Annotated in this window: 45 protein-coding genes (1 of these 45 running past the window's edge); 17 read left to right on the top strand and 28 right to left on the bottom strand. The window is 41.7% G+C overall.

The window, feature by feature from the left end; genetic code table 11:
- On the top strand, positions 1–40 hold the end of the coding sequence (locus tag B3297_RS20645) for a sulfatase family protein (protein WP_286779408.1). 1520 nt of this gene lie to the left of the window's left edge; the window shows 40 of its 1560 coding nt (coding positions 1521–1560); its start codon lies beyond the left edge, outside the window; its stop codon occupies positions 38–40.
- A gap of 96 nt (positions 41–136) precedes the next feature.
- On the opposite strand, the gene B3297_RS20640 is transcribed toward B3297_RS20645, so the two are convergent.
- The 5 genes from B3297_RS20640 to B3297_RS20620 form a co-directional block, all read right to left on the bottom strand.
- Positions 137–886 (bottom strand): SDR family NAD(P)-dependent oxidoreductase, encoded by a 750-nt coding sequence (locus B3297_RS20640; protein WP_286779407.1) that lies wholly within the window; start codon positions 884–886, stop codon positions 137–139.
- Positions 887–995: 109 nt separating this feature from the next.
- Positions 996–1292, bottom strand: a complete 297-nt coding sequence (locus tag B3297_RS20635) for a hypothetical protein (protein ID WP_286779406.1) — start codon at positions 1290–1292, stop codon at positions 996–998.
- A gap of 21 nt (positions 1293–1313) precedes the next feature.
- Positions 1314–1679: a hypothetical protein gene (locus B3297_RS20630; protein WP_286779405.1), complete on the bottom strand. Its 366-nt coding sequence runs from the start codon at positions 1677–1679 to the stop codon at positions 1314–1316.
- A gap of 106 nt (positions 1680–1785) precedes the next feature.
- Positions 1786–2310, bottom strand: coding sequence for a hypothetical protein (locus B3297_RS20625; protein ID WP_286779404.1), 525 nt, complete (start codon positions 2308–2310; stop codon positions 1786–1788).
- Positions 2311–2314: 4 nt separating this feature from the next.
- The gene (locus B3297_RS20620; protein WP_286779403.1) at positions 2315–2614 is read right to left on the bottom strand and encodes a hypothetical protein; all 300 of its coding nucleotides are present in this window, start codon (positions 2612–2614) and stop codon (positions 2315–2317) included.
- A gap of 143 nt (positions 2615–2757) precedes the next feature.
- Between B3297_RS20620 and mazG the strand changes: the two genes are divergently transcribed.
- From mazG to kdsB, 4 genes are all read left to right on the top strand, one after another.
- Entirely contained in the window at positions 2758–3570 is an 813-nt protein-coding gene (gene mazG / locus B3297_RS20615) for a nucleoside triphosphate pyrophosphohydrolase (RefSeq protein ID WP_286779402.1), read from the top strand.
- Between the two features lie 76 nt (positions 3571–3646).
- A complete protein-coding gene (trpS, locus tag B3297_RS20610) occupies positions 3647–4645 on the top strand; it encodes a tryptophan--tRNA ligase (protein WP_046675903.1) in 999 nt (332 codons plus the stop codon).
- Between the two features lie 12 nt (positions 4646–4657).
- A complete protein-coding gene (locus B3297_RS20605; RefSeq protein ID WP_046675902.1) occupies positions 4658–5275 on the top strand; it encodes a deoxynucleoside kinase in 618 nt (205 codons plus the stop codon).
- Positions 5276–5363: 88 nt separating this feature from the next.
- A complete protein-coding gene (kdsB, locus tag B3297_RS20600) occupies positions 5364–6107 on the top strand; it encodes a 3-deoxy-manno-octulosonate cytidylyltransferase (RefSeq protein WP_070568708.1) in 744 nt (247 codons plus the stop codon).
- A 6-nt stretch (positions 6108–6113) separates the two neighbouring features.
- On the opposite strand, the gene B3297_RS20595 is transcribed toward kdsB, so the two are convergent.
- From B3297_RS20595 to B3297_RS20585, 3 genes are read right to left on the bottom strand one after another with little or no spacing between them, the layout of a single operon-like run.
- Positions 6114–7019 (bottom strand): aldo/keto reductase, encoded by a 906-nt coding sequence (locus B3297_RS20595; RefSeq protein WP_204990721.1) that lies wholly within the window; start codon positions 7017–7019, stop codon positions 6114–6116.
- On the bottom strand, positions 7006–7737 hold the full coding sequence (locus B3297_RS20590) for an FKBP-type peptidyl-prolyl cis-trans isomerase (protein ID WP_286779401.1): 732 nt from the start codon (positions 7735–7737) through the stop codon (positions 7006–7008). The genes B3297_RS20595 and B3297_RS20590 overlap by 14 nt, the downstream gene beginning before the upstream one ends.
- Positions 7738–7743: 6 nt before the next feature.
- Positions 7744–8730, bottom strand: a complete 987-nt coding sequence (locus B3297_RS20585) for a glycosyltransferase family protein (protein ID WP_046675898.1) — start codon at positions 8728–8730, stop codon at positions 7744–7746.
- Positions 8731–8949: 219 nt separating this feature from the next.
- Between B3297_RS20585 and B3297_RS20580 the strand changes: the two genes are divergently transcribed.
- Positions 8950–9861, top strand: coding sequence for a zinc dependent phospholipase C family protein (locus tag B3297_RS20580; RefSeq protein ID WP_286779400.1), 912 nt, complete (start codon positions 8950–8952; stop codon positions 9859–9861).
- Between the two features lie 101 nt (positions 9862–9962).
- Positions 9963–11849 (top strand): TonB-dependent receptor plug domain-containing protein, encoded by a 1887-nt coding sequence (locus B3297_RS20575; protein WP_286779399.1) that lies wholly within the window; start codon positions 9963–9965, stop codon positions 11847–11849.
- Positions 11850–12004: 155 nt separating this feature from the next.
- On the opposite strand, the gene B3297_RS20570 is transcribed toward B3297_RS20575, so the two are convergent.
- The 3 genes from B3297_RS20570 to B3297_RS20560 all read right to left on the bottom strand — a co-directional run bounded on the left by B3297_RS20570 (position 12005) and on the right by B3297_RS20560 (position 14167).
- Positions 12005–12721: a ThuA domain-containing protein gene (locus B3297_RS20570; protein WP_286779398.1), complete on the bottom strand. Its 717-nt coding sequence runs from the start codon at positions 12719–12721 to the stop codon at positions 12005–12007.
- 121 nt (positions 12722–12842) lie between these two features.
- Positions 12843–13910, bottom strand: coding sequence for a 3-dehydroquinate synthase (gene aroB, locus B3297_RS20565; protein ID WP_286779397.1), 1068 nt, complete (start codon positions 13908–13910; stop codon positions 12843–12845).
- 50 nt (positions 13911–13960) lie between these two features.
- Entirely contained in the window at positions 13961–14167 is a 207-nt protein-coding gene (locus B3297_RS20560; protein ID WP_286779396.1) for an RNA-binding S4 domain-containing protein, read from the bottom strand.
- Positions 14168–14262: 95 nt separating this feature from the next.
- Here B3297_RS20560 and B3297_RS20555 point away from each other — a divergent pair, with 95 nt between their 5' ends.
- The 3 genes from B3297_RS20555 (at position 14263) to xpt (ending at position 18124) form a co-directional block, all read left to right on the top strand.
- Entirely contained in the window at positions 14263–15456 is a 1194-nt protein-coding gene (locus tag B3297_RS20555) for a proline dehydrogenase family protein (RefSeq protein ID WP_046675892.1), read from the top strand.
- 260 nt (positions 15457–15716) lie between these two features.
- The gene (locus B3297_RS20550) at positions 15717–17495 is read left to right on the top strand and encodes an AMP-dependent synthetase/ligase (protein ID WP_286779395.1); all 1779 of its coding nucleotides are present in this window, start codon (positions 15717–15719) and stop codon (positions 17493–17495) included.
- 53 nt (positions 17496–17548) lie between these two features.
- On the top strand, positions 17549–18124 hold the full coding sequence (gene xpt, locus B3297_RS20545) for a xanthine phosphoribosyltransferase (RefSeq protein WP_070568735.1): 576 nt from the start codon (positions 17549–17551) through the stop codon (positions 18122–18124).
- A gap of 67 nt (positions 18125–18191) precedes the next feature.
- On the opposite strand, the gene B3297_RS20540 is transcribed toward xpt, so the two are convergent.
- A complete protein-coding gene (locus B3297_RS20540) occupies positions 18192–18677 on the bottom strand; it encodes a hypothetical protein (RefSeq protein ID WP_070568738.1) in 486 nt (161 codons plus the stop codon).
- A gap of 177 nt (positions 18678–18854) precedes the next feature.
- Between B3297_RS20540 and mnmE the strand changes: the two genes are divergently transcribed.
- Complete coding sequence (gene mnmE, locus B3297_RS20535) at positions 18855–20234, top strand: tRNA uridine-5-carboxymethylaminomethyl(34) synthesis GTPase MnmE (protein ID WP_286779501.1); 1380 nt, start codon at positions 18855–18857, stop codon at positions 20232–20234.
- Positions 20235–20353: 119 nt separating this feature from the next.
- Here the strand turns inward: mnmE and B3297_RS20530 are convergent, their stop codons facing one another.
- The 7 genes from B3297_RS20530 to B3297_RS20500 all read right to left on the bottom strand — a co-directional run bounded on the left by B3297_RS20530 (position 20354) and on the right by B3297_RS20500 (position 36674).
- Positions 20354–22798, bottom strand: coding sequence for a glycoside hydrolase family 2 TIM barrel-domain containing protein (locus tag B3297_RS20530; protein ID WP_112374807.1), 2445 nt, complete (start codon positions 22796–22798; stop codon positions 20354–20356).
- A 4-nt stretch (positions 22799–22802) separates the two neighbouring features.
- On the bottom strand, positions 22803–23738 hold the full coding sequence (locus B3297_RS20525) for a hypothetical protein (protein WP_286779394.1): 936 nt from the start codon (positions 23736–23738) through the stop codon (positions 22803–22805).
- 49 nt (positions 23739–23787) lie between these two features.
- Positions 23788–25416 (bottom strand): RagB/SusD family nutrient uptake outer membrane protein, encoded by a 1629-nt coding sequence (locus tag B3297_RS20520; RefSeq protein WP_112374501.1) that lies wholly within the window; start codon positions 25414–25416, stop codon positions 23788–23790.
- A 12-nt stretch (positions 25417–25428) separates the two neighbouring features.
- Positions 25429–28566, bottom strand: coding sequence for a SusC/RagA family TonB-linked outer membrane protein (locus B3297_RS20515; RefSeq protein ID WP_286779393.1), 3138 nt, complete (start codon positions 28564–28566; stop codon positions 25429–25431).
- Between the two features lie 28 nt (positions 28567–28594).
- Positions 28595–31459, bottom strand: a complete 2865-nt coding sequence (locus B3297_RS20510) for a TIM-barrel domain-containing protein (protein ID WP_286769693.1) — start codon at positions 31457–31459, stop codon at positions 28595–28597.
- Positions 31460–31641: 182 nt separating this feature from the next.
- The gene (locus tag B3297_RS20505; RefSeq protein WP_286779392.1) at positions 31642–35652 is read right to left on the bottom strand and encodes a hybrid sensor histidine kinase/response regulator transcription factor; all 4011 of its coding nucleotides are present in this window, start codon (positions 35650–35652) and stop codon (positions 31642–31644) included.
- A 431-nt stretch (positions 35653–36083) separates the two neighbouring features.
- Positions 36084–36674 carry a YdeI/OmpD-associated family protein gene (locus B3297_RS20500; protein ID WP_286754446.1) on the bottom strand — a complete coding sequence of 197 codons (591 nt, stop codon included), beginning with the start codon at positions 36672–36674 and terminating at the stop codon, positions 36084–36086.
- Positions 36675–37765: 1091 nt separating this feature from the next.
- Here B3297_RS20500 and B3297_RS20495 point away from each other — a divergent pair.
- Positions 37766–38695 carry a metallophosphoesterase gene (locus B3297_RS20495; RefSeq protein WP_201639378.1) on the top strand — a complete coding sequence of 310 codons (930 nt, stop codon included), beginning with the start codon at positions 37766–37768 and terminating at the stop codon, positions 38693–38695.
- Between the two features lie 109 nt (positions 38696–38804).
- Here B3297_RS20495 and B3297_RS20490 read toward each other — a convergent pair whose 3' ends face one another.
- The 6 genes from B3297_RS20490 to B3297_RS20470 all read right to left on the bottom strand — a co-directional run bounded on the left by B3297_RS20490 (position 38805) and on the right by B3297_RS20470 (position 47228).
- Positions 38805–40574 carry a RagB/SusD family nutrient uptake outer membrane protein gene (locus B3297_RS20490; protein ID WP_286769695.1) on the bottom strand — a complete coding sequence of 590 codons (1770 nt, stop codon included), beginning with the start codon at positions 40572–40574 and terminating at the stop codon, positions 38805–38807.
- Positions 40575–40585: 11 nt separating this feature from the next.
- A complete protein-coding gene (locus B3297_RS20485) occupies positions 40586–43831 on the bottom strand; it encodes a SusC/RagA family TonB-linked outer membrane protein (RefSeq protein ID WP_286769696.1) in 3246 nt (1081 codons plus the stop codon).
- A 376-nt stretch (positions 43832–44207) separates the two neighbouring features.
- Positions 44208–44984 carry a phosphatase PAP2 family protein gene (locus tag B3297_RS20480; protein ID WP_286769697.1) on the bottom strand — a complete coding sequence of 259 codons (777 nt, stop codon included), beginning with the start codon at positions 44982–44984 and terminating at the stop codon, positions 44208–44210.
- Between the two features lie 116 nt (positions 44985–45100).
- On the bottom strand, positions 45101–45184 hold the full coding sequence (locus tag B3297_RS24915) for a hydroxyisourate hydrolase (protein ID WP_083295797.1): 84 nt from the start codon (positions 45182–45184) through the stop codon (positions 45101–45103).
- Positions 45185–45245: 61 nt separating this feature from the next.
- The gene (locus B3297_RS20475; RefSeq protein WP_046675878.1) at positions 45246–46517 is read right to left on the bottom strand and encodes a glucose-1-phosphate adenylyltransferase; all 1272 of its coding nucleotides are present in this window, start codon (positions 46515–46517) and stop codon (positions 45246–45248) included.
- Positions 46518–46769: 252 nt separating this feature from the next.
- Complete coding sequence (locus tag B3297_RS20470; RefSeq protein WP_286769698.1) at positions 46770–47228, bottom strand: hypothetical protein; 459 nt, start codon at positions 47226–47228, stop codon at positions 46770–46772.
- Between the two features lie 228 nt (positions 47229–47456).
- Between B3297_RS20470 and B3297_RS20465 the strand changes: the two genes are divergently transcribed.
- Positions 47457–48065, top strand: coding sequence for a methyltransferase domain-containing protein (locus B3297_RS20465; RefSeq protein ID WP_286769699.1), 609 nt, complete (start codon positions 47457–47459; stop codon positions 48063–48065).
- Here the strand turns inward: B3297_RS20465 and B3297_RS20460 are convergent.
- A complete protein-coding gene (locus B3297_RS20460; protein WP_201639384.1) occupies positions 48049–49581 on the bottom strand; it encodes a SulP family inorganic anion transporter in 1533 nt (510 codons plus the stop codon). The two genes, B3297_RS20465 and B3297_RS20460, sit on opposite strands and share 17 nt — an antisense overlap.
- A gap of 101 nt (positions 49582–49682) precedes the next feature.
- Between B3297_RS20460 and B3297_RS20455 the strand changes: the two genes are divergently transcribed.
- On the top strand, positions 49683–51215 hold the full coding sequence (locus tag B3297_RS20455) for a DUF3943 domain-containing protein (protein WP_053003933.1): 1533 nt from the start codon (positions 49683–49685) through the stop codon (positions 51213–51215).
- Between the two features lie 42 nt (positions 51216–51257).
- On the opposite strand, the gene B3297_RS20450 is transcribed toward B3297_RS20455, so the two are convergent.
- Both B3297_RS20450 and fbp read right to left on the bottom strand, forming a co-directional pair.
- The gene (locus B3297_RS20450; protein ID WP_083295796.1) at positions 51258–52706 is read right to left on the bottom strand and encodes a L,D-transpeptidase family protein; all 1449 of its coding nucleotides are present in this window, start codon (positions 52704–52706) and stop codon (positions 51258–51260) included.
- A 114-nt stretch (positions 52707–52820) separates the two neighbouring features.
- On the bottom strand, positions 52821–53831 hold the full coding sequence (gene fbp / locus B3297_RS20445; protein ID WP_286754437.1) for a class 1 fructose-bisphosphatase: 1011 nt from the start codon (positions 53829–53831) through the stop codon (positions 52821–52823).
- 270 nt (positions 53832–54101) lie between these two features.
- Here fbp and B3297_RS20440 point away from each other — a divergent pair, with 270 nt between their 5' ends.
- The 3 genes from B3297_RS20440 (at position 54102) to B3297_RS20430 (ending at position 57518) form a co-directional block, all read left to right on the top strand.
- A complete protein-coding gene (locus tag B3297_RS20440) occupies positions 54102–54335 on the top strand; it encodes a hypothetical protein (RefSeq protein WP_046676375.1) in 234 nt (77 codons plus the stop codon).
- 251 nt (positions 54336–54586) lie between these two features.
- A complete protein-coding gene (locus B3297_RS20435; protein WP_286769700.1) occupies positions 54587–57184 on the top strand; it encodes a heavy metal translocating P-type ATPase in 2598 nt (865 codons plus the stop codon).
- Between the two features lie 55 nt (positions 57185–57239).
- On the top strand, positions 57240–57518 hold the full coding sequence (locus B3297_RS20430) for a lipopolysaccharide assembly protein LapA domain-containing protein (protein ID WP_286754434.1): 279 nt from the start codon (positions 57240–57242) through the stop codon (positions 57516–57518).
- The last annotated feature ends 153 nt before the right edge of the window (positions 57519–57671 follow it).

Raw genomic sequence — 57671 nt, 5'->3', positions numbered from 1 at the left:
TCAGCAGGTCCTCAAGCAAGAAAACTTAACTGTTAAATAAATGGATGATATGGACCTGCTGCCAACCATCGTCAACTCAATTATAATAAAAACGGGGATCCAGCTTTGGATCCCCGTTTTTATTAAACGACCTCTATTAAACAGCGGTGTAACCGCCATCAACTAAATAGTACCCTCCAGTCATAAAGGATGATTTATCCGAACTTAGGAAAAGAACCAGTTCAGCGACTTCCTCGACCTTTCCCAAACGTCCAATAGGGTGTTTACTAATTAATGCATTGATATGCTCTTTATCCAACTTCGCCAATAAAGGGGTATCAATGTAGCCAGGCCCAACTGCATTGCAACGAATATTTTTTTGACCATATTCTGCACCAATGTTCTTTGTCAATCCCACAACAGCATGTTTGGCTGCAGTATAAGCACTTGACATTGGAGCAGCAGCAGTACCATGAATGGAAGCCATATTCACAATAACTCCGCCTCCATTGCTTTCCATGGCCTCCAGCTGATATTTACAGCCATAAAATACGCCATTGAAATTAATATCGATGACTTTTTTCCAGCCATCTAGACTATACTCTCCAGTTAGGGCAGCCTCTCCCCCAATACCCGCGTTATTACAGGCAATATCGAGCCGACCAAATGTTTTGACTGCAAAAGCTACCAACACCTCATTGTCAGTCGGAGATGAGCTATCTGCTTTAAAGAACGCGGCCTCTCCTCCCAGAGATTCAATTTGTTTTACTGTTTCCTGGCCCGCTTGCTCATTGATATCCGAGACAACGACCTTTGCTCCTTCTTTACCGTAAGCCAGTGCAACAGCCAGTCCGATCCCCGAACCAGCCCCCGTTACTAAAGCTACTTTATCTGCTAAAATTTTCATATGCTACAAATTTTATGATAAATACAATTTACTAAAAGCAACGCGGAATCAAGTAGAAGCGGACACTTACTTCATTTAAAACGAAACTAAAATGACATTTCTAGACGGGTTAGTTCTGTAGCTGCGGATATTTTTTATATAATCTATCCAAAAACAAACGCCCCATCAATTGGAGCTTGGCTTGCGTTTCAAACATACCTGAACCTGGAGAAATAATACCATGCGGCATACGCTGAACAGTGCCATAATACATGATATCGAGCCCATTTCCATTGAGGTCAAGATGCATTTTCTTAGGTTTCAAGCCCATAACGGAGCCCATACGCGTTACCTTTTCAGCATTTGTAATCTGCGCAGTCCGTGCATTGAGCAAGGTTTCATGATCGAAAACCAAATGGTCTCTCACCTCCCCCTCATCAAAAAATACTTAATGCAATTCGTTGTTGCTAAGCACCAGATAAGAAGCGTTATCCCGTTCATTGTAACGAGCCTTTACTCCTACAGCCGCCCAAGCAACAGTCTTCGCTGCTGTCGCCGCAGCCGAAGCAACTTTATCCCCAACCGTTGCAATATACGCGCATTGCGTGAAGGCGTCGATTGGAGCGCCGTTCAATTGTTTTCTTAATTCGCTAAATTCATCATTTAACAATTCATCTTTTACGCCTGGAGCTAGGCCAATCCCGGATTCACCTTCATATTTTTTGGCCGTCTCCTTTTGTTTTTTCATCATCATAAGAGAAAAAAACACACAAGCTACAACGATAACAGCAAAAATGCCGATGTACAACATCATAAAATAAAATTTAAAATGGGTTTATAATTCAATAAAAATCCAAAAAAGGAACAACTAGTCAGTTTTCCTTTTTTTTAATATAATCGGCTACAAAAATTTTGCCAGACTAAAGAATTTTATCCGGGTAGTGAATATTATTTAATGCGGTTTGGTGCATATCCACCCAAATAGCGCTGTTTGACTGCTGTATAAGCCAATTTGGAGAACTTCGCATGTCGGCACCGGCATCATTATTATAAACGGTTGGAAAATCAGACTCTTTGGCTCGAAGCAAAACGACGATCGTACCTGCCATAAGCAAAGGAATATCACCCAAAACAAGATTATAGAATCCATCTTCAAGCAATCCTGGGCTAAATCGCTGTAAACTGTCGTAACTACGCTCCAATTTGCCAATCAATTTTTCCAGTTCATGTGGGTAGTGAACCTCAACATAAGACTCAAACAGCCTCGACCCTTTGTCGTAGGCGCCTGCTTTCATCAGGTTGAGTGCTTCATTTCTATACACCTGCAACCAACGATCTGACCCGAGATCATGATATTCCGCTGCCGCATCTTTACCATCCCGTTTCAGGGCCCAAAGTTTAAGCTGCTCAAGCCGCTCGGTGGTTTCCATTTCATTTTTTCCCATAAGACTACAGCTCCCGTTCCCTAAGCTCTAATTGTAATAGAATATCGCGCTTTTTACCTTCAATTAAAGATAAATTGCCAGCAACAAAAACGCCTTTCTGTCCTGAATTTTTGCTGATACCATATACGGTTGATTCATCATCAGGATCTGACGCCCCTTCGTAGCGAAATAAGTAGTCAATTTTATACTCATCAGCATGAGCCAACAAATCGTCAAATTCGATATTATAGTCTATTGTGTAACCTAAGTTGTTTAACTTTTCCAAGGCAACACTTGCAGAGGAGTATCCATGCATTCTTTCCATAGTTGATTGTTCTAAACCCGATCTAAATTCTAATTTTTATAATTTATTATAAAACGATTGACAAAAGGGTTTTGTTTTCCGCAAGTTGAAATAGTTTATTCAAAATCATATGTCTACTTTTGTGCTACCAAACACGATGAAATATGGCAAATCTAGCAGCACCAGCTTATCAGCATACACCTCAATTGGCATTTCAACGATTACTCGATGTCTTATATACCTTACGGATTGAATGTCCTTGGGATAAGAAACAGACCATGGAAACCCTTCGCCATTTGACGATGGAGGAAATGTATGAATTGACCGACGCCATTTTGGAAAAAGATTATCCCGAAATAAAAAAAGAACTTGGTGACGTCTTGATGCACCTTGTATTCTATGCCCGCATTGCCGAAGAAGAGGGACAGTTCAATATCGTAGACGTACTTAATGCAATCTGTGATAAATTGATTACGCGGCATCCCCACATCTACGGTAACACCAATGCCGATACAGAAGATCAGGTCAAATCCAATTGGGAAACAATCAAGCTCAAAGAAGGCAACACATCTGTTCTTTCCGGCGTCCCGAAAGGTTTGCCGGCATTGGTGAAGGCGTATCGTATTCAAGATAAAGTGCGCGGTGTCGGCTTTGACTGGGAAGATAAGAAACAAGTATGGGAAAAAGTAGAGGAAGAACTGGCCGAATTTAAAGCTGAATTTAATCTAGAGACAGCACTTCCAATGGATCAGGAAAAAGCGGAAGGCGAATTTGGCGACCTCTTATTCTCCTTGATAAATTATGCACGGCATGTGGGTATAAACCCTGAAAATGCGCTTGAACGTACCAACAAAAAATTCATTGCACGCTTCACCTATCTGGAACAAAAAGCAGCCGAAAATAAGCAGCAACTGCAGGAAATGAGTTTAGCAGAAATGGACGTTTATTGGAATGAAGCTAAAAAATTGAAAAAATAATGCAATTCCTATAAAAGGCGGGCAGCGACCGAATTTAATTCGACTTTGTCAAATTTATGCGTAAATTCGCAGCAATATGGAAACAGTTGTTAGCGGTATCAGAAGTACCGGAAAATTACATTTAGGAAATTATTACGGCGCATTGAGCAATTTTGTGAAAATGCAAAACGAATATAATTGCTTTTTTTTCATTGCGGATTTACATTCACTAACGACCCACCCCACTCCTCATGGACTTCAGGGAACGGTTCGCCAAGTTATTGTTGAATATTTAGCAGCAGGAATAGACCCTGAAAAATCGACTATTTACGTTCAATCTGATGTTCCAGAAGTCGCGGAACTCTATCTATACATGAATATGAACGCCTATCTCGGCGAGCTTGAACGCGCTACAGCTTTTAAAGATAAAGTTAGAAGCAATCCCGACAATGTTAACGCTGGATTATTGACTTATCCGGTTTTGATGGCCTGTGATATATTGATTCATCATGGTACAAAAGTCCCTGTAGGAAAAGATCAGGAACAACATTTGGAGATGACGCGGACTTTTGGTAATCGCTTCAATCGCTTATATAATGTAGATTATTTTAAAGAGGCATTTGCGTTCTCCTATTCTGACAAATTGGTGAAAGTTCCCGGACTTGCAGGACAGGGAAAAATGGGTAAATCTAATGGTGAAGCTGATTGTATTTATCTATCGGATAGTGAAACCGTAATTCGTAAAAAGGTGATGCGCGCAGTATCGGATTCAGGCCCGACGGAGATGAACCAGCCTAAACCTGAAGCGATCCAAAATCTTTTTGACTTAATGAAGGTCGTATCTACTGCAGACACATTACAGCATTTTGATGAACTCTATAACAAATGTGAAATTCGTTATGGTGATTTCAAAAAGCAATTGGCCGAAGATATGGTCCTTGCCACCAACGATGTCCGCTCCCGTATTGAAGAAATATCAAACGATGATGCATACATTGCTAAAGTTGCAAAAATGGGCGCTGAAAAAGCAAGCGAGTCCGCACGCAAGACCCTGAAAGAAGTTCGTGAGATTATTGGTATTAGAAGATTTTATTAAGCTAGAAATAATATGCACATAGCTATCGTTGGAAATATAGGTGCCGGCAAAACAACATTAACCGAAATGTTGGCCAGCCACTTTAAATTTGAACCTCAGTTTGAAGCTGTAGACAACAACCCTTATCTGGAAGATTTTTATTCGGACATGAAACGCTGGGCTTTCAATCTTCAGATTTTTTTCCTCAACAGTCGCTTTAGACATATTGTAAAATTGCAGGAAACCGGCATTGATATGATTCAGGACCGTACCATTTATGAAGATGCTTATATCTTTGCCGAAAACTTGTATGATATGGGCTTAATGAGCGCACGTGATTTTGAAAACTATAGTAATATTTTTCAAAGCATCATCCACTATATCAAACCGCCGGATTTATTGATATACCTCAAAGCCTCTGTCCCTACCCTGGTGAATAATATCCAAAAAAGGGGCCGTGATTATGAGTCTGCAATTCGTTTGGATTATTTGTCAAAGCTAAACGATAAATACGATAAATGGATCAATAATTACAAAGACGGTAAGGTCATGATTCTCGACAAAGACAATCTAGATTTTACCACAAACCCAGAGGACCTCGGAAATATCATTCAAAAGATCGAAGCCGAATTATTTGGATTGTTCGAATAATTGCGACATCAAAAAGCCTGTAAGTCAATTGATTTTACAGGCTTTTTGATAAACGCGCATTTCCTCAGCCAATGATAAAAAATAAAAAATGAAATTTTTAGGTATTATTCCTGCCCGATATGCATCGAGTAGATTCCCTGGAAAACCGCTAATCGACATTGAAGGAAAAACGATGATCCAGCGTGTCTACGAACAGGTCAAAAAATCAACAAAATTAAACGAGGTTGTTGTTGCTACTGACGACCAACGCATCGCACAGACTGTACGCTCTTTTGGTGGCGAAGTCGTCATGACCGCAGCACATCACCAATCGGGAACAGATCGTTGCGCCGAAGTCATAACGAATATAGGAGGCTATGATGTTGCCATCAATATACAGGGTGACGAACCCTTTATCGACCCCGCACAAATTGATCTTTTAGCAAGTTGTTTTGAAGATACCACTACGCAGATTGCGACCTTGGTCAAGGAAATTACAGCAGAAGAGGAACTCTTTAATGTAAACATACCCAAAGTTGTCCGAAACACCAAAGGAGAAGCCATCTACTTCAGTCGGCAGACCATTCCTTTTTTAAGAGCTGTGGAAAAAGACCAATGGCTACACAAGCAAACATTCTATAAACATATCGGAATATATGCCTACCAGGTAGATACATTAAAAGCCCTGACACAACTTCCTATTTCTATGCTAGAAGAAGCAGAAGCATTGGAACAGCTGCGCTGGTTAGAAAACGGTTACGCCATTCAAACGGCAATTACAACGCATGAAACTGTCGCTGTGGATACAAAAGAAGACCTCGCTAAAATATTAAGACTATTTTTCAATAAATAGTAAAGCTTACCGGTGTTCGGTATAGTATAACGACCGGACACCTTCCAATAGAACCTGCTTATCCGAATCACTGAATTTGATCATCTGCTCTTTTGCTCTGATCAATTCATCCAATTGCAATTTGGTACTCACACCAACAAGTGCTGTAGCAACAGCTGCGTTAGAAAGCACATAAGAAAGAGCAACAATCATGTTGTCTTTTCCGATACGTTTGGAAAGATTTGCCAAGTTTCTCACGATATGGGCCACCTCTCCCGAACTATACTGCAAGAAAGGTTCAATAGGTTTGTTAATGAGAACACCTTTGGCTAATACGCCGCGTACGACGATACTTACCCCCCGTTCTTCCAATAAGCCACTGATTTCTTCTTCAGGTCTTCTATCCAATAAGCTGTATTGCATCATAACTGAGGCCATATCAGATTTGGATAAAAATGCCTTAATAACATTTGGGCGAATTGAAGAAAGACCATAAGCACGGATTTTCCCTTGTTTCTTCAACAACTCAAACGCTTCAACAATCTCCTCTATCGGATCTTCTATCGTACCACCATGTAACTGATAGAGGTCGATGTAGTCCGTTTTTAAACGTGACAAGGAACCTTCCACAGCCTTGATAATATAGTCCTTTGAAGCCTTCCAATCCCAACCTGATCCATCTGCACGCCAAAGGTTACCAACTTTCGACGCCAACACAATATGTTTGCGAAAGCTTTGCACACTTTCCCCAACGATCATCTCATTTAGACCCCTATCGTAGAGATCAGCCGTATCGAAGAAAGTGATCCCTTTCTCGTAAGCTTTTTGGATAATATCTTTCGATTGTTTGGACTGATTGCTTTTTAGCGACATACAGCCCAAACCTATTTCCGAAACGATTAAGCTTGTATTACCTAATTTACGTTGTTCCATCTGCACCAATATCAAGCAATTCTACCTCAAACACCAATGTGCTGTTTGCCGGAATTTCACCTGTTGCCCGTTCGCCATACGCTAATCTGCTTGGTATAAAAAATTTATACTTTGCCCCCTTGGACATTAATGGGATTCCAATCTGCCAACCTTTGATCACCTGACCCAAGGATAGTTTCAATGGCTCCTTACGGTCATATGAGCTATCAAATTGCTTTCCATTCAATAAGGTACCTTTATAATGCACTGTTACCTCATCGTCACTTTTTGGTTTTGGCCCTTCGGTTTGACTTAGAACAAGATATTGAATTCCCTCAGCTGTAGATTTCATCCCAGCAACCTTTGCATTTTCGGCAAAAAATTTATCTTCTTCAGCACGGCTAGCAGCCTCTTTTTTAGCACGAACGTCCATGATCGCCTGTTGGATAACAGCTCTTCCTTGCCCCTCTTCCAATAGAGACTTCTCTCCTTTCAGAACATCCGAAATTGCTTTTGCAATGACATCTGACTTCAAATAATCGATCTCAATAGACTTTAGGGAATTTCCGATATCGGCACCAAATGCATAAGACACAGAATCGGCCTTCGTTTTTAGTTGATTTGTTGCACTTTGTTTAGTTGCGACGACCTTCTTCTTTGCCGTCGTGTTCGTTTTTTTTTGTTGAGCAAATCCTGTGACCGTCGTCAAGGATAATAGGGCTAATGCGATATACTTCATGTGTGTTTAACGGTGCTTCTGCACGATTTCATTTATAATTTCTTGCGTGATATTAGGGTAATCAACGTCAACCCTAGATTTACTGTTGAGCCAGGCTTCTATCGCCAGCATGTTCTTCTGTTTTAAACTCGAAATTACAGGCACTCCCATCTCTTCCAATGACGCTGCATTCAAATGCTGCTCATACTGGTTTTTCATTGGGATAACTAACAGTTTCTTTTTCAAATATAACGCTTCTGCCGGTGTTTCAAAACCCGCCCCACATAAAACTCCAGAAGAAGATGCCATACTATCAATAAAAGATTGGTTATTGATCGGCCTTATCGTTACATTTTTCATGTCAAATGCCTTTGAATTATGTTTACTAAAGACATCCCATTTCACGTCCGGAAACTTCATCAAATGCTTTAAAAGATGCGCATCGTCATATGCGGGGAGGTAAACCGTGTAATGTCCCTGATCGGTGACATTTAATTCACGAACAGCATTACGGATAACCGGTGGATAAATGTTCTTGCCGTACCGCTTGAAATGGAAACCATAGGAATGGGTAGACGGAGCATAATTTTTCATGATAAATTTGCCCAACATGTCACTATCTTCTGGCTTGGGGCTCGAGGGGTCTAAAGCAGCAATCTGATGGCTCAGCCCAATGCATTCTAGATCTTTTGAATGACAAGCCCAAGCAGAGATCGGTTCAAAATCATTGATCACCAAATCATAGTTTTCGATGGGCAAGCTCTTAATTTCATTCGTAAATTTGCGGATCGTCGAACTCATAAAAGTTTTCCACAGATCTACCCCGCCGGATTTACCGAAGATAAAACTCAGCCCATGATAACGGTATTTTACTTCAAAAGGTAATGATAGATCCGCTTGAATTCCACTAACCAAAACATCGACTTCCCCTAACTCCCTCAGACAGGGGACAATATCCATTGCACGGCTCAGATGTCCGTTTCCTGTCCCTTGTACGGCATACAATATTTTCATAATGACTGCATTTAGTGTCGGCAAATTAATCAATTTTAACGAGTATCAATATTATTTTATTGTTTAGTTATGTTAAGAAAATATAAATTAACATCAATAAAAAATGCAGTTAATCCATTTTTAATTTTCCTTTATGTATATTTAATATCAACAATTAATTAATAGCCAGTTTGATACCCCATGAAGTCTCTATTTTATCAGATGCTTTGCATAATCGCCATGATAATTTTGACATCGTGGGGATTTTTTGCGCATAAAAAAATTAATCATTATGCCGTTTTCGCCCTACCAGCAAAGTTGGCAAAATTTTATAAATCCAATATCGACCTTATTACCGAAAAAGCGGTCGATCCAGACAAACGTTGCTTCACAGATAGCGCTGAAGGCCCGAGACATTTTATCGATATGGAGGACTACCTTAAGGAAAGTACAATTGACACCATACCCCTACATTGGTCACAAGCCAAAGAAAGATTTCAAGAAAGTCAATTGTTAAAAAATGGTATAGTACCCTGGCAAATCAACCTTACCTATCAAAAGCTTGTTAAGGCCTTTCAAGCAAAAGATTATAAACGGATCATCAAACACTCAGCAGAACTGGGCCATTATATTGCAGACGCCCATGTTCCATTGCATACGACTAAAAATTACAATGGACAGCTCACCAATCAACTAGGCATACATGCATTCTGGGAAAGCCGCTTACCGGAAATGTTTTCCGAAAAATACAACCTTCGCGTCGGAAAAGCCAGCTATATCAAAGATCCACTACAAGAAGCCTGGGTTATTGTTTACGAAAGTAATCGCCTTGTGGATTCTGTCTTAACGATTGAAGCTGGTCTCGATCGTCAATTTAAGGCATCTCAAAAAAAATCATTTATTGAACGAAACAATCAATTGGTATGGACCTACTCTGATAATTATGCCAGAGCCTATCATGAAGCCATGAACGGTATGGTAGAAAGGAGAATGCAAAAAACCATCTTACGTGTTGCCTCCTATTGGTATTCCGCCTGGCTCGAATCTGGCCAACCCGATTTGACCAACATTGAAAAAATAAAAAGCACCAACAAGCAAGATCACATCGATATAACAGGGAAAAAGCGTATCGGTCGAGAAGAATGGATGTAAAAAGGCTATAAAACATCATCCGGACTACCAGTATTATTCACACCGGACTATTTATTTTTTAATCTGCTAAGCTACTTTTGCAGCGTAAAATCTAGGAAAGCATGTTGAATAAGAATATTACGTTAACAAAACTTGCATTAGTACTGAGTATTGGAGCTGCGACTGCGCAGATTAAAGACACAACCGCTTTGGGTGAAGTCATCATTAATCAAAATCGCTTACAGATCCCTTTTTCAAAACAAAGCAAGAACATCCAAATATTGACGCAGGAAGATATACAGAGACTACCAAATCGATCAATCAACGAATTGCTTAGCAATATCCCAGGAGTTGATATTCGCCAACGTGGACCATTCGGTTCGCAGGCAGATATAAGTATCGACGGAGGCTCTTTTGAACAGACAGCGATCCTACTCAATGGTGTTAAAATCACCGATCCACAGAGTGCCCATCACAATATGAACCTTCCGGTTCCGCTGGAGGCCATCGAACGTATCGAAATCATTCGAGGACCAGCATCCAGAATTTTCGGCATTAATGCGCTAACCGGCGCTATTAACATCGTAACAAAAAAAATTGAATCAAATCAAATTAGTGCCCAGGTGTATAGTGGTTCATCATTCAAAGATAATGAGCAGACAAGTAAAGGCAAGTATTATGGTAAAGGCGTTCAGCTTGGCTCACAGTTCTTAACCAAGCAAACAAGCCACGGTTTATATTTTGGCCACGAAGACTCCAATGGGCAACGCTATAATACAGCCTCTAATAATAATAAACTCTATTATGACGGGACATATCAACCGAATACAGCCAATATGATAAAAGCCAATGTTGGCTATATCAACAATCAATTTGGAGCCAATGGTTACTACGCTGCACCGAGTGACAAGGAAGCGTATGAACAGGTTAAGACAGCTTTCGCTTCCCTGCAGTCCAAGCATCAATTAACACAGGCATTTTCCATCAGTCCACGCCTCAGTAATCGCTACAACGAAGATGAATATTGGTATTTAGGCCGAGAAACAACGAAAGGTAGATCCAAACATTACAGCAACGTCTTTGGAGCAGAAATCAATGCTACATTGGAGCAAAGTTATGGTACATTTGGCTTAGGATTAGAAAGTCGATTTGAACGTATCAATAGCACCAGTATTGGCGACCATAACCGGGAGAATTACGGCGGCTACCTGGAATTCAAAACCGAGGCGATCGAAAAACTGATGATCAACTCAGGTGCCTACATCAATTATAACTCAAAATTTGGCTGGCAGGTATTCCCGGGTCTAGATTTGGGCTATGATATTACCGAACATTGGAAGATTGTAGTCAACGCAGGTTCTAGCCAACGTATCCCTTCCTTTACGGATCTTTACACCAATCAGACAGCCAACGTCGGAAACCCCACACTGAGCTCTGAAAATGCCTATCAGATAGAAAGTGGTATAAAATACTTATCCAATCGAGTTATTGCGCAAGTGGGCTATTTCCATCGAAGGATAAACGATTTCATTGACTGGCAAAAAGAGGATGCCACTACAGGAAGCGGAACGGTCATTCCGTGGAAACCAATAAATATTGGAAAAAATAAAATTGATGGATTCAATGCTTCATTCCGATATAATATCAATGATCCCAGCGCAACGACACGATACTTTACAACGCTAAGTTATAATTATCTCAACCCAAGCATAACATTAGCAGACGGGATACTATCCAAATATGCTATTGAAAGCTTAAGGCATCAAGTTATTGCCAACTTTACCATAAACCACAAGAACTGGATGTTCACTTCTGCAAACCGCTTTAATGAGCGTATCAGTTACAAATCTTATTTCATCGCTGACGTAAGAGGATCGTACCAACTCCAAGACTTAAACATCTTTGTGGATGTTCAGAATATATTTGACAAGAGCTATATAGAAGCTGCCGCCGTTCCTATGCCCGGTCGTTGGTTTAGTATCGGCGCAAAATATAAACTGAACTATTAAACCCGATTAAATGGCAAAATCGGTTCTCTTCCCATTTCGCCATCAATTATAAAAAAGTCCCAAATGGAATGACCATTTGGGACTTTTCATTGTGTTATTGCCACATAGAAGCATGTACCATGCCCTATTTAAGAAAACGCCAACTATAAAATAAGTTACTTTTTCTTGGGAAGAACAGATAAAATTCCTCCAATTAAATGTTTTTGGAACTCAGGTTCGTCATAGGACTCATCGGTATGTCCAAGCCCGGTATAGAAGACTTTCCCTCCATCGTAGCTCTGGGTCCAGGAGATTGGATGTTGATCCCCCATTTTTCCTCCTTGGTAGCTTTTTTCATCCAAATTCATCAACACATGCAATCCGTCCTTCACATCCTTGAAATTATACCATTCATCTTTGTGCCACCAGATCGGATCGAGGTGCTTGGTGGCCGGATGTTTTCTGTCCAGCACATCAATTTTGGCTTTTTGTACAGCAGGATGAGACGCAAAATACGCCCCTACAAGGCCGTTATACCATGGCCAATCAAACTCAGTATCCGTCGCCGCATGGATACCCACAAATCCTTTTCCCGATTGTATATACCGCACAAATGCTTCCTGTTGCGCATTATCGAGAATATCGCCGGTTGTGCTCAGAAAGATAACGGCGTCATATTTGTTCAATCCCTGATCGGTAAACAGAACTGCATCCTCCGAATGATCAGATTTTATTTTTTCTTTATCAAGCAATTGCTTAAGTACCTCTGCACCCTTTTCGATGCTTCCGTGTCTAAACCCTTTTGTCTTGCTAAAGATCAATACTTGCCTTTGTGCCTGAACAGCAGCTGACATCCCCAACAGGAGAAACAGAAAAATGAAGATTCTATTCATGATATAAATGGTTATTATGATGATTTAAGTTTAGGTTTACTAATTTCCGCAACGAAATTGCGATAAAAATAGCTGTAAAGAAAAGCCGTGCATTCTCCCGATACACGGCTTTTCTGTTTTATTATGTTGTGATTAGCTCACGGTAAAAATCAAGACTTTCAATAATATCTTCCTCAGAAACGTAGATATCATATTGACAACTGCCAATTTGGTCAAGCAATGCAAAACCGATCTGATTGGACAAGTTTTTCTTATCATTTCGCATCAAATCCAACAAGGCTGTATCAATGGATGAATCAAATGTATAATCTTTAAAGTATTTTCTGAAGGTTTGGATCAAATCGTTTAATTCATCCAAAGGCAGACCATTCAATTTATGCGATAGATACCCCTCACAAATCATTCCTACTGCAATAGCTTCTCCATGTAATAAAGGTGAAGCATCGTTCAACAAAGAGTAGCCCTCAATAGCATGACCAATTGTATGGCCAAAGTTTAAAATTTTACGCAGTCCTTTTTCTTTCGGATCCTCAAGGATAACACGGTTTTTGATCGAAACAGAATGTTTGACCAAAGAATTGTCGATTTGATCGATCTCCAATGTTTTCACTCGCTCATAGTAAGCCCGATCGAAGATCAGTCCATGTTTAATTACTTCAGCAAAACCTGAGATTAATTGACGCTGATCTAGGGTTTTCAAAAACTGGCTTGAAATAAATACTGCTTGAGGTTGTGCAAAAGTTCCAATAATATTTTTCACACTGCCCATATCAATGCCGGTCTTACCTCCTACCGATGCATCTACCTGGGAAAGTAAAGTCGTCGGAATTTGAATAAAATCCATCCCTCTTTTGAAAGTTGACGCTGCAAATCCCCCCATATCGGTGACTACCCCACCACCCAGGTTGATCATCAACGAATGCCTATCCGCTCCGAAATCGAGCATATTATGCCATACGCCAATACAGAAATCAATATTTTTATTTTCCTCGCCAGGATCTACTTCTATCACGTCATAATTCGCCAAATTGGGTAAGGCCTGCTGAAATAAGGGTAAACAATTATCCAAGGTGTTGGTATCCACCAAGACGATGATCTTTGAGTAACTGCGCTCAGCTAAAAACGCCTCCAAAGAGGCCAACGTATCATCAAAATATACCTGATAGCCCAAACTTTCTATGACTTCCATTCTACGATTCTTTAAGGTTTAAGTTTTCTATTTACCAATATTGTTTAATATTACACCAATTTTATTTGCATCCCATCAAATTCAACAACATCTCCTGGTCGCAATTTGAGCCTTTTCCGGTAATCGACCTGCCCATTACACTTTACATACCCTTCCGCTACAACCCACTGAGCCATAGCACCATGCTCCACCCAATTTAAAGCTTTAAGTAACTGTATGAGCTGGATATATTCGCCCTCGATTTTAAATTCTTGCATTTCACAAAAATAGTGGTTTCACTGAGGAATACAAGAATTATCATCGTTTTAATGCTTAGTAAATTGCTACATTTGCCTTATTGCAAATAAAGATTATGATTGAGAATTCTGAGCCCAAGACATTATCCTTTGATAATACAGAGATTGCTTTTAAAAGTAAAAGCGATAAGGATTTGGAAAGAGCGTATTGGTTATTCAAAATAATAGCGAATAACTTCTTGACAAAAGTAGGTCCATCCATGACCAACTTTGCACTGAACATCGGATTACCTATCCAGGGTATCATCCGTAAAACAATCTTCAAGCATTTTTGTGGCGGAGAGACCATCGAAGGTTGCGAAAATGCGATTAACGAATTGGGAGAGAATGGTGTAGGAACAATATTGGATTATTCCGTTGAAGGAGAAGAAACTGAAAGTGCATTTGACGCTTGCTGCAACGAGGTATTGCGCACCGTAGTCGCGGCCAGTAAAAACAAATACATTCCATTTTCAGTATTTAAACCAACTGGATTAGGCCGATTTGAACTGTTTGAAAAAGTCAATGCAAAGGAAGCCTTGACAGAAAGTGAACAGGCAGAATACCAACGTATGTTGGATCGTACCGATCGCATCTGTAAAGCTTGTCATGCAGCTGGTGTAAAAGTTTTAGTAGATGCTGAACATTCATGGATCCAAGATGCAATTGACGATATCGCTCGTGAAATGATGGAAAAATACAATATGGAAAAACCAATTGTATATAATACTTATCAATTGTACCGTAGTGATAAGTTGGCATCTTTGAAAGCTGACTTTGAATACGCCAAAGTTAGAGGATTTCACATGGGTGCTAAGATCGTTCGTGGTGCCTATATGGAGATCGAACGTGCTCGCGCTGCGCAAAAAGGTTATTCCGATCCCATCCAGCCAAATAAAGAAGCTTCCGATAGAGATTATAATGAAGCTATTGAATTTATCTTGGACCATCTGGACAACTTTGGACTAATGGCGGGTACACACAATGAGGACAGTAGCATGCTACTTGCAAAGGAAATTGACAGACGCGGTATCGACAGATCAATCGACCGTATTTACTTTGCACAATTATTGGGTATGTCTGATAACCTGAGCTTCAATTTAGCTGCACACGGCTACAATGTTGCCAAATACATGCCTTACGGACCGGTGAAAGCAGTGATGCCATACCTTTTCCGTAGAGCACAGGAAAATACTTCAGTCGCAGGAGCGACAGGTCGGGAGCTCGGGCTTTTGATCAAAGAAAAACAAAGAAGAAAAGCTAGTCGATAACGACTAGCTTTTTTTATAATTGGCGCGTATCAAGTCCATCTACTCAAGGAACTATGCTCAAATGGTCTCCAAGAAACACCCTACTTTTGAAAAGCACAAAAGCACTTCACCTATCGCTCCCCTTCGCACTTTTGAAACAAGCTAATTACAAAATCATTCCATATTCTTGAAACAATTATTTATGTTTGCAAACTTTTCCCTTAAAACAAAGTTCATACTGGAAGGGTGCTCCCGCGGAGCTTAAAAGAATACGATTTGAAATGGAAGAAAAACTTAGATTATTTGATCTTGCACGTCAACAGATGGGCAAATACCCCAATCTTGATATGTTTGCGCACAAAGTGGACGGCAAGTGGAATTATATCAAAACAGCAGATTTTCTTGAACAAGTAAACAACCTCTCCAAAGGGCTGATTGAACTTGGCGTGAAACCCAGCGAGAAAGTTGGTCTCATTGCCGGCAGTAGCATGGAATGGCATATGATTGACTTTGCAATCCAGCAAATTGGTGCAGTCGTGGTGGCCATCTATCCAAATATTACCGATACAGACTATCAATATATTTTTAATGATGCCGAAATCAGGGTTTGTATCGTCAGTAACAAAAGCTTGTACGATCGCCTGATGAATCTAACCGATTCAATCTATACATTGAAGTATCTTTTTTGTATCGCCGAACAGGAAGGAACACGCAGCTGGAAAGAACTTAATGATATAGGCTCCAATTGCTCCCCAGAAAAACTAGCAGCACTCCGCGATCAGATCAAACCTGAAGATCTCGCTACCCTGATTTACACTTCCGGAACCACAGGGAAACCAAAAGGCGTCATGTTGTCGCACAATAATATCTTTTCCAATGTATTGGGCGCAGCAGAAATTACCCCTTGTAAAGCTTATGACCGCGGACTGACCTTCCTCCCTCCTTGTCACGCCTACGAGCGTATGGTTTTATATACCTATATGTATCTTGGCTTTACGATCTATATCGCAGAATCTTTTGACAAGATTGGTGATAATCTGAAGGAAGTAAAACCTCATATCATGACCGTTGTCCCACGTATTCTGGAAAAAGTTTACGAGAAAATCATGAAAACAGGCCACGATCTCACTGGTTTCAAACGCAAAGTATTTGATTGGGCTGTTTCAGTTGCAGAAGAATATGATCCAAATCCTGAGAAAAGAAGTCTATCCTATAATCTCAAACTAAAGCTTGCCAAGAAACTTGTCCTTAACAAATGGTATGAGGCTTTGGGTGGCGAATTGCTTACCGTTGCCTCTGGATCAGCCTCTCTTCACAGCAAGTTAACACGTGCCTTCTTAGCTGCAGGAATTCCATTATATGAGGGTTACGGCATGACCGAAGCCTCCCCACTCATTTCAGTCAATCATTATATCAAAGGTATTCGCATTGGCACTGTTGGACTTCCTGTACGTTTTGTTGAAATAAAACTCGCCGAAGACGGAGAGATATTGGTAAAAGGTCCCAACGTCATGATGGGCTATTATAAGAATAAGGCAGAGACGGATAAAACCATCATTGATGGATGGTTGCACACCGGAGATATCGGGAAGTGGGAAGATGAAAAATTCTTAAAAATCATTGACCGAAAAAAAGAGATGTTCAAAATTTCGGGCGGGAAGTACGTTATACCACAACCTATCGAAACCAAGCTCGTTGAATCTAAGTTTATAGAACAGGCAATGGTAATCGGTGACGGGATGAAATTTGCCTCTGCCTTTATTGTACCAAACTATGCCCATTTGTTGGATTGGGCCAGAACAGATGCTCCTGAACTTGCTACCATGACAAAGGATGATTTTCTGACTGACCCGACTATAGTAAAAAAAGTCAATCAGGAGGTGCGCCGTGCAAACCAGCATTTTGGTAACTGGGAGCAGATCAAGAAACCAATTATTTTAACCGACGAATTTACAATTGAAAATGGAGAGTTAACACCAACCTTAAAAATGAAACGGAAGGTCATTCTCGAACATCATCAAGAAGAGTTCAATAACCTCTATCAAATGGAGATGGATTAAGGATCAACTGATCAAAATTTTGACATAGCACGCTATTTTTATACAAGTAAAACATGAAATTATTAAAGGATAGAATCCATCATGACGGTAAAAGTCTTGCAGGAGGCATACTTAAAGTAGACAACTTCATCAATCACCAGATGGACCCCGTATTGATGAAATCTATTGCGGTGGAATTTGTCCGTCGTTTTGCAGACCTCCCGATCAATAAAATCATTACAATTGAAGCAAGCGGAATAGCCCCAGCGATCATGCTTGGCTACCTTTTGGAATTACCGGTTGTATTTGTGAAAAAAGCAAAACCGACCACCATGGTTGATATGTATGTAAGCCAGGTGCATTCATTTACTAAGAACCGAACCTATGACATCTGTGTCAGCAAAGAGTTTCTTACGCCGAGCGACAATGTTCTTTTTATAGACGATTTTTTGGCCAATGGGAACGCCGCTTTTGGTATGCTCGATCTCGTTAAACAATCGGGGGCTTCAGTTTTGGGCATGGGATTTATTATCGAAAAATCCTTCCAGGAAGGTGGTAAAAGATTAAGAGAATTGTCCGATTTAAGAATTGAATCGTTAGCGCGGATAAAGTCGCTTGAAGTGAATAAAGTCAGTTTCGAAGAAGACTAGCAAAAAGAAAAGCCTCATCTCCCTAAAGATTGAGGCTTTTATATTCAAACAACAAGATAAATTCTTTCTAATCCCAACGGTAGTCGTTGTAAAAATCTTCAGGATGTCTGCTAATTGCAACATCTTTTACAATCCGAATATTGGCTGCTCCCAAGTTGACATTCAACATAAACGAAGGCACGTTTGATGAAAAATTCCAACGGCCATTGCGCATATACACGTAACCTCCTCTGTAAGGGTCATAGAATGTTTTGTAATCTCTAAAGTATACATGGTGTCTACTATCGTAACGATGTGCACTTGCCCAGGCCGGTGCTCCATGACGGTACCCTTTTCGGTATGACTTAGCTACTTCTTTATGATACTTACGGTCTTCTTTTTCGCGTTTTTCTAAATATTTTCGATATTCCTTATCCCTTTTCTCTTCATATTTTCTACGCTCTTTGTCCTGTTTCCACTCACGTTCATGTCCCCGATACTGAGCGGACGATTGTTGTGGAGCCATTAAGACAAGTCCTCCTATTGCCAACGCGAAGTATATCATCTTTCTCATAACAGTATAATTTAAATTTAAAAATTAATTTCACTCCGCCTGTGTTTCATTCTTTTTTACAAGCGTTTCTATGGGTATGACATCAATGTTTGAACAAAGGTTTAATCGGTCAATATGAATTTAATTTGTTCCGCAATATATAGAATCCATTATTCCAATTTAACGTATCTTTGTACCATGTTAAATACGGGATATATCACTGAAGATACCATTGTTGCATTAGCGACATCTTCCGGAACAAATGGAGCTATCGCTGTCATACGCGTTTCAGGTCAGAATGCCATAAAAATTACAAACGAAATATTTAAAGGAAAGAACCTGCTTCAACAAGCATCGCATACTATCCATTTTGGAACCATAAGGGATGGCGAAGAGATTATAGATGAAGTACTTGTTTCTTTATTTGTAGCCCCGAACTCCTACACGAGAGAAAATTCGGTGGAAATATCAACGCACAACTCCAAATATATTATCGAGCGCGTTGTAAATTTACTGATCAAAAAAGGAGCACGTGCTGCTCGTCCAGGAGAATTTACCCTACGTGCATTTCTCAATGGCGGCATGGATTTATCGCAAGCAGAAGCAGTTGCCGATTTAATTGCATCCAATTCTGCAGCTTCGCATCAAGTGGCGATGCAACAAATGCGGGGCGGTTTCTCCAATCAGCTTAAATCCCTTCGTGAAGATCTCATTCACTTTGCATCACTAATTGAATTAGAGCTTGATTTTTCGGAAGAAGATGTGGAATTTGCGAACAGGGATCAGCTAAAAAATCTAATCAACAAAATACAGGTCATTGTTCAAAAATTAATACAATCTTTTGAACAAGGTAACGTCCTTAAAAATGGTGTTCCTGTTGTCATTGCCGGGAAACCGAATGTTGGAAAATCAACCCTATTGAATGCTTTCTTAAATGAAGAACGTGCCATTGTTTCCGATATTGCAGGGACTACACGTGATACGATTGAAGATGAAATTAATATTCATGGCGTCACATTCCGATTTATTGACACTGCAGGTATACGTGAGACGGCAGATGTTATTGAAGCAAAAGGAGTTGAGCGTACCCGTGAAAAGATGAAACAGGCACGATTGATCATTTATCTTTTCGATCCTACACAGGACAAAGTTGAAGAAGTACAAGCTCAATTACCAGAAATCGAGCGACTACAAATTCCATTTGTCACCATTATCAATAAATCAGATTTGCTTTCTGAGGCGCAAAAAGACGTTTACAATGTCCTTAATCCGCTCTACATTTCAGCAAAAGAGCAAATTGGCGTCGAGGAATTGAAAGACGAATTGATCAATCGTGTACAATTAGGAAATTTGAATACAGATGATGTTATGGTCACCAACATCCGTCACGTGGAAGCGCTACAAAAAACAGCAGATTCACTGGAACGCGTAATATATGGTATTAACAATCCGGTCACTTCTGATTTCCTAGCAATGGATATCCGCCAAGCGCTATATCATCTTGGTGAAATCACGGGAAGTGTTTCGACAGACGATTTATTGGATAATATCTTCTCGAAATTCTGCATTGGCAAGTAAATCATAGCCTTAATGATCGCGTTATACAACAAAGAGCAAGGTCCGACCATGGTCGGACCTTGCTCTTATTAGTAAAAAAAAACATACAAATCCAGAGCAGAGCAGAGCAGAGCCAAGAACTAATTGGCTTCAAGTTGAATATCACCCGAAATTAGTCCTTCGCTTTTTGCCCTTACCTGTATTTTGCCTTTGTTTTTGCTCGTGACAATCGCCAAGGCTTTACCATGAAAAGCATTGCGGGAAGCAGATTGGAAGCTCGTCAGATCCGTCGTATTGCCATTGTCTGTCGCCACAATTTTTGCACCATCTCCCTCCACCTCAAATTCGATTTTATCGTCTGCATAAGGAACGATCGTGCCAAACTCGTCCACGATATAAGCATGTACAAAGGAAAGTTCTTTCTTTGCCGAATTGAAAGTCACATTTTCTGCAAACAATTGTATACGATGCGCTTTCGCTGCGGTACGGATCGTTTTACTTAGCAGTTTCTTGCCACCTTGAAACGATATTACTTCAATCTCCCCTGGTTTGAATTCAACAGCTTTAAATACAAGGTCGTACCGATCTGGGTCTTTGGACTGCTCCCTTATCCTTTTACCGTTCAGATAAAGCTCCACCCGGTCAGCCTGATTAAAATATACCACGATATCTACCCGATCACCTTGCTTCCAATTCCAATGAGGCAATACATGTAAGACCGGCTTTTCTGTCCAGACGCTTTGATACAGATAGTAGACATCTTTCGGAAATCCAGCTAGATCCACAATACCAAAGTACGAACTTCGTGCCGGCCAGGTGTAGGGTGTTGGTTCGCCTAGATAATCAAATCCTGTCCATACATACATGCCCGCAATATGGTCGTACTTTTCCATCAACCTCAAGCTTGTCTGATGATTTGATCCCCAAGGTGTAAATACATTGTCGTAAGCCGATATGTTCCTGTCTTTGTTCCCGCCAGAAAAGGGAATATCCCATCGTTCTGGCCACATGCGACTAGAATCATATGGCACCAAATCATACGTTCCGCGGCTTTCCAATGCCGAAGTACTTTCTGTTACGATAAACTTCTTTTCAGGATGATCTTGTGGGAAGCTTGCCCATTTCTTATGGTTATAGTTATAGCCAATCAAATCTACCGCCGAACTCATCAGCACTGGATTGGCTTTGGAGAGTTCATTATTGGCAATGGTGGTCGGACGTGTGCCATCCAGACTATCGACGATTGCTGCCAGCGCAATCGGAATCGCTGCACCATCAGCTTTGGAATGCCATTGCTCCTGCGCTTCATTGCCCAAGCACCATATAAACAACGACGGATGATTCCGGTCCCTTTTGATATGGTCAACAAAGTCCCGCTTGTACCATTCGTCCCAATATAAATGATAGTCATAGGGATTTTTGCGCCCTTTCCAGACATCGAAGGTTTCACTCATCACAACAAAACCCAAGCTATCGCAGAGATCCAAAAACGCTGGCGCCGCAGGATTGTGTGATGTCCGTATTCCATTCACCCCCATTTCTTTCATGATGCGAAGCTGACGTAATGCTGCAGATCGGTTGAATGCCATGCCCAAAGCGCCGAGATCACTATGTAAACAGACCCCACGGATTTTAAGCGGCCTCCCATTGAGCATAAAGCCCTGTTGCTGATCGAAGCTAAAATTACGTAAGCCAAATTTCGTAAGCTGTTCATCTACAACCCGACCATCAACAATAAGTTTAATCTTTGCTGTATATTGATAGGGATTTTCGATACCCCATAAGATGGGATTTTCGAGGACTATCTGCTGATCGAGGGGATGCAGACCTGCCTTGAGGGCGTTCAACGTAGTACGTTTACTCGCTAGAACAGCACCTTGAGCTGAAAGAACCTCTGTCAGTAGCGTAATCTTTTTTGATTCCTCAAGGTTATGCTCAATTTCCAGAGAGAGATCCACGACAGCACGTTTCTCACTGAGCTGCCCAGCTCTTATGAAGGTACTGTTCGTTCCTATGCTGACTGGATTCCGGCTGATTAATTTGACATCCCGATAGATCCCCGACCCCGAATAGAAACGCGAGTTGGGCTGATTCTTATTGTTTACTTTTACTGAAAGCAGGTTGTCTCTACCATCCCAGTATAAATAAGGGGAAAGCTCATATTCAAATCCGATATAACCATTGGGTCTTTTTCCTAAGAAATGCCCATTGATCCAGACCTCACTGTTTTCGTATACACCTTCGAATGCAATAAATATCCGTTGCCCTTGCTCAGCCCGAGCCAGTTTAAACGTTTTTTGATACCATCCTACGCCACCATCGAGGTAAGCAGCCCCGCTACCTGCGGGACTGCTTTCTCTAAATGGCATTTCGATACTCCAGTCATGTGGTAGATCGAGCTTTCGCCAGCCCTCTCCTTTTCGTCCATTGCTATATTGCTGGCTGCTGTCCCGTTTAAACCACCAGCCCCCATTAAAATCAATAACCTTTCTGGACTGTCCACTTAAAGAACCCGCCGTCGCAAATAACAGGATCAGTATACCTATTATCCGGCTATACCTAGTATCAACTAATTGCTTCAGCATACATTTATGGGGTCTTATTGTTATTCTTGGCATCTTCGGCCAAACTCTCCTTGTAGGTCTTGCTGATAAAATTAAAGGTCAGCATGGCCGCTCCGTCATTCGAAAGCACGGGATCTCGCAATACGGCTAATTGCATGGTATTCTCGGTCAGCGACATAATACGGACATCGCCCCAGTCGACGACGATTCCATCTTGTGGCTTTCCATGTAAAGGCGACGCCCCAGTCATACGGATGGTTTTCTTTTCGGTATCAATGTTAAAAGTCCCCTTCTGGACTTTACCTAGCATGGCATGATTCACGTTGATGTTTGCACCGCCTTTCAGGTCAAAAGTCATACTTCCATAATCGCCTGCAGGCATAAGCCAGCTATTGCCTTTCCAATCGGGTTCCCAGCTCCAGCTATCGCTGTTTAAAGGCGCGGCTGTTTTATTGATGCTTCCCCACCAGTCACCGGTGCCGTAAAAATACATTGGACCTTTAAAGTAGCGAGAAATGCCCTCAGCATCCAGATCGAGGTACCAGGTTTTCTCTTCTCCCGCCCCCCCTGTAAATAAGGTCCAAGTCTCGTCACTGATAAACTCGGCATACATCTGATCGATATTGAATGTCACAGGCTCGCCGTAGACGATGCCACCACGCGTCTCGACACCAAATTTGACAGTGTACTCACCAGGAAAAGGCATTCTTAGGGTTACCTTTTTCTCTTGACTCCGCCCCTGTGGATGCTCCCACAATGGGGTGTATTTTGAATCCATCAAGCTGGTTAAATACACAATATTGGGATTATTGGCATCATGTTCAACAGTAAAGGCCTTTCCCTTGTCCAACTGTGCCGATGTGACATCGATGTCTCCCAATATATAATTCTCAGGAGAACAGGCTCCAAAGAGTACCATCGCCGCAAAAAAGCAGATGGCATAGGTGAATATCTTTTTCATGTTTGTCTATTTATAATTCAACTAATAGTGAGTCCTCGTATACTTGTGTTTAGTTCCATCCAGCATTTTGTTTCAGTACACCATTGGATAAGGTAATCTGCTTATTGGGTATTTGCATAAATCCTTTCGTTGTCAAAAAACGCTCTTTAGTCACGATGACCTTCTCGGGTACAGATCCACTTAGCACATCCTCTGTTGTTTCTAGTGTTGCGGCGGCATTATTCAGCCCCTGCCGCAATACATCCCAATAGCGGATACCTTCAAAAGCAAATTCAAATTTTCTTTCTTTCAGAATATTGTTTTTTGAAACTGCTAGCGACACAAAATTGGTCTTATAAGCTCTTTTTCTTACCTCATCAAAGTATTTCTGCGCGTTTGCGGAACCGAGTTCTGCCGCCATAAGCAAGACATCAGCATAGCGGATGACAAAGTAATCCTGGTCTTGGGACAGTTGCATATCCTTATCCCCACCTGTATTGGTGGTCCCATCCGGCAATGCCGTGGGGGCGTATTTTTTTATGGTGTAACCTGTATACTCACGCTGGTCTTTGAGGTCAAATCCAGTGATGTTCTCGCCATCGATATCAATAATTGAGGCGGTTTTGCGCGTATCCATGTTGTCAAACTCATTGAAAAACTTTTTGCTTACCGTACATGCCCCCCATCCTTGGCCATAGGGCGACCAATTTTTTCCGCGCAAGCCCAGAAAGACGACCCAGCGGTTGCCATCAACATAACCGTTGTAGTTCGATGTATTGTTGAATTTCTGTGCAAATACAACCTCTGCATTTCCCTTGCCGGCATATTTGGAGATATCTAGTGTATTATTGCTTGCATTGGGGATATAACTCGCTGCTGGCCACAGATTTTTGAAATCAGCCACCAACGCAAACTGGCCGCTACCGATAACCTCTTCCAGTCCCGCCAGGGCTTCGGCTTTGGAGACACCGATATCCTCGCCACCATAATAACCTGAATAAAATAGATAAACACGGGCTAATAGCGCTTTTGCTGCAAATGGAGTAGCCCGGCCATCATTGGTTGCCGCAGCTGACTTGGGGTAAGCTGTGGCTGGGATATTGGAAGCCGCAAATTTAAGGTCTGAAACAATCAGTTGATAAATCGCTTTGGGATCCGACTGTGGAATATTCTCATTGGTCGGGCTCGTTAGCAAAGGTATGTTTTCGAATAGACGGACGAGATCAAAGTACATGGTCGCCCGTAGGAACTTCGTTTCCCCTTCAATACGTGCCCGCGCTGTTGTGTTGCCTGAAAAATCAGTGCCATCCAATTTTCCCAAGAGTGTATTGCAGCGAAAAATTCCCGCATAGTAATCAGACCAGGTACCATCAAAGATATTATTGTCCGATTGGGACTGCGCAATATCAAAACGGTCTATTGCCTGGAATGATCGACCGTCTGTTGTACCTGTTCCGCCAAAACAATTGTCGGCGGCCACCTCTGCTGTCAGATAGAAAGATTGGCTCCCATTGGAGGTTGTGCGTTGATAACCATCATAACAGCCGACCAAAGCCATGTCAGCATCGGCTATGGTTTTATAAAAATTGCTTTCCAAAACGCTTGTCATCGGTTCGACATCCAAAAAACTGGATGAACATGATCCTAAGATTAAGGACCCAAATAACATGGAATGATAGATATAGCTCGTTTTTTTCATGATTTCTTGTGTTTAGAATTTAACATTTAGGCCAAATAATACAGTCCTTGGTCTTGGATAGTAACCAAGGTCGATACCCGACACCCAACCATCGGTTCCATAACCGATCTCGGGATCCATCCCATCATATTTGGTGAACGTGAACAGGTTTTGTCCTTGAACGTAGAAGCGGATCTGATTAGCATACTTCCATTTGATCAGCTTCGATAGATCATAACCTAAGGTCACATTGCTGATCCGAAGAAAGTCTCCATCCTGAATATAAAGGTCTGAAAACTGCCAATTGACATTCGTTTCCGTAACACGGGGAATTGTACTGGAAGTCCCCTCTCCGGTCCATCGGTCTAATATTCGCGTGGTATAGTTTGCTTGTTTATTGGCATGATTGCGGTAAGATTGTACAATTTTGTTTCCCAGGGAACCGTAGGCATTCACCGAGAAATCAAATCCTTTATAATCCAGTCCAATATTAAATCCATAAGTAAAATTAGGCATGCCCACACCCAGATTTGTCTTATCCGAGGCATTAATAATACCATCACTATTCTGGTCTACATATTTCACATCGCCCGGTTTCACATCCGCTTGAAGGATACCTTTCCCGGCTGTTTTCCAGGCGTCGATCTCGGCTTGGTTCTGGAATAGGCCGTCTGTCTTATACCCCCAGAAGTAGCCAATGGGTAGACCATTTGCAGCACGATAAAATTCTTCCGAATTATCGTATAACATGGCTGTCTGTCCATGGATAATGCCATCTTCAGTCGGAATCTGTCCCACCTTATTTTTGTTATAGGCACCATTTACCCCAAGACGATACTTGACTTCATTGATCTTATCCGCCCAATTTAGGCCCAATTCCACCCCTGTATTCTTCACGTCACCGCCATTGATAAAAGGGGGCAACGTTCCGGTTGTCGCCAAAACAGGCGCTGTAACCAGCCAGTTCTTGGTCTTTTTGACATAAAAATCGGCAACAACATCCAGGCGGCTGTTCGCAAATTTGGCATCAAATCCAATATTAGTCTGTTCGGAAGTTTCCCAGGTCAGATTCGGATTGGATAAACGGCTCGGATAAGCCCCGGCGATATTATTGTTACTCGTTCCAAAGACATAATGTGCTCCGGGGTTGGACGATGTAATTCCTGTTGAGGTACTGATGGGTGCCGCATATTGAAAATCAGCGATATCCTGATTACCCACTTGCCCCCATGAAGCACGGAGTTTAAAGAAGTTTACAGCCGCTAAATGTTCTTTAAAAAACTCTTCGGAAGAAATGACCCAACCTGCCGATACCGAAGGAAAATATCCCCAGCGATTGCTGCGCGAAAATTTAGAGGATCCATCTGCACGCAATGTAGCATTCAACAGGTACTTTTCCTTATAATTATAGCCCAGCCGTCCAAAGTACGAGACCCTACGGGTGATGTTCTCTGGCTTTCCAGACACCGTACGCGTTTCGACGACGTTCCCTTTTTCATCCAGGTGCGCCTGGCCTGTGGTATTGTCCAAATAAGCATGTGCAAAATCATTGAACTGCGAAAGCAGATTCCAGTTGGACCCCGAAAGGTAAGTTCCCTGGTAACGTAGCGATTCCATACCGACCATGGCTGAAAAAAGATGATCCGTATGGATATCAAAGTCATAGGAAGCAGTATTTGTCCAGGTCAGCGTATGACCTTTGCTCATGTTCTGTGAGGTTGTTGTATGATCTTGGTTGTAGGTGTAGATGGAGAAGCGGTATAAGGGCGTAAAACTTCTGTATTCTGAAGCATAATAGTTGAATCCCAGCAATGACCGGACCTTCAAGCCTTTGATAGGCTCAATCTCCGCAAATACATCCGCCAGTAATTTTTGGCCATCATTGGCGTTATTCGAATTGGTCATCATCACCCCATATGGATTGCTGTCCCCATTGTACCAAGGTGAATTGGAGGTATCATTGAAAGGACTTCCGTACAAGCCATTGTCCGAGTACACCGGTGACAAGGGCGAAGTCGCAAAAGCACCGCGTAAGGTATTATTGTACTGGTTGCCTACACCGATGCCCCGATTTTTGATGTAGTTAAAGTTAAGGTGCTGACCTATTTTCACAAAGTTATCGAAGAGTTTATGTTCCGAGTTCGTACGGAAACCATAACGCTGATAGTTGGAAACGTCTTTACCACCTACAATCCCCTCCTGACCAATATAATTCATCGATAAGGCGTAGGTGGATTTTTCATTGCCCCCGGTCAGAGCAACATTGTAATTGTCCATTTTTGCATTATCCTTAAACATGTAATCCATCCAATTGGTATTGGCCAGACCATCCATGCTGTTAAAATCAATCACCGCGGCTCCCGAATTCAGTGATTGCTCATTCATGATCAGCTTGTACTGATCTGCATTCAGCAATTTTGCTTTACGCGAAACGTTCTGAATACCCGTATAGCCATCAAACGACAACACATTTTTTCCGGCAGCCCCCATTTTAGTGGTAACCAGGATAACCCCGTTTGCAGCCTGCGAACCATAGATGGCTGCCGAGGCGGCGTCTTTCAGTACATCGATAGATTGAATATCGGCCGCATTCAAGACCGAAATATCCCCCCCTGGGACGCCGTCGATGACGTATAAAGGGCCCGAATTGCCAATTGTTCCCAGTCCGCGGACGACGACCTTCATATCTGCTCCCGGCTGACCGGAAGTTGATGTAATGGATACACCCGGTGCTTGGCCCTGAAGCGACTGCAGCGGGTTCAATTGATTGCGTTTCTGCAGTTCTTCACCCTCCACCTTCAAATTGGCTCCCGTATTCAATTTTTTCTTTTGTACACCGTAGCCGATAACCACCACCTCTTCGAGATCGGAAGCTTGCGGCTGTAGGCGGATCACCATATTGGGACCAGTAATTTTAACTTCCTCCGTTTTGTACCCTACGTAAGTAATGGTCAATATAGTCCCTGTGCTGGCCCCAAGAGAAAACTTGCCCGACTCATCGCTACTCGTTGAAATCTTCTGATTCTTTACGCTGATACTCGCTCCCCCGATCGGCAATCCTGAATCAGCCGAAACAACCGATCCCGTGAAGGATTGTGCCCAGACCAAAGAGGTCACACTGGTCATGACCACGACGGCCATGCCCCTGCTCAACAATTGTTTGCTTATCATATGTCTTGATTTATAAATTGGTTTTTTATTATTTTAATTTGATCTGCAAAGCTTTACCTGAATAGGTTACCTCTATTGGTTTTGCTGGTGATACATCCAGTCCAACAGCGTTGCTGTCGCTGACAAAAATGATATTGAACTTTCTTTTGGTCAGCATGCCGTCGAAATCCCCCTGACGGCTGGCCAAAGACAGTGTTTGTGCAGAATTGTCATAGCTGAAATCAATGCGGCTATATTTCCCTTTTTCATAATTATAATTGCTGCCTTCGTCTTCATAAAGTGAAAACTGACCGTCTGCTCCGGCATAGATATAAAGATCCAATACTTCCGGCTTTTTCTCGGCTGTATATTGCATGACCGGTCCAATGGGCAATATTGCTCCGGCTCTGACATAAACAGGGATACGTTCGTATGGTGCTGCAATAAGCAGATCCTGCCCCCCTGCTACCATCTTGCCATTGTATAGATCATACCAGCTGGCTCCTTTTGGAAAGTGTATCTTACGTGAGGTAGCCCCTTTTTCAGTAACTGGACTGATAAGCAAGGATGGTCCCCAAAGGTATTGGTCGTTGCTGTCGAATCCATCTTTGTCCTGCGGGAAATCCATCGCAAGTCCACGTATCATCGAATAGTCTTCAAAAAAAGTCTTCGCGGCAAGACTATAATTATAGGCCAGTAATTTATACCGTAGATTAATCGCGTAGGTCATGCTTTTATAGGCCGGATGATCCACAGGAGCGATATTATACGGCTCGCGGTAGGGATATTGTCCATGCGCCCTGAACAAAGGCAAAAATGCCCCGTATTGGTACCAGCGGCTATTCAGCTCGCGCCACTCTTCCAAGTCCGCCGTATTAGGTTTGTGAAACCTATTTTCAACCAAAAAGCCTCCCGCATCCATTGTCCAATAAGGTGTACCGGACATCGAGAAATTGATGCCCCCGGCAATCTGATCTTTCATGTCATGCCATCTCGAAGCAATATCGCCGCTCCAGGCAGCCGCCGCATAGCGCTGCTGCCCTGCAAAAAAGGATCGCGTCAGAATAAACACCCGTTTGTTAGGATCTGTTTCACGCTGGCCCTCGTAGATACCCTTGGCATTTTGCAAAGGGAACGCATTATAGTAGCGAACAGATGATCCTATAGCTGGCTGAAAGACCGATTTACGCTCGTCCAGATCAATATTGGAGTGAATATCTGGCTCACTCGCATCCATCCACCAGGCATCGATCCCAATTTTGAAAAGATTGTTGTCCAACAATTTCCAGAACCCATCGCGTGCCGCTTTGTTGAAAGGATCATAAAATGTCGAGGTATAGCCCTTTCCGATCCAATCTTTACGGCCGTCATAAATATTTCTCGGATAGATCCATTTGTTGGCTTTAAATTCTTGGTATACGGAAGACTCTTCATTGATTTTAGGCCAGGCCGAAATCATGATCTTAAAGTGCTGATCATGCAGCTTCTTCACCATGGCCAGAGGGTCTGGAAAACGCTTTACATCAAATTTTTGGCTCCCCCAGTCGTTTTCAGCCCAGTAAGACCAATCCTGCACAATATTGTCGATCGGAATCTTACGTTTGCGAAATTCAGCCGCGACCTCCTCAATTTCCGCTTGTGTCTTGTAACGTTCTCTGCTCTGCCAAAATCCAAAGCTCCAAATCGGCATAATCGGTGCCTTGCCGGACAAGTGGCGATAACCTGCAATGACCTCATCCATTGATGCGCCCTGTACAAAGTAATAATCAATGGCATCTCCAGCTTCTGAATTAAAGGAAAATACGTTTTTACGCGCTTCTGGAATGGGGCTCTGCCAGTTTAAGGTAAAATAAGATTCCCCTCCATCTGGTATCCATTCCATGCGGATCTGGTGGGGCTTATCTTTCTGGAGGTCTCTCTCAATCTCAAAGGTACCTGCATTCCAGGATTGACGCCAGCGGTCGGCGACCAGCTCCCCATCAATCCAGACTTTCATATAACCCGAATATTTAAAATGCAGCACATGTTTGCCAGTATAGGGCGAAGAGAAACTTCCGGCATAGATGACTTTGCTTTCGGCCAGCTTTACGCTCTTTGGAAATTTGTGCTGATCTGTTAAGTAGCCATAGTCGATAATCGATTCCGGTCGGGATAGATACACTTCTTCGCCCTTGTTCCGATTTACATAGGTTGCCGTGAGCCAACCCGGCTCTCCCTCTTTTGACTGCAACTTAAAAGCATTTAAAGGCAATAACGGCCTCACGTCGCCCGCTTTTGTAATGGAGTAATTGTGCCATAAAATGCCATAGTTGTTAGTGGACAGTAAAAAGGGTATTCCGATTTCTGTATTGTACTGCAGCAGCGAAACCTGTTTGCCACGGTTATAATTCATCACCGCATTCTGATGTTGGCCGAGTCCATAGATCCCTTCTTCCGCATTGACAATAAAGTCTTGGTTAATGTGATAAAATGCATCACCTTGATAACTATTAGCTAAAAAAGAACTTGAATTCCGCTTTGCTTCTTTCAAGATGGATTGCCCCTTAAGGTCAAAAAATTCCACTTTGCCGTTCATCAAGGAAACCACTGCCTGCATATTGGCCGTTTGTACATTTACCGTAGAGTCGGTCGAGCTTACCGCAAGTGATTTTACTTGCCGGCGCAGTGAATCGACGATCACTAAGCTCGTTTGTCCCGGTAAGATTGCACCAGCTGGAACAGCTGTGACACGCACAATCTTGTCAGTTACGACATCCAAATAAATATCCTGATCAATGGAGGTCTCCGAATTTTTGAAGCTGACCTTAATACCGGAAGGCATTTTTTCATAATGAGCTTTATTGGCTTGGCTAAATCCCTGCTGCACGATTGCGAAGAGCATCAAACCACTTAAAGCGTACGTTAAGTTGCGCATTTAAATAAGATTTATTGGTTATTATATTCCCTTGGTTATTACGCGTCCTTTCCTATTGAAAGAACAGATCAAATATAGAATGCAACCGGTTGTATAAGGGGTATATTTTGTTAACTTTTAGGGGTTATTTTGTTAACTTATGCGGGGATACTGGCGAAAAACACTATCGACAATTCACTTATTTACAAGCTTTTTCGATAAAAAGACGGCAGGTTACCAAATGCAGATTTAAAATATTTGCTAAATTGTTTCGGATTTCCGAATCCTACTTCATAAGCAATTTCAGCCATCGATAATTTCGAGTTCTGAACCAGATGCATGGCACGTTTGAGCCGAATATGTCGGATGTATTCCATCGGTGAATAGCCTGTGATGGCAAGCACCTTTTTATAAAGCCCTACGCGCGTGATGTTCATTCTTTTGGCAAGCAGTTCGACAGAAAGCGAAGAGTCACTGAGATCCTGTTCAATTTCCATTACCAGCGCACGGATAAATTGTTCATCAGCAGATGCGATATCGGGCTGCGTCAGATTAACATTAATCTGTTTTTTATACCGTTTTACCATTGTCTGTTGTTGATGGAGTATCTGCGCTAATTTTGAACGCAGCAGGTTAATATTAAAAGGCTTGTTGATATAATCTGTAGCACCCGACTCCAAGGCTTCCAGTTCAATTTTCTGATTGACTACGGCTGTTACAATCAGCACAGGGATATGGACCAGCTTGGCCTGGGCCTTTATAAACCGGCAAAATTCCAGTCCGCTCTCTCCAGGGAGGCTGAGATCGGTGATGATCAGATTGACCTCTTGCTTGCTTAGGATCAATTTTGCATCATTGATGCTTTGCACAGCGTGGATTAGGTAGGCTGAACTCAGGCTCCGCTCCAGGTAATGGAGGAAGTCGATATCATCTTCGACCAATAAAATAGCGGGTTTATCCTGCTTATCGCTTTCGACAGGATCGACACTCGCTTCGGCCTTATGTATGGGTAGCTGAACTTTAAAAATCGTCCAGTGCACATTGCTGCTCAGCGCGATAGTTCCGCCCAAGAATTCGACATAGTCTTTAACAATAGAAAGCCCGATTCCCGTACCGTGATTCAGTTTTCCATTGGGCACATCCAGTTGCATGTAACGTTCAAATACGCGGGCTTGTAGGTTTTCGGGAATCGCTGTACCCTGATTTTGAACTTCAATACGCAGCATCTTTCCTGTTTCGTGTTCAGTGACTTCGGCATTGAATGCCACAATGCCGGATACCGGGCTAAACTTGATCGCATTTGACATCAGATTGAAAATAATGCTTTCCAATTTGTTTTTGTCAAACCAGGACAGATAGGTGTCTGGAGCGATATTGACCTGCAGCGAGATCTGATTGCTTTGCGCTATCCCGGCAAAGGCATCAAGCATTTCGCGGATAAATCCCATGAGGTCCCCATAAGCTTCGTTCAGCTCAAGCTCACTTTTCTCCAATTTTCTAAAGTCCAGCAGCTGATTGACCAATTTAAGCAGACGGTCTGCATTCTTCTTGATTAAGTTTAGGTCGGCTTTTTTTTCTGGATGCTGCTCTTCATCCAGCAGCTGCTGCGCTGGAGTTAGAATCAAACTGATCGGAGTTCTGAATTCATGACTTATATTGGTAAAGAAACGTGTTTTCAACGCATCCAGTTCCTTTGCCTGTGCAGCCTGTTCCTGGGCGAGGTAGAGTTGATTGCGCGTCTTGACACGTAGTTTTGTCAAATAAAAATAAGCCCATAGGACGATCAGTACCAGGCTGGCATAGAAAAGAAAGGCCCAAGCCGAACGCCAAAAAGGTGGCTGTATATCGATTGTTAGGAGCAGCACGCCCTCAGACCAGCTATTCGAATCGATGGCGTGCCGAATATACAAATTGTAGCTTCGGGTGTCTAGATTGGTGAAATTGGCGCGCATGGTTGCCGGTTCAAAATCAAACCATTCATCACTTAGACCAGCAAGCTGATATTGGTAGAGTCCATTATGCTGTTGCAGGTAGTCAAAGGTAGAGAACTCCAGCGAAATGGCATTGAGGTTGTAAGGAAGACTCAGTTCTTTAAGATTATTCAGGGCTTGATCGTAAATGACCCGGCCCGAAAATTCCTCACCTACGGCTATCCGCTTGTTAAATAAATAAAGATTGGACAAAAGCGGTAAGACCAGTTCACTTTCGCTGCTAATTTTCTTAGGGTCGATAAAATTGAATCCCTTTGGCCCACCAAAGACAAGTCTTCCGTCCCGCATTTTTAAAGCGGCGTTTTCATTGAATACATTCCCCTGAAGGCCTGATTCCCTTGTAAAATTGCGGATGATGAACTTCTCGGCCTGCCCTTTGCCGACAATCGCCGACAGTCCTTTGTTTGTTGAAGCCCAGATTCCCCCCTGATTATCGACCAAGAGCGCCAGGATCGCATCGTCGCTGAGTCCATCCTGCTGTGTGAGATAGCTTACTTTTGTACCGTCGATTACATGCAAGCCCTCTTGTGTTGCTACCCAAATACGACCAGTTTTGTCCTCTTTAATATCATAAATCAGATCATTCATAAGTTTCATGGGCGAACTGGATGTATTCATATAGCTAATCTTGTCGTCGGGAGCCAACAATGCCAAACCTGTCGCTGTGCCGATCCAGAGCCGTTTTTTTGAATCTTCAAACAAGACAGAGATATAATTGCTGTTAATGGTTTGTCCCTGCCGAGTATACGCTCTCGAAAACTGTTCTGTCTTTTTATCAAACAGGTACAAGCCAGCACTTAAGGTTCCTATCCAAAATCGATGTTGACTATCCTCGTAGATCTCCCATACACTATCGTCGTTCAACTTTCCAGGTGCCGAATCACGGTGGAAAACCTTAAAACTTTTGCCGTCGAATCGACACATACCACCTCGATAAGTTCCGATCCACAGCTTATCTTCCGTATCCAGCAATAAGGAAACAATCACGTTGGAGCTCAAACTGTTGGGATCCTGAGGATCATGCAGGTATTGCGTGAATGTTTTCTGACTGCTATTATAATAGAGCAATCCCCCACCGTTTGTCCCGATCCATAGATTACCCTTTCGATCCTGTACAAACTTATTGACATCGTCAAAGGGAAGCGATTTAGGAAGCCCTGGATAGTTCCTGATTAAAGAGAATAACAACAGCTTGGGATGATAATAACTGATGCCACCTTTATAGGTTCCCGCCCATATGATACCTGACTTATCCCGATATAAAGCCGTTATGCTATTGTAAGGTAGGCTCCGTAAATCATATTTATCGTTAGCGAGGATCTGTACACTTTTTGTTTTTTTATCATAAACATTGATCCCACCATGATCAGTTCCTAGCCAAAGATGCCCTTGATCATCTTGCACGATATTGCCTACAAAAGGATTGGACAGTTCTTTTTGGAGGTGTTGAATTGATCCATCTTTCGGGTCAAGCCAGTATACACCAATTGGAATGTCTTTTGAGAAAATCCATATCGCCCCTTCCCGGTCGGCAAATAGATTATAATTTACCAGCTTACTGCTGATCGGCAATAGGCTGGTTTTGGTACTGCGCAATGATTTGGTATCGATGTGGCCCAACAGGCCATTTTCGTAGATTACCCAGATCGTGTGCCCTTGACCAGCTATCACATCAGCGATTCGGTTGTTTTTTGTCAACGACGGTACAGTACGATAGATTTTCTTTAGGCTATCGTACAAGATCAGCGAACGATCGCTATACAATAATGCGAAGGTCTGCCCTTCCAGCGGCCTTATCGTGTGTACGTCTTTGACGGGCAGCTTTAAGTGGGTCAGTATGGAATCAAGCTGCTGGACGATAATGCCTGAGTGCTGATCATACACATTCATCCGATTGCTGGTGCGAATCCATACATTGCCTTCTGGTCCCTCAAAGATTGCGGAAATTGCATTTCCACTCAGGCCGGTACGTTTATTGGCGGAATAGCGAAAATTTGTGAATTGCGTCCCATCAAATCGGCTCAGACCAGATTCGGTACCAAACCAGAGGTAATTGTACTTATCCCTGAGTGCACAATTGACATGATTATGGACCAGGCCCTGGTCAGAGGTTAAGGTTTTAAACGCATAGGTATTGACCTGGCTCCAAGCTGACGATTGCCCTAAGAAAAGGAGAAGAAAGAGTTGGAGATAAGCGAATAAAAAAGACTTAAGCTGCTGCATTGGTTATCATCTCCCCAATGATACAAAAATTGAGTAAATACAGCAAATCAAGTTGCTATTAATATAAGCTTTAGCATGAGCCCCATATTTTTTATCCTATAAACTAGGTTACCACATTGAGATCAAGTTCGTGAGTTAAACCTAAATAACACCATTTTTATAGGGATATAGCAGGGGGTTAACAAGGGTTTACCCCTGTTAACCCCCTGTTACCCCCCAGTTAAACCCCTCCTACTGGTTGAACTCGTATAAATTAATTGATACGTTTAACCACTCTAAACAATCGTTAAAATCCAAGAAAGAAATTGACTTATAAGGAAGAGATGGACAGCGTAAAAAAAGCGAAACAACGCTACATAGAACGTGCAATATTAGTCATAAAAGACAAAAGTTAATACCATAGACCTGATTCATTTCGACAATTGAATACTTTACTGAAATTGCTTAGGCCTGTCTTTTTCTGCTGCTCTTGCGGCAATCTCATCAATGCGTTTTTTGCGGGTATCTGGTCTTTTGGCGAGAACAATCCATTGCAACATCATTTTTTTGACGGATTTACTCAATCCAAGAAAATAATCTTTTGAACCAGCATAATGTTGAAATGCTTCATCCAGATCCTCGGGAATAATTAATTCTTCCACACTGTCCAAAATTGACCAAGAGCCATTTTCTTGTGCTATTTTTATAACCTCATGCCCCGCTGGAGTCATTAGATTCGCATCGATTAGTTTTTTAACTTTTTCTTTGTTAATTTTAGACCAGGTACTATTGGGTTTTCTTCGGCTAAATAACTGCATGAATGAATAGGCATCAATCGGCCTCCGTGTGCTATCAATCCAACCAAAACACAATGCTTCATCCACAAGTTCAGTCCAGTTGACCACCGGTAAATTTGATTTTTTAGTATTACAGATCACCCAAATTGATTGTGCTATATGATGATTGTTTTCGAGCCAAAATCGCCATTCTTCTTTTGTATTCAGGTAAATAGTGACTCTCTCCGCCGAATTCTGTTTGATCATTGATATAGTTTTTTAGTCCTTACTGGTATGGATAAAATTTGTCTATTGTGAAAATACGTTTTTTTTGAATACTAGTCATCCATGTTTTGCAGAACAACAACGACCAGCTTGTCCTATTGACAAACTCAAATTAGTCAGCAGCATTTTCATTCTTAAATTTTAAGAATATATCTTTTGGGAACTAATAGAAGTATTAAGAGTAGAACAATCTGTATGCAGATTACAAAAAACAAAATAGTCTGAGTTCGAAAAGCAAGTTCAGAGACTCGTTTTGCGTTTCTGCGCCGTAAATCGATCTGATTTTTCAGCACATGCTTTTCACAGCTATCAATATCAGCCTGCTGCTCTATTTTCCATTTTTCCTCGCTTGCCAAATGATTATTTTTTGTAGGTGCCAAGTCGATAGCGTCGAATAGCGTAAAAAAAACCAGCAACAGCCAATAATGGTAATTGAAGTCAAGCTAATCAGGATTTTCTTTATCATACGTATTTATTTTTGCATTTCGTTTCAAATAATAAGCCCTTAAAAAAATTACAATCAACACAGCTGTTAATCCCGAGACCAGAAAAGACGAAAACTGGAAAATAGCTTCACCAAACGCTTTACTGTCGCCAAAACACTGTACTGAGTTTCCCCATATATCAGTGCCCATAGCCCCCTCATAAATACATTTCCGACAAGCCCAATATTCGGGAAGTATAATTCCGAGATAAATTGGTAACAAAATACCATAACAAGTAAGCAGAATAATTGTTATTGCACGAATCAATTTCATATGATCTATATACCTAAACCTTTTATTCGTTAAACACCACAATCGCCAATTTACAGTTTTACAATAGCTAAAAAATCGATAGTTTATATTTGTTGGCAATCATTTATAATTCGTTAGTGATCCATCAATTTACACAAACGTTTGTGTATTCAATTTACTTGAATCTCTAATTTATTCTCAGTATACTCGTGATAACATTATAATCAATTACCCAGAACAGTGGTTCAAAAAATAGACTAAACAGACAGCAAAGCAACATTACCGGAATACGGACTAATATATTCTTATAGCAACATATTTTAAAACGCTAAAAAAATGAAACAGATTGGCTTAAAAATCAAACAGGAATGGAAGTTTCTTTCCATATTCGTCATCTGCTCTTTACCCGGCTTATTCAGCATGGCACAATCCAACACGCCGGTTCTCCGTATCGGTATCATGGCCGATATGCAATACGCAGACAAAACAGACCACGGTAGCCGGTTCTACCACAATTCTTTAATGAAAGTCGATACCGCTGTAGACTTCTTTAATCGCAATAAAGTCGATTTTTCATTGGTTCTTGGCGATCTTGTCGACGAAGGTCCAAAAGATCTACCTGTATTGTTAAAACATCTCTACCCTTTAAAAAAACCGATGTATTGTCTACTTGGCAACCATGACTATGTCAGCGTATCTAAACCAGATCTTCTGCACACCACTTTTGGGATGCCAGCTAAATACTACGCATTTACAAAAGGGAAATGGCGATTTGTTTTCTTAAATACGAATGCGCTCAGTGAATATGCCACAACGCCCAATTCAGCAGACCAACGTGAATGGAAAATCTTGGTGGGTAGCCTACAGGCAGACGGAAGGAAAAATACGCAACCCTGGAATGGCGGAGTTGATCATAAACAACTCCTATGGTTGCAAAACGAACTTGCCCGAGCGCGGAAAAATAAGGAGCATGTGATCGTATTGACACATCATCCCTTATTGCCAGAAAATGGTTATGAAACACTCAATAATAGGCCAGTTCTTGATATACTCTACAAATTCCCAGAAGTTAAACTGGTACTTTCCGGTCATAATCATAAAGGCAATTATGTGATGGTAAACAATATTCCTTTTGTGACCATGGAAGGTATGATAGAAACACCCACAAGCAATGCCTATGGTCTTTTGGAGCTTTATCCGGAAGAAATCAAAATCAAAGGCCAGGGTAGACTCAGTTCAAGAGTTTTTAAATTATCATCCAAATAAGGCTCAATCGGGCGATTAAAAAACTCGCCATAAATGAAATTTAAATAAAACACCCCCAACAGCGAAAGCCGTTGAGGGTGTTTTTTATTGAATGGGTTTAGTGAATACACTATTCTAGGGTTGGATTAAATGTTCCGCCCCAATCTTTATTCTGCTTGATATTCGGATTTTTATCAATGACTGATTGTGCTATTGGAAAGAAATAATAGGTATCTGGTACCAGGTTCACTTTGTTTCCTGTACTAGGCACCTGCAAGACACTATATTTAAACTGATTCTCTTTCAACGTGTATGTTTTGGCCAATACATTTGCATCTTCCAGTTTCATTTCAGTTCCATTAGCATTGATCGCAATAGCTTCAACTCCATGCTTTGTCGTATTGTTTAGTATATTTAACTTACGTAACCGTCGTAAATCCCAAAAACGATGTCCTTCAAAGCAGAACTCAATATTACGCTCTGCTAAAATGGCTTCACGCATTTGCTCTTTCGTAGTCGCTGCAATACCATATTTATTATCCGCACCAGGTTCTATACCCGCTCTTTTTCTGATCTGTGTCACCAAATCTAAGGCTGTCGCAAAGTCTCCGATTTCATTTGCTGTTTCAGCATAATTCAACAGGACTTCGGCATAGCGCATCAAGACAAAATCCACATCATACTGGGTTTCCACTTCGGTCTGTTTTAATGATAATTTAGAGTTTTTTAAGATAAAAAATCCACTATATCGATCCAAATTGGAAGAAGGTGTTTTTGCGTTAGGGTTTATACCAAAGTCATCTAAAGCCGGAGCAATACCTACAGAAGTGTATTGTCGTTTGCCGGTCTTTCCTGAAACCTCATAAATCTTGGCATTCCACACAATGGATTTATCAAAACGCGGATCGCGGTTTTCCCAATAGGATTGCAAAAATTGATCTTCTGTCTTATAGTATTTGCCCGTTTGATCGGAATAAAGCTTTCCATCTTTCATTGGAAAAGCTTTTACAAATTCCCAGGATGGAACGGAACCCGCTGGCCCTCTACTTTCGGAGCCGGGTCGTACGCCATTATCCCAATTAGCGACTTTATTTGGATAAGTATTAATCACAGCAAAAACAACCTCTGGTCCTTTTTCAACCAGCGCAATATTGGAATAATCTGGAGTCAAACTATAGCCATCCGCTTTAAGTTGCTCATAAGCCAATTTATTCGCAGTGTTGGCTTCCTGCCAATAGGCATTTCCATAAGGATTGGAAGGATTAAACTGGGGTGAAGCTTTATATAACAATACTTTCGCTTTAAAAGCTGCCGCAAAATCACCGTCAACCTTTCCATAATCTGCCGTACCCTTGGCAATCGTTTTTGGCAGTAAGGAAATAGCCTGATCCAAATCTTTGATCATCAGATCAAAACACTCTTTTGTAGAATTGCGGGGTACATTAAGATCATCATTTTTTAAATCTTGAGGTACCGTAATATAAGGGACCCCACCATGAATCCTGACCATATTAAAATACATATAGGCACGGAGAAACAAAGACTGCCCAATCACCGCATTTTTGAAGTCCGCTTTTAGCACAGTACTTTCACCAACTTTCTGGATCGCCGTATTAATTTTTCGGATGGTTGTATAATCCCAGGATTTGTAAGAACCATTGTTGACGGTGACCGCATCCAAAGGGAAAGCGATGCCAATTAGTTGTTCCGAATTTCCATCCGCACCAGCGTTCCAGTTGCCAAATAGTGGATATAGATTGGCAAGATAGCCGTTGACTAGATTTGGATCGGCCCATACTTTAGCTTCATCCAGCGAATTGAGATCTTCAATGTCCAGCACATTTTTACAGGAAGACATACACAGAGCCAACGCTATTAAAGGATAATATATTTTTTTCATCTTTTTTTCATTTAAAATTTAACATCAAGTCCAAACGTAAAGGTTTTCATGACTGGATAAGAATCATACAGCTTTTGTTCCGGATCATGGAATTCTTTCATCGGCGAAAAAACAAACAAATTGGTTCCATTGAAAAACAGGTTGACATCTTTTACACGGATCTTCTCGGTCATGCTTTTCGGCAATCGGTAAGACACGTTAACATCGCGTAAACGCAGATAGGCTCCATTTCTTATCCAGAACGACGAAGGAGCTGCACCAGACTCAGCCCAACCAGAATAGCCTGTTGGACGAGGGTATTTCGCATTGGTATTATCCGGCGTCCAGACATCGGAAGCCCAAATCGGGTAATATGGACGGAAAGTATCGCCATGCTGACGCATTCCACCACCTTCTTGATTGCTGATCATCCGATCATAAGCAAGAACCCCCTGAAATAATGTCGAGACATAGAAGCCTTTCCAGCTCGCATTGAAGCCAAACCCGTAATTGATGCGCGGAGAATTATTGTCTGACAATAACTGCAAATCGTTATCATCAATTTTCCCATCCGGACCTCCTGAGTAGTTCGCCCCTTGAATATCTTTATATAAGATCATCCCAGGAAAAGGATCCCTTCCGTAGGTCTTAAATCCTTTTGCTTTCAGTGCGTCGGCTTCAGCCTGTGTCCTTACTAAACCCAGTGCCTCTAAGCCGATAATTCTATTTTCTGGCCGCCCAATTCTGGAACGAAAGTTCTGCGGTTGGCCGGCAGCATACGCCGGTTCCTCGTCAATGATATCCCAGCGGTCTTTTGCATAACCCAGATTCCCATTGAGCCCATAGGTCACCTCGCCCACCTTATCATTCCAGTTCAACGAAATCTCCCCGCCTTTGTAACTTCTTGCGGCATAGTTTTCAGGAGCAAGTGCGCGACCATAGTTATCCGGAACTTTCAGTGATCTTGGTCCTAGGATGTTCGTTTCCTTACGTGAAAACAGATCTAGGCTACCGGTCAGCTTATTCTTAATAAATCCAAAATCCAAACCGAGATTGACGCTTTTAGAAGTCGTCCAAGTGAGGTTCTGCGTCGGTGTTGCACCATACGCAATACCATTGTAATAGCGATCTCCGAACATATAGCCACCAGAGCTGTAATATTTTTCCAGATAGCCAAACTGACCGATTCGATTAGCATTTACATCCAAATCATTACCCGTTGTACCGTAAGAAGCTCTGAACTTCAAGTCTGATATCGTATTCTTTATATCCGTAAAGAAGTTCTCGTCCGATACACGCCAGGCTGCCGAGACTGAAGGAAAAAAGCCCCACCGTTTATCGCTAGGAAACAAAGGTGATCCATCGTAGCGGAAAGAAAACTCCGCAATATACTTATCTGCATAATTATAATTAGCACGCCCAATCACGCCGCGTCTTGAATCAATTGTTTCATTGGCAGTTGTCGACCTAAAGTTCCGATCTGTAGGATAAATAAACATCTGATCCAGGGCTGTAATCGGATTCTCTGCCCGTGAAGTAACGTACGTCCCTCCTTTTTTGGACTGCTCATAAACCAATGTCCCATCGACGGAATGTTTACCAAATTTGCGGTTATAGTTTAAAAACCAGTTTACCTGATATTCCCACAATCGTTGTGGGCTGTAATCCATGAAAGGCTGACTCTGACTAAAAGTAAAGATATTGATATTCGCTTCCGAAGGTGGGGCCGGTATAAAGCGGTTGTCATTTGGATTCAGTGAAGTAAAGGTGTAGTTTTTTTGAAAGCTCATATAGCGCTTGCGCATATAGTCACTGGCAAGATAACTCCCCACAAGTTTTGTCGATAGACCTTGTACCAATTTATCCAGCTTCAAATTTAGGGTCATAATAGGATTAACCTGCCGCACTTTGCGGTCGATATAACGATCCCCGATGACCTGATCGATCACATTCCATGCCTGCCAGCTTCCCATAGGTGTCTGTACGGGATAAGCCGTTGGCGTATTGCTCGGTGTTCCGTCTGCATTCAAGTAAAACGGATACATCTTTGGCCAGTTGAAGGTAACACGGTAGAAATCGGATACATCAAAATCATCATCATTGGAAGATGTGCTAAAAGGCCAAAAAAAGCGCTTCGAGTTGGTCTGGTTAGCTGAAATATTAAAATCCATGCTAAAATCTTCGGTAATCTGCGCGGAGATATTGCTGCGCAAATTGAACTTCTCATGGTCCAAAGATTTATAGGATCCATTTTCTTTGCGGTAGCTCAGCAAGCTATAATAAGTAATTTTGTCGCCACCACCATTGACCGATATGGATTGGCGATGGGTAAATGGATTGCGCCAGATCACATCATTTGCATTGTAATTTTTATCCTTGAAATAATCAAACTCTTTTTGTCCATTTGGGATGGAAAGACCGCGAAATTCGGCGACCCTATTTTGATAGGTGAGTTCATCTTGTGCAGTCGTTAAATTCGCAAGAAGTTCCTGTGTTGGCGTATTAAAAGTATAATTACTTTGTACATTAAAAACTGGTGCTTGCGCTGTTCCTTTTTTCGTCGTCACAACGACAACGCCATTACCCGCCCGGGTGCCGTACACTGCGGCAGTCGCTGCATCTTTTAAGAAGGTCATTTGGTCGACCTCGTTCGCTTCAAGCACATCAAATGCAGCTTTATCGCGGACCACACCATCAATTACATAAAGTGGCTCGGCAAAACTCCCCCGGATACGCAGGCTCGACGATGCTCCAGCCATCCCCGAAGTATTGGTGACATTGACCCCCGCTGCTCTACCGGCAAGTGAATTGGAAAGATTTGAACTGGGGATATTCTTTAGCTGTTCTGCATTGACGGTAGCGACGGAACCGGTGATATTCCCTTTCCGCTGCTTACCATAGCCAATGATCACGACCTCTTCAAGCGCCTGATCACTCGAAACCATAACAACACTGATGTTGCCTGCGGAAACGGCTACCTCCTGTTTTGTAAAGCCTTGGTAGTTCACGACCAAAACATCACCACGCTTGGCCCGAATAGAAAAAATACCTTGTTGATTGGAGGATGCTTGAACGGATGTTCCTTTGACGGTGATGGTAGCGCCGGCTAATGCCTGACCTTTCTCATCTTTGACGATCCCTGTAACCTGATCTTGATCGACAATAGCATTGATCGGATCCAGATTCAGTGCGTAAGAATCAGGCTGACTAAACAGCAGGCAGAGCCCCAAAAGGCTAATGGGTCTCGCCTTTCCATGAAGAAAAAAATTTCTCATCATAATTACAAATTGGTTTAAAATAATAAAGAACCCTTAGGCTCAACTTTGGTTTATTTACTTAGCCTGCTTTTCTTTTTGTAAAAAACAGCAAAAGTGGATTAGATTGTCTACTAAATTTAAAAAACAAATTCTTATTTACGAAATTAACATGATTTTTTAATCCGAAGTTCACATAAACGTTACATGCTGAAATAGGGAATGGAAATGGCTGACACAGCAGTGCCGATCTTCAGGTAGAACACCTAAAAACTGTAGTGAATACAGGGGTTTAAAGTGGATTTATACCCCTGTACGAATACTATCTAGGAAATTTTGTTTTGAGGCAAGCCGAATACGATCAATGTAGAGACCCCGAATGGGGCTTAAAAAAATGAGCCTAAAACTGTAAACTAGCGTTTAAACAAAATTGTCTCCCGTTATATGTTGGAAGCACAACATAGCTCTTTTTCGAATTCTGTAATCGACTGTCTACCAAAGGGAGCAACCAATAGGCGATTTTAGTACTTAAGATACCGACCCCAGCTCCCATAGCGATATCCGAGAACCAATGCTTGTCGTTGTACATCCGCAGATAACCGGTACCTGCTGCAACAGCATATCCTGCAATACCGTACCAAATTGACTCCTGTCTATATTCCTGCCAAAACAGTTCGGCACCAACGAACGCAGTAGCAGCATGCCCCGAAGGAAAGGAATTATTCGCTGAACTATCAGGCCGCCATACGGGAATGGTGGATTTCATAATTTTCACGGTTGAAGTCATGATAATATTAGAAACCGCTGTCGTAAACAGGCGTTGTTTAAGGTTATGTTTGGCAGGCACCCCTACCGCGTCCAAAACAAATACTCCGGCAGTTCCAGCAAAGCGGGTGAAATCGTCCAACTTAATTTTTCGGCTAGTTCCTCTCGATACGCCGTCTCTAATGTCTTCATCTATCCCCTTTAAAAAAGGATTTCCTTTGGCAACGACACCATAGGTGATCAGTCCTACAGGAACAGCCAGTTCCTTGTAAGGAACTTTCTTAAAAAAATGAGATCCGCGGCTCGAATCCGACGGTTGTTCCGACAGAATTTGGGCAATTGAGGTAGCCGGTACTACAAAAAGTGAAACCAGGATACAATAAAAAACAAAGTATCTTTTGTAAGTGCTCATTTTATCCGTATTTATTTTATCGTGCGCAAAGATAATATTAAAATATCCAGTAAAAAAAGACAACGGGCATTGTCAACTCGGAAACTAAGCATCTTGCATCCACCTTCGTCAGAGGGTCAGCTTCCCTTATAGGTTGAATAGCCGTAGGGCGAAAGCGTAATCGGCACATGAAGATGTGTCTGCTCAAAAAGCGTAAACAAAAGTCCGCTGTTTCATGAATTGATGTGAACAGCGGGCTTTAGATTTAAAATTTATGTATGATCAAAGTCCTATCGTCACACCATTGGCAATGACCGCATCTTTTTTCACAACAACAATCCCATCACAGATCATATGCGTATCAAAATCGCCATCATTCAAACCCGGTCCACCAATGATACGAACGTCATCTCCAATTCGGCAGTTCTTATCCAAGATTGCGTTTTCGATATAACAACGTTTACCTACACCTACCGGTGGTGGCTTTTGTGTATTTCCCAACTCCAATACTTCTTCCAACTGCTCATAGTAATCAGTTCCCATCATGTAGGTCGATTTAATAACCGTTCCTTCACCAATACGGGAACGTATCCCAATAACAGACCTCTCCAGTTTATCGCCATTTAAAATACATCCATCGGCAATTACCGTATTATTTAACGTTGTACCCGAAATTTTCGAAGGCGGGAGCATCCGCGCACGTGTATACACGGTTTCATTAAACAAATTGAAATCCGGAATATCATCTGTCAATCCAATATTGGCATCAAAAAATGATTTGATGGTCCCGATATCGGTCCAATACCCATCAAATTGATAGCTCAATACCCGAAGTGCTTCGATAGCATCAGGTATAATTTCTTTACCAAAATCCATCCCCGGGTTGGCGATCAAAAGGTTGCGCAATATGTTTTTTGAGAAAACATAAATCCCCATAGATGCCAAATAATGCCTTCCCTGTTTATGCAAAACCGCTGAAACCTCTGAGGTCCAATTTAATACTTCATCCTTATCGGGCTTTTCGACAAAAGCAGTAATCTCATTCGCTTCGTTCGCTTTTAAAATACCAAATCCCGTAGCATCTTTACCATTGACTGGTATCGTAGCGATGGTAACATCGCCTCCATTTTCAACATGGAAATCAATCAGCTTTGAATAATCCATTTGGTACAACTGATCACCAGACAATACAAGAATGTAGTCGTAATCGACATTAAGGAGATGCTTCTGCGTGCGCCTGACCGCATCAGCGGTACCCTCAAACCAACGATCGCCCTCATTGGTCTGCTCTGCAGCCAAGATGTCGACAAAGCCCTTACTGAAAATGCTGAAATTGTAAGAATTTTTGATGTGTGTGTTCAAAGAGGCTGAATTGAACTGCGTCAGTACGAAGATCTTATTATAGCCTGAATTCAAACAGTTCGAAATCGGAATATCGACCAAACGGTATTTTCCAGCTATTGGAACCGCTGGTTTCGAACGCTGTTGCGTCAATGGGAAAAGGCGCGACCCTCGACCTCCTCCCAATACAAGGGAAACTACTTTGTGTATCATACCTCAATCCATTAATTGGTTATAAAACTATTATCTTCAAGAATAGGGACCTGATCAGGTTTACACTCGAGATCCTTTAAATTCAGGTTTAAGAATCCTTATTAAATTAGCAATTTTTCGGATAAGAAGCAAACAGCAATTTTGATCATTGATTCTTTTTACAATAAAGGTAATCCCCGAAAAACGAACAGAACCATTCTTAATTTTAACCGATTAAAAGACGATGATTACAAGTCCGTGTCTCCCGTAGATTTAATATCCAAATAGACCACTGAATAAAAAAAGGCAGTAGATATAACCAACAAGCAATAGATTAATACCTATTTGCGGATATTTCTTTTGCGTAAATAACCATAGGATCTCAATAAAGGCATAAACAGACAAGGGTGCCGCAAGACTGACTGTCATAAAATAGAGTAAATATCCTGCCCCCAAACCATCATTTTGTTGCTTAAGAATCAAATATGGGACAAGAAGTAGCAGGAAGGCGATACAAACCACAGAAAACCGGATAAAAAAATGTCGTCTCAATTTTCTATCTCCTTTAAGAGGTTTGTACACAAACATAATTGATCCTGATATATAGACAGTTAACAGCACATAACCGATATAGTGATGCGCGCTCTCCAAACCATTCCAATCTTGGTTAGCATATGCAAGACCAACAATTAGAAATAAAACAATAAATAAGACTACTTTAATATAATTCATCTAAAAACACAGGCTACTTGCCCTACTAGAGTAATTGAACGCTATAAATTTTAATATCGTATGGAACGCAAGTGAATTACAACACTTTGCTCCTTTTCGATAGCTCCCAAAATTGAAATTAGATGATCAACTTCCGAGAGGATAGCTAAACGCAATTTTCATTGGAGAGAAGCACGCTATTGACCTAATATTTATGTAAATTGCTAAAGTATATAGAACAAAATAGCTATGGATTCTTCACTATTGGATGAAAACTATTGGGATGAACGTTATAAGACCCAATCGAAAGGCTGGGATATTGGCTACGCATCCCCTGCAATCATCAACTATGCAGCGGGGTCTATTGCTAAAGATGCGGCAATTTTAATTCCCGGTTGTGGAAATGCTTACGAGGCGAAGGCTCTCCTTGCCATGGGGTTTAGTCAAATTACCTTACTTGATATCGCCCCAACACTCGTTGCAAAGGTAAAAAGGGAATTCGAAAATAACCCTAACATCCAAATTCTATGTCAAGATTTCTTCCAGCACCAGGGCCAGTACGACTATATAATTGAGCAAACCTTTTTTTGTGCACTGGATCCTTCATTACGCCCCAGCTATGTACAACAAATGCATACTTTGCTCAAGCCTCAGGGTATACTGATGGGTTTATTGTTCAAACGGGAATTTGCGCAGCAAGGCCCACCTTTCGGTGGAGATCAAACAGAATACCAACAATTATTCAAATCTAAATTTGACATTTTACACCTGGCAGATTCCACCAATAGTATTCCCCAAAGACAGGGAAATGAACTGTTTTTTGAGCTGCGCAAAAAATTGTCTACTTGTCCGGCATGACCCGATAAGTGGGATCTTCGACGATATTGACCTTCACAATGTCTGCTGCATCTTTTAGCAGTGAGCGACAATCCTCACTGAGATGCCACAATTCGATCTTTTTCCCTTGTGCGGCATAGCGTTCGGTAATTTTGTTAAGCGCATCCACAGCGGACATATCCACCACACGACTCTCCTTAAAATCTAAAATCACACGGTCAGGATCTTCCAAAACATCAAATTTATCCAAAAAATTAGCTGTCGAACCAAAGAAAAGCGGTCCATAAATTTCATAATGCTTGATGCCCTCGGCATCCAAATATTTTCTTGCCCGAATGCGCTTTGCATTGTCCCAGGCAAATACAAGTGCGGATACCACGACACCAATAAGCACCGCCAGTGCTAAATTATGTAAAACCACCGTAATCGCTGCGACAAGAATACCAACGAAAATATCTGATTTGGGAAATTTATTGACAATACGCAAGCTCACCCATTGGAAGGTACCTATTGCCACCATCATCATCACACCGACCAGCGCTGCCATTGGTATCTGTTCAATGAAAGGAGCACCTACCAAAATAATCACTAAGATGGTCATGGCTCCAATAAAAGAAGAGAGCCTCGTGCGTGCACCAGCATTTAAATTGACCAGTGTTTGAGCAACCATAGCACATCCACCCATTCCTCCAAAAAATCCATTGATTGCATTGGCTACCCCTTGTGCCATGGATTCGCGGTTTGCATTTCCTTTGCTCGCGGTTATTTCGTCCACCATATTTAGTGTCAAAAGCGATTCCACCAACCCTACTCCGGCCATCACCAACGAATACGGAAAAATCAGTTGCAATGTTTCCCAGCTCAGGGGTACATTGGGTAAATGTAAATGGGGTAATGTCCCACTAACAGAGGCTATATCTACTACTTTTTTGGTATCAATTCCTAAAAGAGAAACCAAGCCAAACACAACGAGAATAGCGACTAAAGAGGCCGGGACTGCCTTTGTGATCCGAGGAAATCCAATCACGACCAACATCGTCAGTAGAGTCAGTCCGCCCATGATGTATAAGGTACTTCCCGACATCCACTCCACCCCCGATCCTGTATTCTCTTTAAATTGGACCACTTGCGCCATAAAAATAATGATGGCCAGTCCGTTTAAAAAACCGTACATCACAGGCTGCGGAATTAAGCGTACAAATTTCCCCCATTTAAAAAGTCCGACCAAAAATTGTAGAAGCCCCGCCAAGACGACAGCAGCAAAAAGATAATCAATACCGTGACTTGCCGCCAGGGCCATTAAAACAACCACTGTTGCACCAGCACCTCCAGAGACCATCCCTGGCCTGCCTCCCAAAATGGAAGTAGTCAAACCCATTAAAAATGCTGCGTAAAGTCCCGTTAAAGGCGGTAATCCAGCTAAAATAGCAAACGAAAGTGATTCCGGAATCATCGTCATCGCGACCGTTAATCCTGCAAACAACTCATTCTTAAGATTGATCGATTTTATATTGAATATTTCAAAGGTATTGTTCATTTCTAAATTACTTGAACAGGATAATTGATGCAAAGGTACTAATCGCACAAACACTTTTATCCTATATTTGTTATTCTTTACAAATTTTATCGCAAAACAGTATGTTCATTTCGATCAAACAACGCATTAACCAACGTCACTATAGTCTCTTTATATTTATCTTTTGGGTGCTTGTCCAGCTCGGGAATATAGGACCAAGTAAGGCAGCACTACTTCCAGCAAGAGACTCTTTAATGAATTCAGACAGCCTATTTCGAGCGACATCAGTCGAAAAAAATCACTTGTTCCACCGCGAGCAGCCAAAACCATGGAACAATCATCGTATCAATGTAAAACAAACAGACAGTCTATTTGATTACCAAAAAAAGAACTTCTTAAGGGCGGGAATTGAGTGGTTCTCCATCCAGGCTATTCCTGCCTCGGTTAATTACTTCATTCGAAAAGATCCTGTTTCCCATATTTCCTTTAAAAACTTCTTTAGCCATTTAAAACTGTCTGCCTGGACCTGGGACGACAATCTTTTTGCAACAAATCAAATGGCGCACCCTTATCACGGTCAGTTTTATTTCAATTCGTTCCGATCCAACAACTATAGTTTTCTACAATCAACAGCTGCAACCGTAGCTGGTAGCTATATCTGGGAAACTGCAGGTGAAACCGAACCCCCATCCATCAATGATATCATCAACACAAGCTTTGGGGGTACTATTTTAGGTGAAATGACCCATAGACTATCGCATCATATTCTTTCACGCCCAAGCCTAACTAAAGGACAACGTAATAAAAAAGAACTACTGGCCATGCTGATCAATCCGATAAACGGACTCAACCGACTGCTTGATGGGCGCTGGGGAGATAAGGTCAAGGGAGCTGTTATCGACAGTTCTTTAGTGCACACCGAAGTTGAATTGGGGCTAAGACGGTTTGATGCCAAAGAACATGACATCTTAAATAAAGGAAAGAATGACGTATATGCACGTATCAAACTGATTTACACCAACAATGATATAGACAAAAAGAAACCCTTTGATGACTTCTTCCTCAATTTGGAACTCGGATCAGATGATAGTTCCATTGTCAATGCGGTCAATGTCTATGCTTCGCTATATGGAAACCGTATTCTCTCTAATTTAACAGGACGCCACCGTGGTATCGTGTCTGCACATTTTGACTTTCTGCGCAATGAAGCTTTTTATTACGGATCCCAGAGCATCAATTACAATGTCTTTTCAAACTTCAATATTGGTAGCCGTACCAAGCTGACAACCATTCTTGGTGGTGGTCCGGTGGTATTGGCCGCTGTACCCGATCCCTACCTCCATTTTGGTGAAAGCCGCACATACGATTACGGACCCGGAGCTGATGTTAGGGCTTCGGCTACATTGAGCACATTAAACCGCTTTAAATTTGGTGTAGATTATCGTGGTGGATATTTTGTCACAATCAGTGGTAACAAATCCCACCATTTTCTTCATACGGCATCCACGAGTGCTTCAATGCGTATCTGGAAGAACTTTGGCGTCAACCTTTACTCTGGTTACTTTAGATTGGAAGGTCGTTATCAAGACCATAACAACGTCAACAAAGACTATCCTTTTGTCCGGATAGCCCTAGCCTACAACTCTGAATATTAGCTATAAAAAAAAGGCTTAACGCATTTGGTTAAGCCTTTCTCATCAATTTGTCCAATACTTCTTTAACGCTTCCTTTAAACGCGGGTCGTACCCGTATATATCCGGATAAGTAACAATTTTACCTTCGTCATCCAACCAAGTTGTATAATACGTGATATAAACTGGCATCTGCCGTTTTAGTGTTACCCAGCGAGACTTTGAAATGGAATCTGTCGTAATTTCTTTCGCAATTTTTTCGGCCTGTTTTTCATTATTGACAAGATAAGAAGCCAAATCCACAGGTTTTTCTACACGCACACAACCATGGCTGACCGCCCGGTTGCTTTGCCCAAACATTTGTTTTGCCGGCGTATCATGTAGATAAATAGAATAGGGATTCTCGAACAGGAACTTTACATTCCCCAATGAATTATCCGAACCGGGATTCTGTTTGAAACGAAAATTCTCCACAGAATCCGAATTCCAATTGACAGTTGTAGGATCCACTTGTTTACCTTTGTAATAAGCCACCATATTGCGCGACGCCAAATAGTTTGGATTATTCCGAACACTTGCCAATAATTCTTTCTTAACAATACTGCTTGGAATATTCCATACCGGATTAACTTGCATGGCATCCAACATCCCCTGCATCACAGGCGTCTCATGGTTCTCACCTTTCCGCGTATATGCCGGATTGTCTGTTTCACCCACACACACATTCATCAGTTGGCTTGTCTTCCCATCTTCCATGATATGTAAACGCTGTTCAGGTATGTTCACAAATACATATTTCTCCGGAAAAGCATCCCCCATCCAGCGCAATTTTTCCAATACCATTAACACCTGGCTTCGTTGTGCACTGTTTAGATTCCCATTTTCCAACAAATCTTGAAATCTAGTATAATATTGATTTTTAGGCTGTATATCGGCCAAGACGTTTCCGATTTTCACGCTGTCCAACAAGTTGACAACTTTGCCATAGCTCATACGTTTTTGAGGAACGAAATACCTTCCATAAAGGCGTTTGGGATTAACCACACCATATTTGATACTGCTGATATAAGCCACGAGTCCATCAGTGCTCAATAAGTCAAGCTTCGCCAATAAAGGATAAACTTCGGCAACATCTTTGCCCTTCAGTTTTCGAAGCGAAAACAACGTTTCCTTAATCGCAGCCGTATGGAAATAACTGGTCCGAATACCATGCTCTTCGCTTCGCTCGAAGTAAGTAATCATAGTATCGATACTACCATCAAAGAGATGTTCGGCAATTAAAGTCATCCCTTCAGTAGAATCCGATAATTCCTTCATCCAGCTCGGATTAACCAATTGGGATTTTTCCTTAGCATACACGTCACGGAAGACTTTTACGTAAGCAGCTGTGTCAAAATCCTTATAGGACTTATTTTCAAACTCCTTCGCCAGCACATCGCCATAAGTTGGAGGGTTATCTTTACAAGAAAAAAATACTACTGAAATAAATGAAATAAAAACTAAAAATCGTAACATATTACAAATCGTGAAAAAGAAATGGCTTCGCAATAATGAAGCCATTTTCTGGGGACAAAGATAAATAATTCTTATGGTCTAAAGAATCTTACCTGTCATTGAATCACTACAGAATCAATCACTGTATTTTTTCAGAAAATCTTCCAGCAATTCCACCATATCGGTATTGCCCAAAAAAGCTGCTGATCGTTGGTGCAAAGTTTTTGGCTCAATAGCTAGTATACGCTGAGATCCATTCGAAGCTTTACCTCCGGCCTGCTCGATAATAAAAGCGATTGGATTGCACTCATACATCAATCTCAGTTTCCCATTAGGGTGTGCAGAAGTCGTTGGATAAAGAAAGATGCCCCCTTTGAGGAGATTACGGTGAATATCGGCGACCATTGAGCCGATATACCGTGACGCATAGGGGCGTTTCGTTGCACTGTCTTCCATTTGGCAATATTTGATATATTGCTTGACGCCGTTTGGAAATTTGGAATAATTTCCCTCGTTAATTGAATAAATTTGGCCCGACGCCGGAATTTTCATATCGGGATGGGATAAACAAAACTCGCCGATCGATGGATCCAATGTGAATCCGTTTACGCCCTTTCCGGTTGTATACACCAACATGGTTGAACTACCATAGATCACATAACCTGCAGCGACCTGTTTCGTTCCATGTTGTAAAATATCATTGCTATTACAAGAAACACCCGTATCAGAAATTCGTCGATAAATGGAAAAAATAGTCCCCACAGATACGTTGACATCAATATTACTTGAGCCATCCAGCGGGTCAATACACACAATATATTTGGCATTTTTGGAAACCCCTGATTGGATGTAAACTGGATTTTCATGCTCCTCTGAGGCAACTACACAGCATTCGCCCCCACTTTGAAGTGCTTTGATAAACTGTTCATCAGCGTAAACATCCAGTTTCTTTTGTCCCTCGCCCTGCACATTGACCTGGCCTGCATCGCCTAAAATATCAACCAATCCCGCTTTATTTACCTCTCTATTTACAATTTTTGCCGCAATTCCAATATCGCGCAAGAGTCTAGAAAGCTCCCCTTTAGCATATGGAAAATCGGCCTGTTTTTCAATGATAAATTGACCTAGTGTAGTTATACCACTCATAATATTGTTTTATTGGATATTTGTTGCACAAAGCTAAAAAAGTTAAACAAACTTTAGCAAACACATGCTGCTCATATTTAGCATTTTAGCAGACCAAATACGCAATCGATTGCGCTAAGTTTTGAAAACTCTTCTTTGCTAAAACGATTATTAGCTATTAAAAAGATAATAAAAGGTGGAAAGCAGTGGATAAATTTCAAAGAGCGACGATTAGAAAAAAAAACAATAAATGCTAAGTATTTGGTAATTTTGGCTAAATATTCTGATACAATGCAACAACTTATACAGCTCATCGAAAAGGAAAAATTGGGAAGCCAATTGGTAAAACAGCACACGTTGATCATAGATGATAAACAGGTCGTTCACGGCGCCCTATTCATGGTCAAGACCACAAAAAAAACATTTAAATTAATGATCCCGGCGCCTTTTCATGAAGCATTGCTGAAAGAGCAGGTCAGCATCAATACATTGATCAAACATCCCCAAGTGATGCTATTAGCTTAATCAACGAGATATTCCAACCCCCATAGCTATCCCCAAAGCAAACAAAACATCGCTCGATTGTGTTTATCATAGCGTGATTTCGATGTTTTTCACATCACATTCCGTCTCCCGAAGACTATAAAGCTGGCTCGACCTAGAAAATGGGGCAAATTGAAAGCATATTATCAACGGGAAATTTTACAAAAAAACCCGGTAAAAGTGTAAAAATCAACTCGATATAACTTTTAACTTTAGGCAACAAAGACAACGCTATGCAACACCGCTATACACTTTCAGGAATGTCCTGTGATGGATGTAAAACAACAATCGAACATGCATTGAACGAGTTACCTGGGGTTCATGCCGAGGTGACTTTAAACCCGCCAAGCATCACAATAACATCCCAGAAACACATTCCGTTACAGCAATTACAGGAAATAATATCCAAATTGGGGCCATATCAAATCGGCGAAGCACATCAGCATACTTCCGAGGTTCCCTCCGATCAATCCATGGAAGTTCCGCCTATCCATAGCAAACAGCAACACAATCATTCCGCTCAGTCAAATGCGACAATGCATCAGTCACAAACATTAGCTACACCCGACAAAGCACATCATAGTACGTCTGCAGATAAATACTATTGTCCCATGCATTGCGAAGGCGAAAAGCTTTATGACTCACCAGGAAACTGCCCCGTATGCGGCATGAACCTGGAAAAAGTCCCCATGTTAAAGACAGACCTTCAATATACTTGCCCAATGCATCCTGAGATTGTACAAGACCATCCCGGAAATTGCCCCATATGTGGTATGGACCTTGTGCCTATAGCCAATGGTAATAGTGCGGACGACGATCATACCTATCGTAATCTTCGTATGAAATTATGGGTCTCCATCCTATTTACTGTGCCCATATTTATACTTTCCATGGGTGAAATGCTTCCGGGCAACCCGATCGGTAAAATCATTCCGCCCAGCTGGTCGGGATGGATACAATTGGTTTTATCTTTACCGGTTGTTTTTTACACCTGTTGGTCTTTTTTTCAACGTGGCTGGGTATCTTTCAAAACCTGGCGCCTTAATATGTTTAGCCTGATTGCACTTGGTGCTGGAGCTGCGTTTGTCTATAGTTTGGTAGGTCTATTTTTTCCGCAGATCTTTCCTGATGAATTAAAAAATCACCATGGCTACATTGCGCTTTACTTCGAGTCCGTTACCGTCATTCTAACACTGGTATTGTTAGGCCAGGTGATGGAGGCTAAAGCACATTCCAAAACCAATTCAGCGATCAAAGAACTGATCAAGCTGAGTCCTTCCGAAGCTACGCGCGTGGAAAATGGAATCGATAAAAAAATAGGCATAGATCAAATTCAACTTGGTGATATACTCAAAGTAAAACCCGGTGATAAAATTCCAGTCGACGGACAAATTACGGATGGCAACAGCAGCATCGATGAATCCATGCTGACGGGTGAACCTATTCCGGTAGAAAAGCAGGAAGGCGATCATGTCAGTTCAGGAACCATCAATGGCGACCGCAGTTTCCTCATGAAAGCAGAGCGTATTGGTTCGGACACACTCTTGGCTCAGATTATTCAACTTGTTAATGATGCCAGCAGAAGCAAGGCACCCATTCAACGGTTAACAGATAAAGTATCCGAGGTATTTGTTCCGATTGTCATTATCATTGCAATTTTGACATTTCTTACCTGGTGGCTCTGGGTTCCTTCTGCTTCCTTAGCGTTCGGCTTTGCCAATGCACTTGCCGTACTAATTGTTGCCTGCCCCTGTGCCTTGGGGCTCGCGACACCGATGTCCGTCATGGTTGGTGTCGGCAAAGGAGCCAAACATGGCATCCTGATCAAAGATGCAAGTGCACTGGAAAAAATGAACCAGGTCGATGTGGTACTAACAGACAAAACAGGTACCATCACCGAAGGAAAACCCACCGTCGATGATATTCAACCAAACTCCTCCAGTAGCAAAGACGAAATATTGTCTTTGGCTGCCGCTTTAAATGCCAATAGCACACATCCTTTAGGTCATGCTATTATTGAAAGAGCAAAAAAAGAAAACAGTAAAACAGAAAATAAAGTTTCCGATTTCGAAAACGTAGCGGGACAAGGAATCAAAGGAAACATAAACGGAAACAGTATAGCACTTGGCAATCAATTGTTGATGGAGTCTATCGGTATAGCAGTTCCACACGATATGAAGCAGATGGCTGAAACCGCTCAGTCCAATGGAAAAACGGTGTCTTTCCTCGCAAAAGATCAAACCTTATTGGGCTATTTTAGTATTTCAGATCAAATCAAGGCTTCATCGAAGCAGGCAATTCAATACCTCCAAAAACATCAAGTCGATGTAGTCATGCTGACTGGAGATAATGTCCATACGGCAAAGGCTGTGGCGGATCAAGTCGGCATTAAGCATTTCAAAGCCAATGCCTTGCCCAAAGATAAGTTGCAAGAGATTCATACATTACAGCAACAAGGTCATGTGGTCGCGATGGCCGGTGATGGTATCAATGATGCCCCTGCCCTTGCTCAAGCCGATATCGGCATTGCCATGGGTACGGGTACTGACGTTGCCATACAAAGTGCTTCTTTGACTTTGTTGAAAGGAGACCTGACCGGAATTGCCAAAGCAAAAGTACTGAGTCATAAATTGCTTCGTAACATTAAGGAAAACCTGGGTTTTGCTTTCGTCTATAATATACTCGGAATTCCTTTGGCAGCCGGCCTGCTATATCCATCTTTCGGAATTCTCTTGTCACCCATGATAGCAGCTGCCGCAATGAGTTTTAGTTCCGTTTCGGTTATTTTGAATTCTTTGCGCTTAAATCGTGCAAAGATCGATATCGATTAAAAACAGATATTCCCTATATTCGCTGCTACAATAACGACATATAGCTTACAGTAACATGCGTAATATCTTTTTAATCTTAATTACGGTTATCATCACAGTTGTCTGTGTCAAGAATCCGCAATCGGTGCAGCTCAATTTTCTCGGGGAATCACAAGTGGCACTATGGAAGCTACTATTGGCCTTTTTTATTGCCGGAATTGTGTTTGTATCGCTGCTAAAAACCGGAAAAAAGAAACAGCAGGTACACGAACAGGAGGAAATAGACGAATCGGAAGAAGAAAACGATCACAAAAAACCTCAATTATCGGATGAAGATCGAGAATTCCTCTCCTAAAAGAAAAAATAAACCACTAAAAATGAAGCCCTAAACAGCTGTAGCGCATTTTTATGGCACAAATACTTGCGTGGAATAGGGATTAATCCTATCTTTGCATCACTTCAAACAAGGAACGGTAGTTCAAAAACAAAGAAGTAAGATTCCGTAGCT

Source organism: Sphingobacterium sp. UBA3519 (assembly GCF_002377215.1).
GTDB lineage: Bacteria > Bacteroidota > Bacteroidia > Sphingobacteriales > Sphingobacteriaceae > Sphingobacterium > Sphingobacterium multivorum.
The sequence above is the reverse complement of the archived record's forward strand: the minus strand, read 5'-3'. Positions and strand labels throughout refer to the sequence as shown.

Coding starts and splice junctions, on each gene's coding strand:
- mazG (WP_286779402.1), top strand. CDS start 2,758: ATGGCAAATCTAGCAGCACCAGCTTATCAGCATACACCTCAATTGGCA.
- B3297_RS20470 (WP_286769698.1), bottom strand. CDS start 47,228: ATGAATTATATTAAAGTAGTCTTATTTATTGTTTTATTTCTAATTGTT.
- B3297_RS20560 (WP_286779396.1), bottom strand. CDS start 14,167: ATGCAAGAATTTAAAATCGAGGGCGAATATATCCAGCTCATACAGTTA.
- B3297_RS20595 (WP_204990721.1), bottom strand. CDS start 7,019: ATGGAACAACGTAAATTAGGTAATACAAGCTTAATCGTTTCGGAAATA.
- B3297_RS20620 (WP_286779403.1), bottom strand. CDS start 2,614: ATGGAAAGAATGCATGGATACTCCTCTGCAAGTGTTGCCTTGGAAAAG.
- B3297_RS20520 (WP_112374501.1), bottom strand. CDS start 25,416: ATGAAAAAAACGAGCTATATCTATCATTCCATGTTATTTGGGTCCTTA.
- B3297_RS20450 (WP_083295796.1), bottom strand. CDS start 52,706: ATGTTACGATTTTTAGTTTTTATTTCATTTATTTCAGTAGTATTTTTT.
- B3297_RS20570 (WP_286779398.1), bottom strand. CDS start 12,721: ATGAATAGAATCTTCATTTTTCTGTTTCTCCTGTTGGGGATGTCAGCT.
- B3297_RS20480 (WP_286769697.1), bottom strand. CDS start 44,984: ATGAGCACTTACAAAAGATACTTTGTTTTTTATTGTATCCTGGTTTCA.
- B3297_RS20575 (WP_286779399.1), top strand. CDS start 9,963: ATGTTGAATAAGAATATTACGTTAACAAAACTTGCATTAGTACTGAGT.
- xpt (WP_070568735.1), top strand. CDS start 17,549: ATGAAATTATTAAAGGATAGAATCCATCATGACGGTAAAAGTCTTGCA.
- B3297_RS20580 (WP_286779400.1), top strand. CDS start 8,950: ATGATAATTTTGACATCGTGGGGATTTTTTGCGCATAAAAAAATTAAT.
- B3297_RS20485 (WP_286769696.1), bottom strand. CDS start 43,831: ATGATGAGAAATTTTTTTCTTCATGGAAAGGCGAGACCCATTAGCCTT.
- fbp (WP_286754437.1), bottom strand. CDS start 53,831: ATGAGTGGTATAACTACACTAGGTCAATTTATCATTGAAAAACAGGCC.
- B3297_RS20475 (WP_046675878.1), bottom strand. CDS start 46,517: ATGATACACAAAGTAGTTTCCCTTGTATTGGGAGGAGGTCGAGGGTCG.
- B3297_RS20555 (WP_046675892.1), top strand. CDS start 14,263: ATGATTGAGAATTCTGAGCCCAAGACATTATCCTTTGATAATACAGAG.
- B3297_RS20500 (WP_286754446.1), bottom strand. CDS start 36,674: ATGATCAAACAGAATTCGGCGGAGAGAGTCACTATTTACCTGAATACA.
- B3297_RS20530 (WP_112374807.1), bottom strand. CDS start 22,798: ATGCTGAAGCAATTAGTTGATACTAGGTATAGCCGGATAATAGGTATA.
- B3297_RS20430 (WP_286754434.1), top strand. CDS start 57,240: ATGCGTAATATCTTTTTAATCTTAATTACGGTTATCATCACAGTTGTC.
- B3297_RS20585 (WP_046675898.1), bottom strand. CDS start 8,730: ATGAAAATATTGTATGCCGTACAAGGGACAGGAAACGGACATCTGAGC.
- B3297_RS20640 (WP_286779407.1), bottom strand. CDS start 886: ATGAAAATTTTAGCAGATAAAGTAGCTTTAGTAACGGGGGCTGGTTCG.
- B3297_RS20625 (WP_286779404.1), bottom strand. CDS start 2,310: ATGGGAAAAAATGAAATGGAAACCACCGAGCGGCTTGAGCAGCTTAAA.
- B3297_RS20605 (WP_046675902.1), top strand. CDS start 4,658: ATGCACATAGCTATCGTTGGAAATATAGGTGCCGGCAAAACAACATTA.
- B3297_RS20460 (WP_201639384.1), bottom strand. CDS start 49,581: ATGAACAATACCTTTGAAATATTCAATATAAAATCGATCAATCTTAAG.
- B3297_RS20510 (WP_286769693.1), bottom strand. CDS start 31,459: ATGCGCAACTTAACGTACGCTTTAAGTGGTTTGATGCTCTTCGCAATC.
- B3297_RS20630 (WP_286779405.1), bottom strand. CDS start 1,679: ATGATGTTGTACATCGGCATTTTTGCTGTTATCGTTGTAGCTTGTGTG.
- aroB (WP_286779397.1), bottom strand. CDS start 13,910: ATGGAAGTCATAGAAAGTTTGGGCTATCAGGTATATTTTGATGATACG.
- B3297_RS20455 (WP_053003933.1), top strand. CDS start 49,683: ATGTTCATTTCGATCAAACAACGCATTAACCAACGTCACTATAGTCTC.
- B3297_RS20465 (WP_286769699.1), top strand. CDS start 47,457: ATGGATTCTTCACTATTGGATGAAAACTATTGGGATGAACGTTATAAG.
- kdsB (WP_070568708.1), top strand. CDS start 5,364: ATGAAATTTTTAGGTATTATTCCTGCCCGATATGCATCGAGTAGATTC.
- B3297_RS20540 (WP_070568738.1), bottom strand. CDS start 18,677: ATGAGAAAGATGATATACTTCGCGTTGGCAATAGGAGGACTTGTCTTA.
- B3297_RS20435 (WP_286769700.1), top strand. CDS start 54,587: ATGCAACACCGCTATACACTTTCAGGAATGTCCTGTGATGGATGTAAA.
- mnmE (WP_286779501.1), top strand. CDS start 18,855: ATGTTAAATACGGGATATATCACTGAAGATACCATTGTTGCATTAGCG.
- B3297_RS20505 (WP_286779392.1), bottom strand. CDS start 35,652: ATGCAGCAGCTTAAGTCTTTTTTATTCGCTTATCTCCAACTCTTTCTT.
- B3297_RS20590 (WP_286779401.1), bottom strand. CDS start 7,737: ATGAAGTATATCGCATTAGCCCTATTATCCTTGACGACGGTCACAGGA.
- B3297_RS20490 (WP_286769695.1), bottom strand. CDS start 40,574: ATGAAAAAAATATATTATCCTTTAATAGCGTTGGCTCTGTGTATGTCT.
- B3297_RS20550 (WP_286779395.1), top strand. CDS start 15,717: ATGGAAGAAAAACTTAGATTATTTGATCTTGCACGTCAACAGATGGGC.
- B3297_RS20525 (WP_286779394.1), bottom strand. CDS start 23,738: ATGAAAAAGATATTCACCTATGCCATCTGCTTTTTTGCGGCGATGGTA.
- B3297_RS20440 (WP_046676375.1), top strand. CDS start 54,102: ATGCAACAACTTATACAGCTCATCGAAAAGGAAAAATTGGGAAGCCAA.
- trpS (WP_046675903.1), top strand. CDS start 3,647: ATGGAAACAGTTGTTAGCGGTATCAGAAGTACCGGAAAATTACATTTA.
- B3297_RS20515 (WP_286779393.1), bottom strand. CDS start 28,566: ATGATAAGCAAACAATTGTTGAGCAGGGGCATGGCCGTCGTGGTCATG.
- B3297_RS20495 (WP_201639378.1), top strand. CDS start 37,766: ATGAAACAGATTGGCTTAAAAATCAAACAGGAATGGAAGTTTCTTTCC.